Raw genomic sequence first — 48,895 nt, forward strand, 5'->3', positions numbered from 1 at the left:
GGGAGTGAGCGAGGCGCGCCTGTGATCGCGGGGAGTGAGCGAGGCGCGCCTGTGATCGCGGGGAGTGAGCGAGGCGCGCCTGTGATCGCGGGGAGTGAGCGAGGCGCGCCTGTGATCGCGGGGAGTGGTCGAGGCGCGGCACGGCACCTGGCCGCGGTGTCAGAGCGCCTGGCGGGCCTTCGCCACGCTGATCCCCAGGGCGCCGAGGACGCCCACGACGGCGAACAGGTGGAAGCCCCAGGGGAAGGCCACGCCGGCGGTGACCAGGGCTCCGGTGATCACCGGCCCGACGATCGCGCCGAGCCGCCCGGCGCCGGCCGACCAGCCCAGCGCCGTGGCCCGGACCTGCGGCGGGTGGTTGGCGCTGACGAAGGCGTACACCAGGACCTGGGCACTGAACACGAAGCAGCCGGTCAGGAAGCACATCGCGTAGAGGCCGGCGCTGGGCAGCCGGATCGACAGCAGCGCGAGGAACAGCGCGCCGGAGGCGAACCACACCACCCCGGCGGTGCGCGCACCGATGCGGTCGGCGACGGCGCCTGCCACCAGCAGCCCCACGACCGCACCCACGTTGAGCACCAGCAGGAAGGCCAGTGAGTCACCGAGCTCGTAGCCGGCCTCCCGCATGATCGTGGGCAGCCAGTTGTTCAGGCCGTAGACCAGCAGCAGGCCCATGAACGAGGTGACGCCGATGGCGACGGTGTTGCGCAGGTAGCCGCCGGCGAACAGCGTCCGCACCGTGGCGGTGGCCCCGGCCGTGCTGCTCTCCCCGGCGTGCCGGTCCACCGGGCCGGGTTCCTCCAGCCGGAGGCCGTACCGCCGGGCGACCTCCTCGGCCTCGGCGCGGCGGCCGTGCGCGAGCAGGTAGGCCGCGGACTCGGGCAGGTGCCGCAGCATCAGCGGGACCAGCACGAGGGCCGGCAGCGCCCCGATGACGAACATCCACCGCCAGCCGATCGAGTCGACGACGACGATGGCCAACGCGGCGGTGGCGACGGCGCCGACGTGGTAGCCGGTCATCATCGTCGTCGTCGCACGGCCGCTGCGGCCGCTGCGGGTGAACTCGTTGACCAGCGCGATCGCCGTCGGCAGGCAGCCACCCAGGCCGAGGCCCGCCAGGAAGCGGAGCAGACCGAAGACGGCCGCGTTCGGCGCGAACGCGCACAGCAGGGTGAGCAGGGAGAACGACGCCACGGCGGCGATCAGCGCCTTGCGGCGGCCCACCAGGTCGGTGAGCGTGCCGATGGTCAGGGCGCCGATCATCATGCCGACCAGCCCGATCGTGATGACCGCGGTCGCGCCGGTGCCGCTGAGCGCCCACTCCTCCGGCGTCCGCAGGGCCGGGACGACGGTGCCGACCACGACGAGGTCGAAGCCGTCGAGCAGGACGGCGACCCAGCACAGCGGGGCCACCCAGCCGACCGCCCGGGCGGCCGTTCCGCCGGTCCGCTGCGGGGTGCTCGCGGGGGTGGTGCTCATCGGGTCCTCCCGGGCCGTCGGTTCGGGTCCGCAGGGCACGGTAGGTGAGCGCCGCGACGACCCTGACATCGGTCTTCCGGACAGCGGGAGTCCCTGGCCGGGGCGGGGAACGACAGCGGGCCGCGACCGGGATCCCCGGTCGCGGCCCGCCGGCCGTGCTGGTGGTGCGTCAGTCCCGGGCGAGGACCACGCGCTCGTTCGGCACGCAGTGCGTCATCCGGAGACCGGTGACGTCCCGCGGACCGTTCTTGCCGAGGTTGGCCGCGCGCTGCAGCTCCTCCTCGGACAGGGTCTGGGTCTGCAGCGGCTCCAGGCCACGGACGTCGTCCGCCGTGATGCCGAGACCGTCGCCGACCCGCTGGCCCAGCTCGTCGTCGCACATGAAGAAGTGCCACACCATCCGCTCCTGCACGGGGCGGATCGCCTCGGAGATGTTGTCGACCAGGTTCTTCACCAGGTCGTCCTTCTCCCACTGCTCCATGAGCTGGTAGCGCTGCCCGGCCTGCGTGTAGTCGTTGGTCCGGGGGATGCGCTTGCGGGTGAGCCGGCCGGTGATGACCGGGCCCTGCTCGTCGTGCGTCGGGTACTCGGCCTCACGCAGGCCGCCCATGATCGACGGCTCGTAGTTCACGTGCGGGTTCTGGCCCGGGCCGAGGTCCACGCCGTAGGACATCTGGCCACCGCGCTGGTTGGTGTGGACCTTCGCACCCTTGGCCGAGTTGACCGGCAGCTGCAGGTAGTTCGGGCCCACCCGGTAGCGCTGGGTGTCGGAGTAGGAGAACGTCCGGCCGACCAGCATCTTGTCGTCGGAGAAGTCGAGGCCGTCGACCAGCACACCGGTGCCGAAGGCGCTCTGCTCGTTCTCGTTGTGGTGGTCGGTGACGTTGCGGTTGAGCGTCATCGTCCCGACGAGCTTGGGCTCGAACTCGTTCTCCGGCCACACCTTGGTGTCGTCGAGCGGGTCGAAGTCGAGCTCGGGGTGCTCGTCGTCGCTCATCATCTGGACGTAGAGGTCCCACTGCGGGAAGTCGCCGTTCTCGATGGCCTCGTAGAGGTCCTTCGTGGCGTGCCCGAGGTCGTTGGCCTGGATGGCGGCGGCGTCGGCCGCGGTCAGGGACTTGACGCCCTGCTTGGGGATCCAGTGGTACTTGACCAGGTGGGTCTCGCCCTCGGCGTTGACCCACTTGTAGGTGTTCACGCCGAAGCCCTGCATGTGCCGGTAGTCCGACGGGATGCCGCGCGGCGAGAACAGGTTGACCAGCATGTGCATGGCCTCGGGGGTCTGCGACATGAAGTCGAAGATCCGGGCCGGCTCCTGCCGGAAGGTGATGGGGTCGGGCTTCAGGGAGTGGATGACGTCGGGGAACTTGATGGCGTCACGGATGAAGAAGACCGCGAGGTTGTTGCCGACCAGGTCCCAGTTGCCGTCCTCGGTGTAGAGCTTCACCGCGAAGCCGCGCGGGTCGCGGGCGGCCTCGGAGGAGTCGCGGCCGCCGATCACGGTGGAGAAGCGGATGGCGAGCTCGGTCTTCTTGCCGGGGGCGTTGAGGAAGTTGGCGCGGGTGTAGCGCTCGATGGGCTCGTCGCCCCACTTCCCGGTGGCCTCGAACTCGCCGTAGGCGACGAAGCCGCGGGCGTGCACCACGCGCTCCGGGATGCGCTCCCGGTCGAAGTGGCTGATCTTCTCGAGGAACTGGTAGTTCTCCAGGGTCGCCGGGCCACGCGCGCCCACCGTCCGCTGGTTCTGGTTGTCGTAGACCGGGTGGCCCTGACGGTTGGTCAGGACCGGACGGTCCGCCTCGCTCGGCGCAGGGCCCTGCGATGCGACGTCGGTCATGCTCGTACTCCTCCTCGATTGTGGTGCTCGGGGACCTGCACGCCCTCTCCCGGAGCCCTCGACCGGCAGTTCCGGCACAGGCCCCAGAAGACGACCTCCGCCTCGTCCACGACGAAACCCGCCGTGTCCGATGGCGTCAGGCACGGAGCCGCACCCACGGCGCAGTCGACGTCGGCGACCGCGCCGCACGAGCGGCAGACCAGGTGGTGGTGGTTGTCTCCCACCCGCAGCTCGAAGAGCGCGGGGGCGCCCGCGGGCTCGATCCGGCGGGCGAGCCCGCCGGCGACGAGCGCCTTGAGCACCCCGTACACCGCCTGTGGCGAGAGGGTGGGGTGCAGGTCCCGGGCGCCGGTGACAATGGTGTCGGCGTCGGCGTGCGGACGCTGGGCCAGCACGCTCAGGACCGACAACCGGGGCCGCGTCACCCGCAGCCCGGCCTCCCGGAGACGGTGCTCCCAGGTCGTGTCCATCGGCGTCCACCCAACCGTCTTTTCTTGATTGAGTCAAGAAAACGACACGCCGACGAGCGAGTGCCTTCCTGGTGTGGTGCTGCCCTACCCCTGGGTCCGCGGCCGCACACACGGCGACAAAGGCGCCGGTCCCGGTCCCGCCCCGCCGCACGACCGCGGCGTTGCCGCGGGCGCCGTCAGGCGGAGCCCAGGGCGCGCCCCCGCGCGGCGGTCCGCTCCTCGCTCGTCTCTCGCCGCGATGCTCCCGCGGCCGTCGTCACGCGAAGACGATGGTCTTGGCGCCGTCGACGATGACCCGGTCCTCGACGTGCCAGGTGACCGCCTGGGCGAGCACCTGACGCTCCACGTACCGGCCGATCCGCCGCATGTCCTCCACCGTGGCGCGGTGGTCGATGCGGGCGACCTCCTGCTCGATGATCGGGCCGGCGTCCAGCTCCGGGGTCACGTAGTGCGCGGTGGCGCCGATGAGCTTGACGCCGCGGTCGTGCGCGGCCTGGTACGGGTTCGCGCCGACGAAGGCCGGCAGGAAGCTGTGGTGGATGTTGATCAGCCGCTCGGGGAACCGGGCGCAGAAGTCCGCCGACACGATCTGCATGTACCGGGCGAGGACCACCAGGTCGACGTCGCCGATGAGCTCGAGGGCCCGCGCCTCCGCCTGCTCCTTGGTGTCCGGGGTGACCGGCACGTGGTGGAACGGGATGCCCGCGGCGCGCGCGACCGGCTCGAGGTCGGGGTGGTTGGAGACGACGGCGGCGATCTCCGCCCGCAGGTCGCCGGACCCCACGCGGTAGAGCAGCTCCTGCAGGACGTGGTCGGTCTTGCTGACGAACACCGCCAGCCGCGGGCGGGAGCCGGCCTCGGTCAGCCGCCAGGTGAGCTGCCACTCGCGGGCCAGCAGCGCGAGCGCGCCCTCGAGCTGGTGGCGCCGCTCGGCGAGGTCCGCGAGGAAGAACTCCAGCCGCAGGGTGAAGGTGCCCCCGACCGGGTCGGAGGAGTGCTGCTGCGACTCGGTGATGTTGGCCCCGGCGTCGGCGAGCAGACGCGACAGGACGGCGACGATCCCCGGCCGGTCGGGGCAGCGGACGACGAGGCGCCCGACGTCGGTCAGCCGGTCGTCGCGGGGACCGATGGTGGGCAGCTCAACAACGGACACGCCAACCGAGGATGCCAGGCTCCGCCGCGGTTCCCGACGTCCCTCCCCCGGAGGGGTCACCCCGACCCGCCGCGCCGGCCGCCCCGTCCCGGGGCCTCGCCCGAGTCCGCGGAGGACGGGGTCCGTCAGGCCGGCGGCAGGGCGGCGCGCTGCGCCCCGGCGAGGTCGAACAGGTCGCCGTACTCCTCGACCCGGGCCAGCACGTCCTCGGTGCGGAACCGCAGGTCGCCCGGGTCGGCCCCGTCGAGCACCGCCTCGACCTCGTCCCAGCCGATCGGCGTGGACACCGTGGCGTCCGGGCGGGCCCGCAGGGAGTAGGGCGCGACCGTCGTCTTCGCCGGGTTGTTCTGGCTCCAGTCGATGAGCACCTTGCCCGGCCGCAGCACCTTCTCCATCCGCCAGACCACCCGGTCCGGGCTCTGCGCGGACAGCTCCTGCGCGAGCTGCTTGGCGTACCGGCTGGGGTGCTCGCGGTCGGTCACCCGGATGGGCGCGTACACCTGCATGCCCTTCGACCCCGACGTCTTCACGACCGGGTCGAGGCCGTCGTCGACCAGGCGCTCGCGCAGCCGGTCGGCGACCTCGCAGCACTCCAGGATGCCGGCGTCCGGACCGGGGTCGAGGTCGAGGACGAGCAGGTCCGGCAGCGCCGGCTGCAGCCGGCTGCCGACCTGCCACTGCGGGACGTGCAGCTCGAGCGCGGCGAGGTTCGCCGCCCAGGCGAGGTCGGCGACGGTCTCGAGGATCACCATGTCGAGGGTCTCCCGGCCCCGGGAGCTCCCCGGACTCGGGATCGTGACCCGCCGGACCCAGTCCGGTGCGTGCCGGGCGCTGTTCTTCTCGAAGAACGCCTGCCCCTCCACGCCGTCGGGCCAGCGGGTGAAGGTGACCGGGCGGCCCGACAGGTGCGGCAGCAGCACCGGGGCGATCCGGACGTAGTAGTCGATCACCTGCGCCTTGGTGAACGAGACCTCCGGGAAGAGGACCTTCTCCAGGTTGGAGACGTGCAGCTGCCGCCCCTCCACGCGCACCAGCTGCCGGCTCACGGGCAGGTCCATACCCGGTGCGCGGTCACCACTCCTCCACCACGTCCTCCGGCGCGAGGTCGTCCCGCAGCCCCCGCCAGGAGGGGTGGCGCATCCGGCCGTCGGCGGTCCACACGGCGAAGGCGACCTCACCGACCAGGTCGGGCTCCACCCAGCGCGCGTCGCGGGTCACCTCGCGGGGCAGGTCGCCCTCGAACGGGCTGCTCCGCCGCGGGGTGAACAGCTCCCCGAGGTCGCGCAGCGCCCGGGCGGTGAACCCGGTGCCCACGTGACCGGCGTACACGAACCGCCCCCGGTCGTCGTGCAGGCCCACCAGCAGCGAGCCCACTCCCCCGGCCCGCCGTCCCTGGCCGGGCCGCCAGCCGCCGACGACCACCGCCTGGGTGCGGAGGTTCTTGACCTTGCGCCAGTCCGGGCCGCGCAGGCCCGGGCGGTAGGGCGAGTCCAGGCGCTTGGCGACGATCCCCTCCAGACCGTTGTCCCGGCTGGCGGCCAGTACGGCCTCCCCACCGCCGCGGAACCACGGCGTGCCCACCCAGCGCTGCCCACCGATCCCCAGCGCGTCGAGCCGCTCGCGGCGCTCGGCATAGGGCAGGTCGACCAGGGACTCGCCGTCCCAGGCCAGCAGGTCGAAGACCAGGTAGGTCACCGGCGCGGCCGCGGCCATGCGGTGCACCTCCGGGCCGGTGCGGTGCATCCGCCCCTGCAGCGCGCCGAAGTCGGGCCGGCCCCGCTCGTCGAGCGCGACGACCTCGCCGTCGACGACGGCGTCGTGCCCGGCCAGCGCCGCGGGCAGCCGGCCGAGCTCGGGGTAGCGCACGGTGATCTCGGTGCCGCTGCGCGCCCACAGGGTGAGCGCGCCGTCCCGCACGGCGGCGACCGCTCGGACGCCGTCCCACTTGAACTCGTAGCCCCACTGGGAGTCCTGCGCGGCGGGCGGGAGCGCGCCGAGGGTGGCCAGCATCGGCGCGGGGACGTCGACCGGGGTCTCCGGCGGGGCGGGGTCGAGCTTGCGCACGTTCCAGGTGCCGTCGGCCAGCCGGGAGAGCACGTAGCGCCCGTGCAACCGGCGGCCGTCGAAGGCGACGGTGACGTGGTCGTCGGCCCACTTCTCGGTGGCGTACCGGCCGGCGTCCCAGATGCGCACCTCGCCGCCGCCGTACTCGCCGGCGGCGATGGTCCCCTCGAAGGAGGCGTACTCCAGGGGGTGGTCCTCGGTCGGCACGGCCAGCCGACTCTGGCCGGTGGTGGTGGGCGGCCCCTCGGGCACCGCCCAGCTCTTCAGGACGCCGTCCCGCTCCAGCCGGAGGTCCCAGTGCACCCGCTCGCCGGTTGCTCGCGGGGTGTGGTGCTCCTGGACGACGAAGGTGTCGCCGGTCCCCGGCGGCAGTGGTCGCCCCGCCGCGGGGACGGGCTCGGCGGTGCGGGCCGGGTCGCGCTCGGCGCGGTACTCGGCGAGCGGGTCCTCGCGCCGACCGCGCGGGCGCGCCGGCACGTCAGGCGCTGCGGCGGGCGCGCTTGGCCGGCTGCTCGTCCGCCGTGGCCTTCGCGACGGCCGCGGTCTTCCTGGCCGCGGTCTTCCTGGCCGGGGTCTTCGTGGCCGCCGTCCTCGTGGCCGCCGTCTTCGTGGCCGCCGTCTTCGTGGCCGCCGTCTTCGTGGCCGCCGTCTTCTTCGCGGCCGTCGTCTTCGCCGCCGCGGTCTTCCGGGTCGTCGCCTTGCGCGCGGGTCGCTCCTCGGGCTCCTCGTCGGCCGCCGGGCGCGCCGCCCGCTTCGCGGCGGTGGCCTTCTTGGCCGGCGCCCGCCGGGCCGGCGGTTCCTCCTGCGCGGCGCCGCCGCGGGCCTGCTCGACGCTGCGGCGCAGGGCGCTCATCAGGTCGACCACCGCGGCCCCCGGGTCCGCGGTCTCCGGCAACGGCTGCACCTCACCGCCGCTCTGCTTGGCCTCCAGCAGCGCGGCCATCGCCTCGCGGTAGTCGTCGGTGAACTGCGCGGGGTCGAACTCCCCCGTCATCGAGGAGATCAGCGCCTCGGCCATCTGCAGTTCCTGCGGCCGGACGGCGACGTCCTCGTCGAGGAACGCGAAGTCCGGACGGCGGATCTCGTCGGGCCAGCGCATCGTGTGCAGCACCATGACGCCGTCGCGGACCCGCAGCGCGGCCAGCGACTCCCGCTGCCGGATGGCGATCTTGGTGATCGCGACCTGGCCGGCGTTCTCCAGCGCGTCACGGAGCAGCACGTAGGGGCGGGTCGCCGAGGCGTCGGGCTCGAGGAAGTAGGTCTTCTCGAAGTGGATCGGGTCGATGTCGTCCTGGTCGACGAACTCGAGCACCTCGATCTCCCGCCGGCTGGCCAGCGGCAGCTCCTCGAAGTCCTCGTCGGTGAGGATCACCAACTGCCCGTCCGGCAGCTCGTAGCCCTTGGCGATCTCGGAGTACTCGACCTCCTCGCCGTCGATCGAGCAGACCCGCTTGTACTTGATCCGGCCCCCGTCGGTGGCGTGCACCTGGTTGAACCGGATGTCGTGGTCCTCGGTCGCGGTGTAGAGCTTCACCCCGATGCTGACCAGGCCGAACGACACCGCGCCGCGCCAGATCGACCGCATGCCGCTTCCTTCCGCCGGTCCCGTCCACGACCGCGGGCGGGGAAGGCCTTGCGGTCAAGATCGCAGGATAGGCGCGCTGCCTGCACTGCGGCAGGTCGAGCGGCCCGCTGGTCCTCCGTACGGGTGGGGCTACTGCGGGCCGTCCCCACCCGGTTCCAGAGCGCCGTTCTGGATGGAGTCGTAGAGGAACTGCAGGACGTCGGAGCCGGCGACCAGGGTCATGGTCAGCGCGATCAGGCGGGTGGCCTTGGGTGCGGTGGCGTAGCCGAAGACCAGGCCGGTGGCGACCCACTGCGCCAGACAGAACGGGCAGGTGAGCAGCTCCCCGACCGCGTGCTTGACGCCGCCGTGCTCGCGCACCTCCTCGGCCACCTCGGCGTGCCCCGAGGGACCCTGGAAGGCGGTGAAGGGAGCGCGCAACGGGCTGGTCACCGGGTCCTTGGCGATCCGGCGGGAGAGCCGAAAGGTGGCGATCGCGAGCAGGGCGGCGTCCCCCGGCGGGATGCGGTCCGGGAGCTCGCGCCCGGACGCGCGGACGGCGGCGATGCCGGCCGACACCAGACCCACGTACACGCCCATCGCCCCGAGGTCCCCGGCGAGCGGCCGGGCCTCCCCCTGCGAGTACTCGGCCTTCTGGACCCGGGCCCAGCGGCGCACGGGCGCGCCGATCCGCTGGAGCTCCTGTGCGATCGCCATGGCCCCGCCGCTACCCCGCCCCGGCCGGGCCCATGCGGAACGACGCCGGTCGGTGTCCGCGAGCGGGGTCACGCATGCCGGGGGGTCCGCCGGGTAGGGCGAGATCACGACACCGGTCACCCGACCGGTTCCCCCGTCCCCGGGACGGACGAGTGCGCGCACGGCCGACGCACGCGAAACGGAGGCACCCCATGACCGAGCCCGACCCGAACGACCGCGGAGCCGTCCACTCCGCCCTCAACGACGCCGAGTTCCCCGACGACGAGCGGGGCCTCACCGGCACCCGGGACGACGCCCGCGGCGACTCCGGGGCCACCGGGCCCGAGGGTGTGACCGCCCGCGACGTCTTCCCCGAGGACAACGGCATCCCGGACGTCTCGCAGGACGACTTCCCGACCATGCAGCGCTCCGAGGACCCCCAGTTCGCCCCGGAGCCGGGCGACCGGGAGAGCCACCAGACCGTCGGCTTCGGCACGACCGCGTTCGAGCAGTCCGAGGGCAGGTCGCTGTCGGGGCGCCTGGAGGAGGAGATCGCCGACGACGTCCCCGACGTGCGCCCCGCCGAGGACCCGAACCGCGGCCTCGGCCAGCTCGAGCAGGACTACGACACCACCCCGGACTCCGACTCCGGGACCAACCGCACCGCCGACGACATCGAGGCGTCGCAGGACCCGGTGGTCGGCGGTGAGGGGCCCGAGGAAGCCGCGATGCACGTCATCGACTGACGGCCCGCCGCCTCCTCCGGCCGGGTGTCGGGAGTGGGTCGGCTGCCGCCGGGACGGTTCTCCTCACCCGACCGGGTGTTCACCCGCCCGGACGGCGGCTGCCGTCCGGGCGGGTTGGCGCGCAGGCGAACCGTTGCATACCTTGGGCGGCGGCGGTTCAGCAGGCAGCCGCGGCCACGCCGGGTGCACCACCCGGTGCGGACACGTTCGACGACGTGCGCGTCCGGGGGCCACGACACCGGGGGGCCGCTCAGCGGTAGATTGTCCGGGCGGTCGTGCCGCCGGGCACTGCCGTTGAGAGGAGCTAGCCCGTGACCACATCCGACCTGCCTGCCGAGGGGCAGCCCGACGTGTCGACCGAGGGCACGGAGGCACCCTTCGACGACGTGATCACGCTCTCGACCTCCACCGGTGAGGACGGCGCGGTCACGGTGACGGTCGTCGGCGAAGTGGACACGTTCACCGCCCCGGTGCTCCGGTCGTCGCTGGACACGCAGCTCGAGCAGCGGCCCAAGGCCCTCGTCATCGACCTCTCCGGCGTCCAGTTCCTCGGCTCCGCCGGGCTGGCCGTCCTGGTCGAGACCCAGAAGTCGGCCCGCTCGCGCGAGGTGGACCTGCGCCTGGTGGCGACCACGCGCGCGGTCACCCGGCCGCTGGAGGTCACCGGCCTGATCGACCTGTTCACCATCGTGGACGGCAGCACCCGCTGACACCGCTCCGGGCACCGGCCCGGAGGACCACACACGACGAGGCCCCGCTCCGGCGGGGCCTCGTCGTGTCTGCGGGGGATCCGGACGGTGCCCCACGTCGCGCGCGGCGTCCCCCGGGCCCGGCCCCGTGCAGGGTCCCGCCGCGAGCCTGCGAGTGGCGGGGGTCAGGGGCCTCTCAGGCGGAGCGTCGCGGGTCCGGCCCCCCGCAGGGTCCCGCCGCGAGCCTGCGAGTGGCGGGGGGCAGGGGGGGTCCTCTTTCAGGCGGTGTCCACGGCCTGACTCCGCGCCGCGGTCCGCTCCTCGCTCGTTCCTCGCTGCGATGCTCCCGCGGCCGTCGTCAGGCGGTGAGCATCTGGCAGACCGCCTGCTCCAGCACCTTCTGCGCCGTCCGGTCGTCGGGTGCCGAGGCTGCCTCCTCGAGGGCGTCGGCGATCGTCTCGCCGTCCTCGAAGCGGTCGACGACCCGCGGGTCGACGTAGCTGGCCTTGCAGACCGCGGGCGTGTTGCCGAGTGTCTCCGACACCCGCTCGTAGGCCTGCTTGACGACCCGCTTGCGCGCCGTCTTGGTGGCCGGCTGCGGCGTCTCCGCCAGCGCCGCGGCCATCAGCACGGTGGCGTTCCACGTCCGGAAGTCCTTGGCGGTGATCTCGGCCTCGCTGACCTCCTTGAGGTAGGTGTTCACCTCCGTGCTGGTGACGTCGTGCCACACGCGCCCCTCGCCCGCCGGGTCGTCGACCCAGTAGCCGAGCAGCTCCTCACCGGTGTCCGCGGGGCGCTTGAGCAGCTCCCGGACCACCTCGGCGGTGGGCTTGTCGGTGAGCTCCAGCTCCCGTTCGATGCCTCCCTTGGCGGTGTAGGAGAAGAACACCCGCTCGCCGCGCACGCGGACGTGCTCCCTCCGCAGCGTCGCCAGACCGTAGGTGCCGTTGTCCTCGGCGTACTGCTCGCTGCCGACGCGGAAGGCCCCGAGGTCCAGCAGCCGGATCGCAGCGGCCAGCACCCGCTCCCGGGTCAGCCCGCTGCCGGTGACCGCGTGCACCACGGCGTCGCGGACGTCGGGCAGCTGGTGGGCGATCTCCAGCACCCGCTCGTGCTTCTCCGCGTCCCGGCGGGCCCGCCAGGCGTCGTGGTAGCGGTACTGGCGGCGCCCGGCGGCGTCCACCCCGGTGGCCTGGATGTGACCGTTGGGCCAGGGGCAGATCCAGACGTCCTTCCACGCCGGCGGGATGGCCAGCGCGCGGATGCGGTCGATCCGCTCGTCCCGGATCAGCGATCCGTCGGTGTCGTAGTAGGCGAACCCGCGGCCGGCGCGCCGGCGCCGGTACCCGGGGCCGTGCACGTCGCTGCGGCGGAGTCTCACGCCCGGAGGATGGGCACCGGAGCCGTTCCCCAAACCGGGACGGGCCGGGATCCCCCGTCAGTGCAGCTCGACCAGGCCGGCCAGACCGCTGATCTCGAGGATGTGCCGGGTCACCCCGCCGTCGGGGGCGTCGACGACCAGCCGCCAGCCCTCGTCGCCGGCGATCCGGGCCATGGCGAGGACGACGCGCACCGCGGCGCTGCTGAACAGCGTCACGGCGCTGAGGTCGAGCTCCACCCGGCCCGTGCCGCCGTGGCTGGCCTCCAGCAACCGGATGCGCATCTGCTCGGCACCGATCGGGTCCACCGCGCCGGCGACCCGCACCACGGGCCGTTCCCCCGTCCGGTCGACGACCACCTCGGTGGAGCTGGCGCCGGCGTGCCGCTCCTCGACCTCCTCGGGGCTGCGGCGCAGCCGCATGCTCAACGTGACCGTCGTCCCGTGCTCGCCCTGCAGCACCACGCCGTCCACCAGCTGGCGCATGATCAGCAGCCCGCGGCCGCGGTCCCCCGGGTCCCGGTCCGGCGGTCGCCAGCGGCCCTGGTCGCGGATGGTCACCGTGAGCAGCCCGTCGACGTCGACGGCCGCGGTGACGTACATGCGGCCCGGTTCCGTACCCCGGTAGGCGTGCTCGGCGGCGTTCGCGCAGGCCTCCCCCACCGCCACCATGACGCCGACCCGGTCCTGCTCGCCCATGCCCAGCCCGGCCAGCCAGGCGCCCAGCTGCCGGCGGACCGCCGGCAGGGAGGACGGCACCGCGGGCAGGTCGAGGTCCAGCGGGTCCTGCGTCTCGGCCAGCCGGTGGGCGACCAGGACGGCGACGTCGTCGGGTCGCTCCCCGGGCGAGAGCAGCCCCTCGGCGATGTCCGCGGCGAGCGAGGCAGCGCCCTCGGCGTCGAGGGGCCGGTGACTGGCCAGCACATCCCGGGTGACCGCCGTGAGCCGGCTGAGCCCCTGCGCCGGCGGCGGACCGGAGGCGGCGACCGCGCCGTCGGAGTACAGCACCAGCGTCGCGCCCGGCGGGACGACCGCGGTCGAGACGGTGGTCGGCGCGCCCGGCACGCTCCCCAGCGGCGGCCGCGGGGTCAGCGGGAGGAACGAGCACGTGCCGCCGTCCTCGACCAGCAGCGGCGCCGGGTGCCCGGCCGTGGCGTAGGAGAGCCGGCCGGTGGCGGCCTCGAGGACCCCGTAGAACACCGAGGCCCCCTCGACGTCCTCCATCTGCGCGGCGAACGCGTCCAGCGCGGCCACCACGGCCGCCGGTGCCGGGTCGCGCAGGGCCACCGACCGCATCGCGCCGCGCAGCCGGCTCATGGCCCCGGCGGCGGGGACGCCGTGGCCGACGGCGTCCCCGATGACCAGCGCCACCCGGCCGCGGCCCAGGGGGACCGCGTCGTACCAGTCACCCCCGGCCGCCCGCACCGAGCTGGCCTGGTGGTAGCTGCCGGACAACCGCAGGTCGGGCAGCAGCGGCAGGGCCGGCGGCAGCAGCGCGTGCTGCACCTGCTCGACGACGTCGGCCTCGGCGTCGGGCCGGCCCCCCGTCCTGTCGGACTCCACGAGCAGCAGGACGCCGGGCCGCCCCTCGACCTGCAGCGGCTGGAGGACGACGCTCGCCGATGGCCCGTCCGACCCGAGCGTGCCGTGCACCGTCTCCGGTCGGCCCGACCGGGCCACGACCGCGGCCAGGTCGGCGATGGCGCGGCCGTCGACCGACGGGAGGTCGGCACTGGCCGTCCCCAGCTCGCGGGCCCGGGCGTTGGCCCACACCGGCTCCATGCCCGGCCCGGCGAGGCAGTAGATGGCCGCGGGGGCGTCCTCCATGGCCGCGACCAGGAGGGCTCCGCCCGCGTCCTCGACGGGACCGGACCCCGGCGGCGAGCTGTCCTGGCTGGTGTTCATCTGCGACCAGGGAACAACACGCCCGGGACCCCGGCAACCGCGCTCCCCCGCAGGTCACGGCGGCGTTTGCCGATCGCGGGAGGCGGGTATCCCGTCCCGCTGGGCGCACCGCGCGACCCGCGACGCGCCGGGACCGGCGTGCGGTCGGGCAGGATGGGAGCCGAGCCGGACGGGCCGGGGTCTCCGGCGCCGGTGCGAGAGATGACGATGAGGAGCGGACGACGGATGGTGGACTCGAGGGGTGCCCTCGCGCACGACGGGCGGCGCGCCGAACGACTGGAACTGCGGGTGCCCACCACCCCGACCCAGCTGCCCGCCGTACGGGCGATGGCCGGTGACCTGGCGATGCGGATGGACTACGACCTCGACGCGGTCGAGGACCTCCGCCTGGCGGTGGACGAGGCCTGCGCGACGCTCGCCTCGATCGTCAGCGACGACCGGCGACTGACCGTCGTGTTCGAGACGACCCGCGCCGGGCTGCACATCGACGCCTGGGTGCCGACGGCGGCGGGCACCGACGTCCCGCGCGACGGCTTCGGGTGGGCGGTCCTGCACACGCTGGTCGACAACGTGCACGCCGGCCGCGCCACGCAGGAGACCGTGCCGGCGGGGGACGGCACCGCCAGCCCCGTCGCGGTGATCTCCATGGACAAGTACCTGCCGGGACAGCACCCGGACCAGTCGCTCGGGCAGACGGGCCAGAACGTCTCGGTCGTGCGGTGACCCGGGGCGCAGCAGCCGCACAGCCCCAGCGCGCCGAGGAGGACACCCTGGTCGACGACGACACCCCGACCCCGCGCAGCACGGACGGCGAGATCGCGTCCGACGAGCAGCCGGTCGTGGTGCCCGACCCGCGCAGCGAGGCCGTGCCGGTGCCCGACGCCGGGATCGAGCCCGAGGCCACCCCGGTCTCGGACAACCGGCGCCGCGCCGAGCGGACCGCGCCGCTGTTCGCCGAGCTCGCCACGCTGGAGAAGGACGACCCGCGCCGGGAGCGGCTGCGGGAGATCCTGGTCGAGGAGCACCTGCCGCTGGTGCGGCACTTCGCCCGCCGGTTCAGCAACCGTGGTGAGCCCTTCGACGACCTGCTGCAGGTCGGCACGCTCGGCCTGATCGCGGCGATCGACCGGTTCGACCCGACGCGCGGGGTGGAGTTCCTCTCCTTCGCCGTCCCGACGATCACCGGCGAGATCAAGCGGCACTTCCGCGACCAGGGGTGGTCGGTGCGCGTGCCGCGCCGGCTGCAGGAGCTGCACCTGTCGCTCAACGCCGCCGTCGGTGAGCTGGCGCAGAAGAACGGCCGCGCACCGACGCCCAGCGAGCTGGCCGAGCACCTGGGCATCCCCCGCGCCGAGGTGCTGGAGGGCCTGGCCGTCGCCAACGCCTACCGCAGCAGCTCGCTGGACGAGCGGCTCTCCGGCGAGGACGACTCCCCCACCCTGGCGGCGACGCTGGGCGAGGAGGACGCCGCGCTGGAGGGGGTGGAGTACCGGGAATCGCTGCAGCCGCTCCTGGCGACCATCCCGGCCCGGGAGCGGCGGATCCTCATCCTGCGGTTCTTCGGCAACATGACCCAGTCGCAGATCGCTGCCGACATCGGCATCTCCCAGATGCACGTCTCCCGGCTGCTGAGCCAGACGCTGGCCAAGCTCCGCGAGGGCCTGCTCAAGGACTGAGCGAGGACCCCGTCCTCCCCACCTCCCGCAGGCTCGGGACGGGGCCGGACACGAGGGCGCCGGTCCCGCACGGGACCGGCGCCCTCGTCGACTCAGGCGCGCGGCGCCTGGCCGTCGGCGGTCGAGGGGTCCTCGAGTGACGCGCCCGTGCCGGCCTCCTCGGCGGCCCGGGCCAGGGACGGGGTCGAGGGCATCTCCGGCGAGGGGACGGCGGGCGCGCTGTCGGCGATGCTCGAGAGCTCGATCCGCGCCTCAGGCTGGTCGGCGGCCCGCGGGAGGGCCGACTCGAACCAGCCACTGGTGTCCATCTCCGCGGTGGGTGTCGTGCCGCCGTCCGGCGACGGTCCGACGTCCAGCCACGACTTGCCCTCGCCGGCACCGCCGAGGTTGGCCAGCCCCTCGAGCGCCTTGCTGAACTCGCTGGGCACGATCCACATCTTGTTGGCGTCGCCCTGTGCGATCTGCGGCAACGTCTGCAGGTACTGGTAGGCCAGCAGCCCCTGGTCGGGCTTGCCGTCGTGGATGGCCTGGAACACCGTCTCGATCGACTTGGCCTGGCCCTGCGCCTGCAGGAACAGCGCCGCCCGCTCACCCTCGGCGCGCAGGATCCGGCTCTGCCGCTCCGCCTCGGCCTCCAGGATCGCCGCCTGCTTGCGGCCCTCGGCCGACAGGATCGCCGAGGCCTTCTCGCCCTCGGCGGTGGTGATCGCCGACTGCCGCGCACCCTCGGCCTGCAGGATGATCGCGCGCTTGTCGCGGTCGGCGCGCATCTGCTTCTCCATCGAGTCCTGGATCGACGGCGGCGGGTCGATGGCCTTGATCTCGACCCGCGCCACCCGCAGGCCCCACGGGCCCGTGGTCCCGTCGAGGACCTCGCGCAGCTGGCTGTTGATGCCGTCCCGCCCGGTCAGCGCGCCCTCGAGGTTGAGACCGCCGACGACGTTGCGCAGCGTCGTGGTGGTCAGCTGCTCCATGCCGGTGATGTAGTTCGCGATGCCGTACACGGCCAGCCGCGGGTCGGTCACCTGGAAGTAGACGACCGTGTCGATGCCGACCTGCAGGTTGTCGGCGGTGATCACCGGCTGCGGCGGGAAGGACACGACCTGCTCGCGCAGGTCGATGGTCGCGCGGACCCGGTCGATGAACGGCACGAGGATCGACAGCCCCGGGGAGAGCGTGCGGCTGTAGCGACCGAGGCGCTCCACGACCTTGGCCTGCGCCTGCGGCACGATCGTCACGCTCTTGGCGACCACGATGACCACCAGCACGGCGATGACGATCAAGGCGATGAGTGCGGGTTCCACGGAGGTCCCTTCGTCGGGGTGGTGCGGGTCAGGCCTTGAGGGGTGGGCGTCACTCCAGCTCGAGGGCGTCGCCGACGACGGCCGTGGCCCCGTCGACCTGGAGGATCCGGACGGTGGTGCCCACCGGGAAGGCCTCGCCGCCGTACTGGCTGCGGGCGGTCCACTCGTCGGCACCCAGCCGGATCCGGCCGCCGTGCCCGTCGACCGCCTGGGTCACCTTCGCCGTCCGGCCGATCAGCGTGGCGACGCCGTCCAGCTGCTCCGGCGTGCGCTGGGTGAGGTGCCGCTTGGCCAGCGGCCGGACCAGCGCCAGCAGGACCGCCGAGACGACGATGAAGCCGACCAGTTGCAGCCCCACCGCGCCGCCGAGCAGGGCGACGGTCATCCCGCCGAGCGCGCCGCCGGCGAACATGAGCAGCACGAGGTCCAGGCTCGCCATCTCACCCGCGGCGAACAGGCCCGATGCGATGAGCCACAGCAGCCAGGCGTCCACGTGATCACTCTCGCAGAAGCGGACGGCATCGTGATGGATCTCAACACCATCGTCACCTGGCCGGGGGCCCGTCATAACCTCGCTGGGTGCACGACTTCCCCGCCGGCCGGTTCGCGATCTGGGCGACCGCCTGGCTCTCCGGCCGCAGTTCCTACGACGAGGCGCTCGACGCGCTGGTCGGCGACACCGCCCACCGGGTCTCCGGTCTCCCCGGTACCGACGAGGCGGTCCCCCTCGGCTGGGCCCTCACCGCGCTCCGCGGCCTGGGCGAGCGCCGGGTCCGCCTCGTCCTCCCCGTGCCCGGCGACGTCCGCGGGCTGCCGCGCGTCCCGGGGCTGAACGAGCTGGCGCTGGAGTCCGGACAGGCCGCCGTCGGCGACCACCTCGCGCTGGTGCCCGAGCCGCTCGGGCCCGAGGCCGTCCAGTGGACAGCCTTCCCCCTGGACGGCGCCCCGCACGTGCCGTCGCCGGTCGAGGGGACGCTGCGCGCGGCGTCCGGCGCACTCGACCTGGCGGTCTCCGACGCGGCCCGGACGCTGGTCCGGCTGGACCTCGCCCGCTGGCACCCGGAGGTCCCGGCGCTGTTGGCGGGGCTGTCCCAGGCCGCGCACGTCCCCGGGATGCCGCCCGGCTCCGACCCCCTGGCGCTGTCGTTGCTGGCCCGCGCGCAGCGGCTGGCCCGGGTGCTGGACCTCGCGCTCACCGACGCCCCCGGAGGCGCGGTCACCCACGGCCAGGCGGCGGCCCGCGACGACGCGCTGCGCCCGCTGGGCGAGGCCGTGCGCGACGCGATCACCGCCGCCTACAACGCCATCCCGAGGTAGTCCGTCCCGCTCGGGCCGCCGCCGTGAGCCGCGTTGCGGTGGACCGGTCGCGGGGGCCGGAGGCCTCCCCACTCGGACACGGGTGGGGCTCAGCTCAGGCCGGGGACGGCTCCGGGCCGCGGTGGAGGCCGGTGGGCCGACGTCGGACATGGCAGCAGGCCGCCGGGCAGCTCGTGCCCAGGCGCGGCGGGCCACCGGCCCGGCGCTCGCCGAGCAGCTCGACCAGCGAGCGGACGAACGCCGGGTGCGTGCCGGCGGTCGCGGCGCGGGCGAAGGCCAGCCCGAGCTCCTGCGCGGTCTGCCGCGCCTCGTTGTCGAGGTCCCAGACGACCTCGAGGTGGTCGCTCACGAAGCCCACCGGGAAGAGGACGACGGCGGTCACCCCGCGCTCGGCCAGCGCCCGCAGGTGGTCGTTGACGTCGGGCTCGAGCCACGGCACCGACGGTGGGCCGCTGCGGCTCTGCCAGGCCAGGTCGAAGGGCCGGCCGGGGGCGGCGGCGTCCACGACCTTCTGCGCGGTCACGAGCAACTCGGCCTGGTAGGCGCCGCCGGCCGGGCCCGCGACGGCGGCCATGGAGTCCGGGATGCTGTGCGCGGTCGCCACCAGCCGCGCCGTGCCCCGGACGTCCTCGGGCAGGGTCGCCAGGGCCGCGGCCAGGGCATCGGCGTTGGCCCGCACGAAGCCGGCCGTGTCGAAGTAGTGCGGCAGCTTCTCCGCGGTCGGCCCGCCCGGCGTGGCGGCGTCACCGGAGAGCGCGGCCCGCGCCCGGGCGACGTCCTCGTGGTACTGGCGGCAACCGGAGAACGAGGCGTAGGCCGAGGTGGCCAGCACGTAGACGTGCTCGATGCCGTCGTCGGCCATCTGCTGCCAGACGTCCTCGACGTAGGGAGCCCAGTTGCGGTTGCCCCAGTAGACCGGCAGGTCCACCCCGGCCGAGGGCAACTCGGCCTCCAGCGCCGCCAGCAGCGCCTTGTTCTGCTCGTTGATCGGGCTGACGCCACCGAAGTGGTGGTAGTGCTCGGCGACCTCCTCCAGCCGCGCCCGGGGGATCCCGCGGCCGCGGGTGACGTTCTCGAGGAACGGCATCACGTCGTCGTGGCCCTCGGGCCCGCCGAAGGACAGGAGCAGCAGCGCGTCCCGGCGCCCGGCGGGCGCGGGGCCGGCCGACGGCAGGACCCCGCCGTTGTTGCGGACGGCCAGCGACGGCTCCTCGTCGGGACGCTGGCCGGCAGGGGTGATCTCGACGGTGGAGCGGGGCACGGGGTTCTCTCTCTGGCGGGGACGACGGGAGGGGGCGGCTCACACGCCCACGGCGTGGAAGCCCCCGTCGACGTGCACGATCTCGCCGGTGGTCGCGGGGAACCAGTCCGACAGCAGGGCGACGACGGCCTTGCCGGCGGGCTCGGTGTCGGTGACCGACCAGCCGAGCGGGGCCCGGGCCTCCCACGCCTCCTCGAACTGGGCGCTGCCGGGGATGGACTTCATCGCCATGCTGCGCAGCGGGCCGGCGGCGACCAGGTTGACCCGCACGCCCTCGGGGCCCAGCTCGCGGGCCAGGTAGCGGGAGGTCGACTCGAGCGCGGCCTTGGCCGCGCCCATCCAGCCGTAGACCGGCCAGGCGACGGTGGCGTCGAAGGTCAGCCCGACGACGGAGGCGGTGTCGCCGAACAGCGGGCGGCAGGCCTGGGTGAGCGAGGCCATGGACCAGGTCGACACCTGGAAGGCCGTGGCCGCGTGCTCCCACGCGACCTCCGGGAAGCCCTCCCCCATGGCCTCCTGCGGGGCGAAGCCGATCGAGTGGACGACGCCGTCGAGGGTGTCGCCCACGTGCTCGCGCAGTCGGTCGGCCAGCGTCGACAGGTGCTCGGTGTTCGTGACGTCCAGCTCGATCACCGGCGCCTCCTGCGGCAGCCGCTTGGCGATCCGCTGGCACAGCGACAGGGCGCGGCCGAAGTTGGACAGGACGACGGTGGCGCCCTGCTCCTGGGCGAGCCGGGCGGTCGCGTACGCGATCGACGCCTCGGTCAGCACGCCGGTGACGAGGATCTTCTTCCCCTCGAGGATGCCGCTCATCAGTGCCCCATTCCCAGTCCGCCGTCGACCGGGACGACCGCCCCGGTGATGTAGCCGGCCGCGTCGCTCGCCAGGAAGCGCACCACGCCCGCGATCTCCTCCGCCGAGGCGTACCGCCCCAGCGGCACCTGCCCGAGGATCTCCTGCTGCCGCTTCTCCGGCAGCGCCGCCGTCATGTCCGTCTCCACGAAGCCCGGGGCCACCACGTTGGCGGTGATGCCGCGACTGCCCAGCTCCCGGGCGATCGAGCGGGCCAGGCCGACGAGCCCGGCCTTCGACGCCGCGTAGTTGGTCTGCCCGGCCGAGCCGAGCAGACCGACGACCGAGGAGATGAAGACCATCCGGCCCTGCCGCGCCCGCACCATCTTGGCCGCGGCCCGCTTGGACACCCGGTAGGCGGCGGTGAGGTTGGCGTCGAGGACGTCGGCGAAGTCCTCCTCCTTCATCCGCATGAGCAGCCCGTCACGGGTGATCCCGGCGTTGCTCACCAGCACCTCCACGGGGCCCTGGTGCTCCTCGACCTCGCTGAACGCCCGGTCGACGTCCTCGGCGCTGGTGACGTCGCACCGGACGCCGAACAGGCCGTCGGGCGCCCCGCTGCCGCGGTGGGTGACCGCCACGGAGTCACCCTGCTCGGCGAAGGAGCGGGCGATGGCCAGCCCGATCCCCCGGTTGCCCCCGGTCACGAGCACCGACCTGCCCACGTGCCACTCCCCTGCGCCGACCACTCCGTCGGGTGCCGAACCTAGTCGGTGGGCGCAGGTCACACCCGCGGAGCGGGCGACGCGGCCCGACCGGGCCGACGGCGCCGGTTCAGGGGCGGGCGTCGACCATGAACCCGGCGAAGAACTCGCCGAGCTCGGCGGTGCCGTCCAGGGGCAGGACCGTCGCGACGTACTGGTCGGGGCGGACGACGACCAGGCACCCCTGCGCGCGGTCGATGCCGCGCAGGTCGAACACGTCGGCCCCGGACTTGAGGTCGGGACAGAAGACCTTCTCGTGGTCGACGAGCCCGAAGCGGCCCTTGCGCGGCAGCAGCAGCGAGGGCAGCCCGGTGACCGACAGCTCCCGGTGGCCCTGCTGGACCACCGCGCGCAGGTCGAACACCGCGTCGACGTCGGCGCCGTCGGGCGTGTAGCGGCGGACCGGGGAGTCCGCCGACTCCGCGAGGAACTCGCACAGTGCACGCAGCCGCGAGTCCGCACCGCGCGGGTCGGCCGCGTCGGCGAACGCGTAGAGCCGCCAGCGGCCGTCGGCCTGTGCCACGTGCCCGAGGTGCACCCGCTTGGCGTCGGCGAGGCGGACCACGGGCGCGGAGTGGAAGCGCTCGCCGATGACGAAGCCCTTGGCGAGGTCCTGCGAGGTGGCCGCGCCGGTGATCAGGGAGGGCTCGTAGTGCGTCGCCACGCCGGCGGTGAACCGGCCCTGCTCGGAGTAGAGGCGCTGCAGGTCCGGGGCGCCCCCCTCGTCGCCCGCGGCCCCCGTCGGCCGGGCGCTGTGCTTCGCCGCCCACTCGCGGTCGAAGTCGATCAGCCGCTGCGCCACCGCCTGGCGCTCGGCGGAGTAGGTGCGCAGCAGTTCCGGCGTGGCGCGCCCCTCCAGGACGGCGGCGAGCTTCCAGCCCAGGTTGAACCCGTCCTGCATCCCGACGTTCATGCCCTGCCCGGCCTTCGGGCTGTGCGTGTGGCAGGCGTCGCCGGCGATGAACACCCGCGGCAGGCGGGAGCCGGCCTGGTCGGCGGGGACGTCGTCGAACGCGTCGGTGAGCCGCTGGCCGATCTCGTACACCGACCACCAGACGACGTCCCGCACGTCGAGCGTGTACGGGTGGAGGATCTCCCGGGCCGCCTCGATCAGCCGGTCGACGGTGATCCCCCGCGCCGCCACGCGCTCGCCGGGCGCGAGGTCCTCGAGCTCGATGTAGAACCGGACGAGGTAGCCGCCCTCCCGCGGGATGAGCACGATGTTGCCGGCCTCGGACTGGATCACCGCCTTGAACCGGATGTCCGGGAAGTCGGTCACGGCGAGGACGTCCATGACGCCCCAGGCCTGGTTGGCCGAGTCACCGCGCAGCTCCCGGCCGATCGCCCGGCGCACCGCGCTGCGCGCACCGTCGCAGCCGACGACGTAGCGGGCGCGGACGGTCACCTCCTCGCCCTCCCGTCCGGGGTCGGTCCGGACGAGGGTGACCTCGACGGGGTGGTCGCCCGAGTCACCGACGACGACGTCGCGGACCTCGAGCCCGTAGTCCGGCGTCACGTGACCGGGCGAGCGCCGCATGAGGTCGAGCAGGTGCTGCTGGATGCGCGCCTGGTTGACGATGACGTGCGGCATCTCCGACAGGCCGTCCTCGACGTCCTGGATCCGGCCGCTGCGCTCGATGCGTGTGCGGTCCCGGTCCTCCGGTCGCCAGAAGACGGTCTCGTTGACCCAGTACGCCTCCCGGAGCAGCCGATCGGTGATGCCGAAGGCCTCGAACATCTCCACCGACCGGCAGGCGACGCCGTCGGCCTGGCCGAGCTCGAGCGGGCCGGGCCGGCGCTCCACGACCCGGGTGGTGATGCCCCGGAAGGCCGCCAGCTGGGCGGCCAGCACCAGGCCGGCCGGTCCGGAGCCGACGACGAGGACGTCCACCTCGGCCGGGAGCTCCCCGGGCGGCCGCCCGGCGAGCTCCTCCTCGCCGGGCGGCAGCTCCGGGTCACCGGGGTGGTAGCCGTTCAGGTAGAACTGCACGCTGGCCTCCTCGAGCTCCGGCCCGGCGCCGTCGCGCGAGCCGACCGTTCCCTCCCCGCGACCTCCCGGGCGCCCGTCGGGGTCACCAGAGCAGCGCGTCGAGGTCCGGTTCCGCCTTGAGGGTGCCGTACTCGACCGCGGCCGCGCCCAGCGCGGTCAGCGCCTCCCGGTTCACGTCCGTGCGGTAGACCGGCAGCGCCAGGTCGGCGATCAGCTCCGGGGGCAGCTGCGTGTAGGTGCCGATGACCCGGCGGACCTCGTCGGGGTTCTGCTGGCAGAACTCCAGCGCCCGGTTCATCGCCGTCTGGAACGCCTCCACCAGCTCCGGCTGGCTCTGGATGGTCTCCTGGGTGGTGAACCAGCCGGCGATGTCGAGGTCGGGCACGAAGTCGGTGAAGTTGTAGGTGACCACGCGCAGGTCGTTCGTCGCCGCCATCCCCTCGGTCCACGGGTTGACCGTCGCGGCGTCGACGTCGCCGTTGACGACGGCCGCCAGTGCGTCCGGGAACGCCACCTCGAGGAACTGGATGGTCGACGAGTCGCCGCCGTCGGCGTCGACGACGCCGCGGATGGTGGTGTCGTTGATGTTGGCCAGGTTGTTCACCGACACCCGCTTGCCGGCCAGGTCCGCCGGCGTCTGGATCGGCGAGTCGCTCGGCACGACGACGGCCTGGAAGCCACCGGTCTCCGTCGCGGCCGCGGCGTTGGTGACGTACTGGAGCGGCAGCCCCTGGTCCTTGGCCACCATGCCGGACATGTAGTTGCCGAAGGCGAAGGCGTAGTCCCCGGACACGACGCCGGGGACCGCGGCGGCACCGCCGGTGGTGGACTGCACGGTGACGTCGAGCCCCTCCTCGGCGAAGAAGCCCTGGTCGATGCCGACGTGGACGGCCGCCGCGTCCGGGACCGGGAGCGCCCCCACGGTGATGGCCGTGGTGCCGCCCTCCCCGGTTGCGCCGGCGGACTGCGGCTCGTCGGAGCCGCAGGCACTCAGCGTGGCCAGGGAGAGGGCGAGCACGGAGATCAGCGCTGATCGTCTCATCGCGGGGGGTCCCTTCGAGGTGCGGTCGGGGGCGGGGAGGGGGGTCAGTCGAACGGGTTGGTCGAGGCCGTCGGCACCTCGATGAGCACCGGCCCGTCACCGGCCAGCGCCCCGCGGAGCGCCTTGTCGAGGCCCGCCCGGTCGTCGACCCGCGTGGCCGTGACGCCGTAGCCCTCCGCGATCGCGCAGTGGTCGATGCCGCCGATGTCGAGGCCGGGCACGTCGGGCAGGCCCATGTAGCCGGCGAAGGCCTTGAGCGCGGCGTACGTGCCGTTCTTGAGGACGACGAAGACGACCGGCACGCGGTAGGCGGCGGCCGTCCACAGCGCGGTGATGCCGTAGTGGGCCGAACCGTCACCGATGAGCGCGACGACGCGGCGCTCGGGGCGGGCCAGGGCGGCGCCCACGGCCGCGGGCATGCCGAAGCCCAGGCCGCCGGCCGCCGGGAAGAAGAAGCTGCGCGGGTGCCGGATGTCGACGTGGTCCCAGAAGACCCCCGTGGTCGACGTCGACTCCTTGACGTAGACGACGTCCTCCGGTGTGGCGGCGTCCACCACGCTGAACACCTCGGCCGGCGTCAGCGCGCCGGGCCGCTCCTCCGGCAGCTCGGGGACCGGGCGGGCCGCTGGCATCGGGCGGTCGGCCTCGGGCAGCCGCTCCAGGACCGCCTCGAGGACGGCGCGCAGGTCGCCGACCAGGGCCGTGCCCATCGGTGCGCGGGTGGCCTCCGCGGGGTCGGAGGTGACGTGCACCAGGCGGGCGCCCTCGGGCAGGTACTGGCCCGGGTCGTACTGGTGGTAACGGAAGACCGGCGCCCCGAGGACGACGACGAGGTCGTGGCCGGCCAGCAGCGTGGAGATGCCCCGGACCGCGGCCGGGAGGACCCCGCGGAAGGAGGCGTGCCGGGTGGGGAACGGGCACCGGGACACCGACGGCGCGATCCAGGCGGGCATCCGCAGCCGCTCGGCGAGCGCGACGGCCGCCCCGTTGGCCTCCGCGGCGTCCACCGCTCCCCCGACCACGAGCACCGGGTTCTGCGCCGCGGACAGGACGGCGACCAGCTCCTCGACCTGGGCCGGGGACGGCCACGCGGCCTGGGTGACGGCGTGCGCGGCCAGGTGCTCGCTGTCCGGCCCGGCCTCGTGCGCCCAGTCGTCGTAGGGGACGGAGACGAAGACCGGCCCCTGCGGCTCGAGCCGCGCGGTGTGCACCGCCTGGCTGATGGTCCGCGGGACGTCGGTGGCGCTGGCCGGCTCGGCACTCCACTTCACCAGCGGGCGGGGCAGCTGCGCCGGCTCGGCGATCGCCAGCAGCGGCTCGACCCCCAGCGTGGCCCGGACCTGCTGCCCGGCGGTGACGACCAGCGGCGTGTGCGCGGCGACCGCGTTGGTGAGCGCGCCCATGGCGTTGCCCGTCCCGGCGGCGGCGTGCAGGTTGACGAAGGCCGGGCGCCCGGAGGCCATGGCGTACCCGTCGGCCATCCCCAGGACCGCCCCCTCGTGCAGGCCGAGGACGTAGCGGAAGTCCTCGGGCATGCCCGCCAGGAAGGGCAGCTCGTTCGACCCGGGGTTGCCGAAGATCGTGGTCAGGCCCTCCCGGCGCAGGAGGTCGTACGTGGTCGTGCGGACGGTCGACACCGGCAGCTCCTCGGGATCGGGTCCGCCGGAGCGTAGGGAGGAGCCGGCCCGGGGGTCCAATGAATGTCGTGGCATCGGCGGCATAGACGCGGTCTATGGTGCTGCCCGTGGCGGAGCTGGACCTCAACCTCGTGCGGACCCTGGTGTCGGTCTACGAGACCGGGAACCTCACCCGCACGGCTCAGGCCCTGCAGGTGACCCAGCCGACGGTCAGCCACGCGCTCTCCCGGCTCCGGCACCACTTCGGCGACCCGCTGTTCGTCCGCGGCCGTTCCGGCATGGAGCCGACCGCCGTGGCCGCGGAGCTGCACGCCGGCTTCCGCACCGCCCTCCGCGGCATCGACCTCACGGTGGAGAGCACCCGGCGGTTCGACCCCGCCACCGCCACGCGGCGGTTCCGCATCTGCCTCACCGACGTCGGCGAGATGAGCCTGCTGCCGCGCATCCTGGAGCAGCTGGCGCGGGAGGCGCCGTCCGCCGAGCTCGAGGTGGTCCCGATGGACTTCGAGCGCGTCGCCGAGTGGCTGACCGCCGGGCGGGTCGACGCGGCGATCGCGAGCACGCCGGTCCCCGGCGACCTGCGCAGCACCGTGGTCCTGGAGGACAGCTACGGCTGCCTGGTCCGGGAGGACTTCCCGCTCGTCGACGGCCGCATGACGCTGGAGGACTTCCAGGCCGGCCGGCACGCCGTGGTCGCCGCCAGCACCGGCCACCGGCTGGCCGAGCGGATCCTGGCCGACCTGCACCTGGACCGGAGGACGACGGTCACGGTGCCGCACTTCTCGGCGCTCCCGCACCTGGTCGACCGGTGCAACCTCATCGCGATCTTCCCCGTGTACGCCGGGCACACCGTCCTCGGCGGCCGGCCGCTCGTGGTCGTCGAGCCGCCGTTCCCCATCCCGACGTTCGAGGTGCGGCTGTACTGGCAGGCGCGCCACCGGGAGACGGCGGCCCAGCTGTGGTTCCGCCGGGTCATCCTCACGGCGCTGCGGTCAGGGTCCGGCACGCCCGCCCCCGCCTGACCGGGGACCCCCCGTCAGCCCCGCCGGGCGCGGGCGGCGCCGGCCAGCTCGGCGAGCAGTTCCTCCGTCGTCTCGAGGTCGACGCAGGCGTCGGTGACGCTCTTGCCGTACTCCAGGGCCTCGGGACGGCGGCGGTCGAGGTCCTGCCGGCCGGCCACGAGGTTGCTCTCCACCATCACGCCCCGGATCCCCCGCTCGCCGGCCGCGACCTGCCCGGCCAGGTCGCGCACGACCTCGATCTGGCGCAGGTGGTCCTTCTGGCTGTTGCCGTGGGAGGCGTCGACGACGACCACCTCCGGCAGGCCCCGCGCCGCCAGCCTCCGCTTCGTGTCCGCGATGTGCGCGGCCGAGTAGTTCGGACCGTCCGCGGCGCCGCGCAGGATGACGTGGCCGGTGTCGTTGCCCGTCGTCGACAGCTGGGCGGAGACCCCGTGGGAGTCGACACCGAGGAACTCGTGCGGAGCCCGCGCGGCGACGACGGCCGAGATGGCGGCCTCGACGCTGCCCTCCGGCGAGTTCTTGAAGCCGACGACGGACGAGAAGCCGGACACGCGCTCCCGGGCGGTCTGGTCGGTGACGTTGCGGGCGCCGACGCCGTTGTAGGTGACCAGCCCGTTGACGTACTGCGGCGTCAGCGCGTTGAGCGGTTCCGCGGCCACCGGCACGCCCAGCGCGGTGATCTGGCACATGAGCACCCGCGTGGCGACCAGCCCCACGCTGATGCGGCTGGACCCGTCGAGGAACGGGTCGTAGGCGAACCCCTTCCAGTCGACCTCGGTCCTCGGCTTCTCCGTGTAGGTCCGCATCAGGATCTCGAGGTCGTCGCCGTGCCGTTCCCGCATGCGGGCGAGGAAGCCGGCGTACTCCACGGCGGCGGCCGGGTCGTGGATCGAGCAGGGGCCGGCGATGACGGCCAGCCGGTCGTCGGCACCGGTGAGGACGTCGGTCATGGCACGGCGCCCGGCGCGCGTCGTGGCCGCCGACGCAGCCGACAGCGGGACGACGGTGGCGACCGCCGCGGGCGTCACGACGACGCTCAGGCCGGTGATCCGGGCGTTGACCAGGTCGGAGAGGTCGACGTCGTCGGCCGGTCCGACCCCGAGCCGCTGCACGACCCCGGGCAGCAGCTCCGCCAGCGCGGCGTCGATCTGCCCGTTGACCCGCGTCTGGACCTCCAGCAACTGGTCGGCGATCCGCGTCGCCACGTCCAGGATCCGGTCGGCCGGGAGGAGAGCCTGCATGCCCCCACTCTCCACGACCGCGACGGGCTGCGGCCGGGGGCCGCCCCGACGGCGCCCGGGGGTGAGCACAAGGACCCTGTCGGGACGACGCGCCCGGGACCACGCTGTCGCGCGAGCGCTCACCGGTCCGCCAGCACGACGAACGCCCCTCCGCGGAGCACCCGCCGTCTCCTGGCCTGCTCCGCCTGCCCCTGCTGCGTCTCCTCGGCGGGGTGCCCGCGGCCGAGTCCGCGCCACCACCAGCACCCCGCGCAGGCGTGGTCCCGGCGCGTCCCCTCGCCGCGGCCGCTCGACCCGAGTCCCGTCCCCACGACCCGATGAGGTCACCATGACCAGCCGCACGCGCCGCCCCACCGGCCGCACCATCCCGACCGCCGCCGCCACCGCCGTCCTGGCCGGCGGCCTGGTCCTCGTCCCCGCCGGCGCCGCCGTCGCCGCGCCGGAGGACTGCGCCTACATGGGCTACGGCTCCGGCCCGGACCAGCTGGGGCTGCAGTGGGACGCCGACGAGCAGTGGGTGGCGGACAACATCAACGCCTACCGCACGCAGAACGGCCTGGCCGCCCTGGCGCCCTCCGAGCCCCTCCGCCGCCCGACCATGTGGGGCGCGCTCGACTCCGCCACCCGCACCGACGGCCAGCCCACCAGCCACACCGACACCCGCGGCATGGGCCCCGCGGAGCGCGCGGAGTTCTGCGGCGGCTACACCGGGCCGATCGGGGAGATCAAGTACTTCGGTGAGGGCGGCACGGCCGAGGACCCCTACTACTACGGGTCCGGCCCCGCGGCGCTGGAGGGGTGGAAGAACTCCCCGCCGCACAACGCGTTGCTGCTCAGCCCCGACTACACCACCTTCGGGGTCGGGTGGGCCTACCAGGGCGTCAACGCCGAGCAGGGCTACTGGACGGTCATGTTCGGCACCTCCTGACCGGGCGGTGTCCTACGGTCGGGGGTGTGCGCACCGGCACCCCCGCCATGCGGGTCCTCGTCCGCACCGGTCGCGGCTCCCCTGACCGGTGCCGAGGCCGTGCGGCGACGGCCGGTGGAATAGCGGTGGACCGGTCGGGTAGTGGCCGATGAAAGAGGGCGCGGCGGACCAGTACGTCTGCCCTTGGAGGACTGGACGTCGCAGATGAGCAACAACGCCACACACCGCTTCACCAACACGGCGGTCCTGACCGTGCAGACCGCTGACGCCTCCCGGGTGATCAGCTCGGACGCGTTCGACGACGCCCTCGCCGACACCTACCGGCGGGTGGGGCTGCGTCCGGGCCTGCTCGAGCGCCTCGCCGGCATCCGGGAGCGGCGCTGGTGGGCCGAGGGGGTCAGCTTCGTCGAGGGCGCCGCCACCGCCGGGGCCAAGGCGATCAGCGAGAGCGGCGTCGACCCGGCCGGGATCGGCGTGATGATCAACACCTCGGTCAGCCGGAAGTACCTGGAGCCCTCGACCGCGGTCGCGGTGCACCACGCGCTGGGCCTGCCGCGGTCGTGCCAGAACTTCGACGTGACCAACGCCTGCCTGGGCTTCGTCAACGGCATGGAACTGGCCGCCGCGATGATCGACTCCGGGCTGGTGGAGCACGCGCTGATCGTCAACGGCGAGGACTCCCGCCCCGTGCAGGAGCGCACGATCGACCGGCTCAACCGCCCGGACACCGTGTCCAAGGACGTGCTGGCGCAGTTCGCGACCCTGACCCTGGGCTCCGGTGCCGTCGCCATGGTGCTCGGCCGCGCCGACCGGCACCCGGAGGGGCACCGCCTCGTCGGGTCGGTGAGCCGGGCGGGCAGCGAGCACCACGAGCTGTGCGTCGGCGACAACGACATGATGCGGACCGACCTCAAGGGCCTCCTCGACGCCGGCCTGGACCTCTCCCTGCAGATGTGGGCCGACGCCGCGGACGAGTTCGACTGGGCGCAGGGCATGAGCCGCTACGTCATGCACCAGGTGTCCAAGGTGCACACCCAGGCCATGTGCGACCGGTTCTCCGTCGACCCCGCCCGGGTGCCGACGACGTTCCCGACCCGCGGCAACCTCGGCCCGGCGTCGGTCCCCTTCACGCTCGCCGGCGAGCAGGACTCGCTGGTCGACGGTGACCGGGTGCTGCTCATGGGGATCGGCTCGGGCCTCAACGCCGCGTGCCTCGAGATCGCCTGGTGAGGGCGGAGGACGCGGCGACCCTCCCGCCCGCACTCCCCGGTCTGGACCCCGCCTGGTCCCGCCTGGTCGACGTCCCGGACAGCTCCGGCGTCAAGCACACCTGGCACGTCCTCGACAACGGCGTCCCCGACCCGGTCGGCACCCTGCTGTGCGTCCACGGCAACCCGACCTGGTCCTACCTGTGGCGCCGGCTGCTGGCCGCGGCCCCGCCGGGCTGGCGGGTCGTCGCCCCCGACCAGCTCGGCATGGGCTGGTCCGAGCGGCTGCCCGGGCCGAGGTCGTTGCAGCAGCGGCTGGCCGACCTCGGCGACCTCACCGCGGCGCTCGGCGTCAGCGGCCCGGTGGTCACCGTCGGGCACGACTGGGGTGGCGTCATCTCCCTGGGGTGGGCGCTGGAGCACCGGCAGGACCTGCGCGGCGTCGTCCTGGCCAACACCGCCGTCGCCATGCCCGAGGGCGACCTCGGCCCGGCGCTCATCCGGCTCGCCCACCTCCCGGGTGTGCGCGCGGCGGTGACCGTGGGCACACCGGTGTTCGTCCGGGCGACGACGGCGCTGTCCCGGCCGGCGCTGCCCGCCGACGTCCGGCGCGCCTTCGCCGCCCCCTACGCGACGGCGGCGCGCCGGCGGTCGGTCGGGGACTTCGTCGCCGACATCCCGTTCTCGCCGGACCACCCGTCCCGGCCGGTGCAGGAGGCGGTCGCCGAGGGCATCCGGTCGCTGGACGTCCCGGCGCTGCTGCTGTGGGGCCCCCGCGACCCGGTCTTCGGCGAGCGGTACCTGGCCGACCTGCGCAGCCGTCTCCCCCGGGCCCGGCTGCACCGCTACGAGGGCGCCTCCCACCTGCTCCCCGAGGACGCCCCGCAGTACGCCGACGCGGTGGTGCAGTGGGTCGCCGACCTGGGGAGCGGCCCCGCCGGACAGCCGGCCCGCCCCGTGGCGGACGGCGGGCGCCGCCTGTGGTCCGCCCTGGAGGAACGGGCCGGCGACGACGCCCCCGCGGTCGTCGAGGTCGGCGGCGCTCCGGTGACCTGGTCGCAGCTGGCCCGGCGGGTGGCGAGCCTGGCCGCGGGGCTGGCCGCGGCCGGCGTCCGCCCCGGCTGCCGCGTCGCGCTCCTCGTGGAGCCGTCGGCCGACCTCACCGCCGCGGTGTACGCGGTGTGGCGCGCGGGTGCCGTCGTCGTCGTCGCGGACAAGGGCCTCGGGTTCGCCGGGATGCGCCGCGCCCTGCGCAGCGCGGCCGTCGACGCCGTGATCGGCAGCCGCACGGGCCTGACCGCGGCCCGCCTGATGGGCCTGCCCGGCACCCGCGTCGCCGCCGGCCGGGTCGGCCGGGCCGGGCTGCGGACCCTGGGCGCCGCCCACGCACTCGACGACCTGGAGGTCCTCGGCCGGTCGGCGCCGGCGCCCGCCGAGGCCCCGCTGGACGCCGACTGCGCCGTCCTGTTCACCTCGGGGGCGACCGGACCGGCCAAGGGCGTCGTCTACACGCACCGCCAGGCCGCGGCCCAGCTCGAGCTCGTGCGGTCCACCTACGGCCTCACCGCCGACGACCGGATCGTGGCCGCGTTCGCGCCGTTCGCGATCCTCGGGCCGGCGCTCGGCATCGGGTCGGCGGTCCCGGACGTCGACGTGACCGCGCCCGGCTCGCTGACCGCCGCCGCGCTGGCCGACGCCGCGGCGGCCGTCGACGCGACGGTGGTCTTCGCCTCGCCCGCGGCGCTGCGGCGGGTCGTGGCCAGCGCAGCGGAGCTGTCGGCGGCACAGCGCGCGGCCCTGGCCGGGATCCGGCTGCTCATGTCCGCCGGCGCGCCGGTCCCGGCGGCCCTGCTGCGGTCGCTGCGGGCGGTCCTCCCCACCGCCGACGCGCACACCCCGTACGGGATGACCGAGGTCCTGCCGGTCACCGACGTCTCCCTCGCCGGCATCGAGGCCGCCGGCACCGGCGAGGGCGTCTGCGTGGGCCGCCCCCTCCCCGGCGTCCGGGTGCGGGTCAGCCCCCTGTCCCCCGACGGGTCGGCCGACGGCGAGCTCACCGCCCGCCCGGGCGTCCCGGGCGAGGTCTGCGTGCAGGCCGCGCACGTCAAGGACCGCTACGACGCGCTGTGGGCGCTGGAGCGGAGGACGTCGCGGGACCCCGGCTGGCACCGCACCGGCGACGTCGGGCACCTGGACGCGGACGGCCGGCTGTGGATCGAGGGGCGTCTCCAGCACGTGGTCCCCACGGCCTCCGGGGTGGTGACCCCGGTCGGGATCGAGCAGCGGGTCGAGGGGCTGCCCGGGGTGTCGGCCGCCGCGGCGGTCGGCGTCGGACCGGTCGGCGCGCAGGTCGTCGTGGTGGTCGTCGTGCCGTCGGGCAGCCCGGACCGGCGCGGCCGGGGAGCACGCCTGCGGCTCGCCGACGCCGACACCGCCGACGCCGTCCGCGCGGTCGCGGGCGTCGACGTCGCCGCGGTGCTGACCGCCGCGCGGCTGCCGGTGGACATCCGCCACCAGTCGAAGGTCGACCGGAGCGAGGTCGCCCGCCGGGCCGCACGGGTGCTCGCCGGCGCCCGGTCCCCCCGCCCGTGAGGGTCCTGGTCACCGGGGCGAGCGGGATGCTCGGCCGGGCCACGGCCACCGGGCTGCTCGAGCGCGGCGACGAGGTGACGGTCCTGCAGCGCCGTCCCTCCGGCCTGCCGTGCCGCGAGGTGCTGGGGGACGTCGCGGACCCGGCCGTGGTCGGCCGGGCCGCGCAGGGCCAGGACGCCGTGCTGCACCTGGCCGCGAAGGTCGACGTCACCGGGCCGTGGGCGCAGTACGCGCACGCCAACATCGAGGGCACCCGGGCCGTCCTCGCCGCCTGCCGGGCCGCGGGGGTGGGCCGGCTGGTGCACGTCTCCTCCCCGTCGGTGGCCCACGCCGGGACGGCGCTGACCGGGGTGGGCGCCGAGCCGGCCGACCCCGCGCGGGCCCGCGGCCGCTACGCACGCTCCAAGGCCGTGGCCGAGCTCGACGCGCTCGCCGCGGACTCCCCGTCGCTGGCCGTGCTGGCGCTCCGCCCGCACCTGGTGTGGGGGCCCGGTGATCCCCAGCTGGTGGCGCGCATCGTCGAGCGGGCGCAGGCCGGGCGGCTGCCGGTGATCGGCTCGGGCGTGGCCCTCATCGACACGACCTACGTCGACAACGCCGCGGCCGCGCTGGTCGCCGCCGTGGACGCGTGCGGACCGGTGCACGGCGAGGCCCTGGTCGTCTCCAACGGCGAGCCACGCCCGGTGGCCGAGGTCCTCGGCCGACTGTGCCGGGCCGCCGGCGTCCCCGGGCCACGACGCCGGGTGCCGTTCGCCGCGGCCTGGGCCGCCGGTGCCGCGGCGGAGGGGGTCTGGGCGGTGACGCGCCGCCGGTCGGTCCCCCCGCTCACCCGCTTCCTGGCCGAGCAGCTGGCCACCGCCCACTGGTTCGACCAGCGGCGGACCCGGGCGGCGCTGGGGTGGCGGCCGCGGGTCGGCCTCGAGGAGGGGTTCTCCCGGCTGGCCGAGTGGTACCGCCGGGCCTGACGGTCACGCAGGGAGGACGGCGGCCACCGCGCCGCGGGCGCCGAGCCGGTCCAGCAGCTCCACCGCCCGGCCGTAGGCGCGCCGGAAGCGCTCGTCGTCGGCCAGGTCGCCGAACACCTCCCCGCAGCTGAGGACGGCGAGCGGGTCCTCGGACCGGCGGCGCAGCAGCGGCGTCAGCTGCTCCAGGCGGGCGTCCACCACGACGATCGGGTCGCCGTCCTCGTCGACCCCCGCCGCGTACCGCGCCCACGCCGCGACGGCGAGCACGGCGAGGTCGCACGGGCGGCCCTGGGCGAGCAGGTCGCGGACGACGGGCAGGACGAAGGTGGCGATCCGCTCGGACCCCTCGGCGCAGTTGCGGGCCAGCGTGTCGCTGACGGCCGGGTTGGCGAAGCGCTCCAGCAGGGTGCGCCGGTAGGCGGCCAGGTCCGTGTCCGGCACCGGGGGCAGGGTGGGTGTCGCCTCGAGGCGCGTGTAGCGCTCGACCAGCGCGGCGAACAGCGGGTCGGCGAGCACCTCGTCGACGCGGCGGTGCCCGGCCAGGTAGCCCAGGTAGGACATGACCTGGTGGCTGGCGTTGAGCAGCCGCAGCTTCATCAGCTCGTACGGGCGGACGTCCTCGACGAGCTGGACCCCCACCTCCTCCAGGGGCGGGCGCGCGTCACTGAACCGGTCCTCCAGCACCCACTGCAGGTACGGCTCGGCCACGACCGGCCACGCGTCGACGACGCCGGTCTCGGCCGTCAGCCGCCGACGGTCCTCGTCGGTGGTGGCCGGGGTGATCCGGTCGACCATGGAGTTGGGGAAGGCGACGGAGGCGGCGATCCACTCCGCGAGGTCGCCGCCGGTGCGCGCCTGCTGCAGGCGGGCGAACTCGACCAGGGTCTGGCGGGCCAGGTCGCCGTTGCTCTCGACGTTGTCGCACGAGATGACGGTGAAGGGCGGGGTCCCGGCAACGCGTCGCCGGCGCAGCGCCTCGGTCAGCAGCCCGAAGGCGGTGCGCGGCACCGGCGCGGCGAGGTCGGCGGTCAGCGCGTCGTCCGGCCGGAAGCGGCCGGTGGCCTTGTCGGTGCTGTAGCCACCCTCGGTGATGGTCATGGTCACCACGTGCGTCGTCGGCGCGGCCATGACCGCCAGGACGGCCTCGGGGTCGTCGTCGAGCAGCAGCAGGTCCAGCAGGGAGCCGACCACGGAGGGCTCGATCGACCCGTCCGGGGCCTTGAGCACCAGGGTGTAGAGCCCGTCCTGGGCCCGGAGCGCCGCGTGCAGCGGCCGGTCGACGGCGAGGACACCGACACCGGTGATGCCCCAGCCGGCGTGCCCCCGGCCGAGCAGGCGGTCGAGGTACACCGCCTGGTGCGAGCGGTGGAAGCCACCGACCCCGAGGTGGACGACGCCGGTGACGGCCGCGGAGCGGTCGTAGGCCGGGCGCCGCACCGCCTTGGGCAACGTGGCCAGGGTCGACTGACGCAGCGGGGTGGTCACGGCGGGGGCTCCTCTGCGAGCGGCGGGGACGGGGGTGGAGCGGGACGGTGGTCGTCGGCGTCCGGCGAGGTGGCCCCGACCTGGGAGGTGGCGGTGCCCGAGCCCGGTGCGGAGCCGGGGAACAGGACCGACGCGTCCGCCGGGGACCAGCACGACCGCCGTTCCACGAGCCGGACCGGGGTGACCGTGTGCCGGCGGAACCGTCGCTCGGGTGCCGCGAGCCGCGCGACCACGCGTTCGGCGGCCAGCCGCCCCAGCGCGACGGGGTCCTGGTCGACGACGGTCAGCGCCGGCGTGAGCATGTGGGCCATCGGGAAGTCGCCGAAGCCGACGACGGCCCAGGTGCTGCCGGCCAGCGCCGGGACCAGCGTCATCGTCGTGCGGGCGTCGGCGCTCACCAGCGCCGTCGGCGGTCGCGCGGCCCGGCGGAGCCGGCCGACCACGCGCGCGGCGCTCGCGGCGTCCGACGCGCCGAAGGCGACCAGCTCGTCGCTCGGCTCGATCCCCGCGTCCACCAGCGCCGCGCGGTGACCGGCCAGCCGCTCGGCGGTGGTGGACATCCGCGGGCTGTCGCCGACGAAGGCGATCTCCCGGTGGCCGTGGGCGACCAGGTGCGCGGTGGCCATCCGGCCGCCCGCCCGGTCGTCCCCGGTGAAGGCGTCCGCGGCCAGGCCGTGCGGTGGGCGGTCGACGAAGACGACGGGGAGGCGGGCGGCCCAGGTCCCCAGCCCGCTGTGGTCCTGCGACGTCGGGGCGACGACGAGCCCGCTCAGCGAGCGGCGCAGCAGCGAGTCCAGGGTGCCGGCCTCGCGCCGGGGGTCGTACCCGAGACTGCTCACCACGACGGCCAGGTCGGCGCCGGTGGCGACCTCCTCCACGGCCTGGGTGAGCGCGGCGAAGAACGGGTCGGCGAGGTCGGGCACGGCCACGCCCAGGGCCGGCGGCCGGCCGGTGCGGAAGCTGCGGGCCAGCGAGTTGGGGACGTAGCCGAGCTCGCGGAGTGCCTCGGTCACCCGCGCCCGGGTCTCCGGGAGGACGTGCGGGTCGTCGTTGAAGACCCGCGACACCGTCTTGGCGCTGACCCGGGCGCGGGCGGCGACGTCCCGCATCGTCGTCATGACGGTGTCGGTCCCGTGCCGGGCAGGCGACCCCGACCCGGGCTCAGCGGGCGGTGTAGCCGCCGTCGATCGGCAGGGACACGCCGGTGATCATCGAGGCCCCGTCGCTGAGCAGGAACACGATCGGCGCGGCGATCTCCTCCTCGGTCGCCCACCGGCCGAGCGGCATCTGGTCCAGGAAGGGCCCCTCGATGTCCGGGCGGCCCCAGTACCACGCCGACATCTCGGTCATCACCACGGTCGGGTTCACGCTGTTGACGCGGATCCCGTACCTGCCCAGCTCGAGGGCCGAGACGCGGGTGATGTTGTCCAGCGCCGCCTTCGAGGACCCGTAGGAGATGTGGCCGGACAGCGCCACGAGGCTCGCCTGGCTGGAGACGTTGACGATGGCACCGCCCTGGCCGAGGCGGATCATCGAGGCGGAGGCGTACTTGGTCACGAGCAGCGCACCGCGGGCGTTGATGCTGATGACCTCGTCGAAGACGGCGATGTCGGTCTCCATCGGGGTGGCGATCTCCCCGCCGAAGCCGCCGCAGTTGACCACGCCCCACAGGTCGAGCCCCTCCAGCGCCGAGCGGACGCTCTCCTCGGAGGTGAGGTCGAACGGCAGGGGCCGGGCGCCGGTCTCGGCGGACAGCGCCTCCAGGCCCTCGACCGACCGGCCGCTGGCGATGACGTCGGCGCCGGCCGCCACGAGCTGACGGACCGTGGCCCCGCCGATGCCGCCGGTGGCCCCGGTGACCAGGACGGTGCGGCCGTTGAAGTCGGTCATGTCAGCACATCTCCTCAGCAGTCCTGCGCGGTCGGCACCGCCGTCTCGCCGAGCCGGTGCTGCGGCGATGCAACCACACGGGAGCCGCCATGTCACCGGTGACATGGGGATCGGCGCCCTGCCGTTGACATCGTTGTCGAGCCGTCCCTACCGTGCCGCAGGACCGCTGCCGCCGCCCGTCCCCGGATCGGCCGGCGTCCGGACGGAGAGGACGTGGACCGTGCACGAGGCAGCACCGTCGGGCACCGGGTCGCCACCGGTCGTCCGCGCGACGGTCGAGCAGCTGGTCGACCGGGCCGCGGCCCTGGCGCGTCCGGGCACCCGGCGCATCCTCGGCATCACCGGCGCGCCCGGAGCGGGCAAGTCGACGCTGTGCGCGGCCCTGCACGCCGCGCTCGGCGAGCGGGCGGCCCTGGTCGGGATGGACGGGTTCCACTACGCCAACGTCGAGCTGCGACGTCTCGGGCGCCGGGACCGCAAGGGCGCGCCGGACACCTTCGACGTGGACGGCTACGTCGCCCTGCTCACCCGGCTGCGGACGCCGTCGGACGCGCCGGTCTACGGGCCGGTCTTCGACCGCGGGCTCGAGGAGCCCATCGGCAGCGCCGTCCCGGTCCCCCCGGCCACCCCGCTGGTGCTCACCGAGGGCAACTACCTGCTCCTGGCGGAGCACGGCTGGTCGGCGGTGCGCGCGTGCCTGGACGAGGTGTGGTACCTCGACGTCCCCCCGGAGGTGCGCGAGCAGCGCCTCCTCCGCCGGCGGCTCTCGTACGGGCACGAGCCGCGGGCGGCCGAGGACTGGGTGCGCACCGTCGACGGGCGCAACGGCCGCACGGTCGAGACGTCGCGGTCGCGCGCCGACCTGGTCGTGCACCTGCACGTGCCGGAGACGCCTCCCGACGTCCCGGCCTGAGGCCTCCGGCCCTCGACGCGACGACGCCCCGCCCCTCCGGAGAGGGACGGGGCGTCGGTCGTGCGTGCTGCCGATCAGCAGTCGGACTTGTAGACCGCGTCCTGGTTGTCGGCGAGGTTGTCCTGCGTGAGGATCGTGAAGCCGGTCTGGATCTCGGCCTGGGTCTCCTCACCGTTCAGCGAGGCGACGACCTGCTCGAGCCCCTGGCGCCCGATCTCCGCCGGCTGCTGGGCGACCAGCGCCTGCACGGTGCCGTTCTGCAGGGCCTCGACCTGGGCCGGGCCCGCGTCGAAGCCGACGACGGTCACCTGCTGCTCGGCCCCGGCCTGACGCAGCCCGGTCGCCGCACCCTCGGCCGCGAACAGGTTCGTGCCGAAGATCCCGATCAGGTCCGGGTTGGCCTGCAGCGTCGAGGTGACGATGCGGGCACCCTCGGCGGGGTCGTTCTGCGCGTACTGCGTGGGCAGGGCGGTGAACTTCGGGTCCTCGGCGAGCGCGTCGAGGAAGCCCTTGATGCGGGCCTCGTTGGTGCTGATGCCGGGCTCGTGCCCGACGACGAGGACCGTGCCGCCGTCCGGGTTGGCCTCCTGGATGGCCTGGAAGGCCGCCGCGCCGCCGCCCTCGTTGTCCGAGGCGACCTGGGTGACCGCCATGGAGGGGTCCTCCAGGGTGGTGTCGACCAGACCCACCGTGATGCCCGCGTCCGCGGCGGCCTTGATCGGCCGGAACATGCCGCTGACGTCGGTGGGGGCGATCAGCAGGCCGTCGGGCTGGCTGGCCACGACGCTGTCGACGATCGGGGTCTGCAGCGCCGGGTCGAACTGCTGCGGGCCCTGGACGGTGACCTCGACGCCCAGCTCCTGGGCGGCCTCCTGGATGCCGCACTCCATGGTGATGTAGAACTCGTCGCCCGCCACGCCCTGGACGAAGGCGACCTCGTAGTCCCCACCGCCGCCCGCGGCGTCGCCGCCGCCACCGCCGCCGCCGTCGTCCCCACCGCACGCGGCGAGGCTGAGCAGGAGGGCGGAGACGGCGGACACCTTCGCTGAGGTGCTTCTCTTCACTGGGTTTCCTTTCGACGGGCCCGGGCTGGGCGGGAGAAGCGTGAGGACAGGGAGCGGCGGCCGCTCGCACCCCGGGCGGCCGCGGCGCGGCGGACCTGGTCGACGTAGACGGCGACGATGAGGAACGCACCGACGACGACCTGCTGCCAGAAGGGCTGGACGCCCATGATCACGAAGCCGTTCTGGAGCACGGCCGGGATGAACAGGCCGACGACCGTGCCGGCGATGGTGCCGATGCCCCCGAAGAGGCTCGTGCCGCCGATGACCACGCCGGCGATGACGTTGAGCGCGGTGTTGGACTGACCGGCCAGCGTCGTCGAGGCGAAGAACGCCAGGTTGAGGATGCCCGCGAGGCCCGCGCAGAAGCCGGCCAGCGTGTACACCAGGATCAGGTGGCGGTCGACCCGGACACCGACGCGCCGGGCGGCCTCGTCGTTGGAGCCGACGGCGTAGGTGTACCGACCGAACCGGGTGCGGTGCAGGATGACCGCCCCGACCACCACGACGACCAGCGAGATGATCGACAGGTACGGGATCTGCCCGAACAGGCGCCCGAAGCCGATCGTGTCGGTCAGCACCGTGGGGGCGCCGCGGACGTCGATCCCGCCGGTGAGGATCTGCGCGCCGCCGAGCGCCATGCCCAGCGTCCCCAGCGTCACGATCAGTGGCGGCACCTTCGCCTTGGCCACCAGCACGCCGTTGAGCAGGCCCCACAGGGTGCCCGACACGCACGCGATCAGGGCGCCCAGGAGGGAGACCCCCACGCCCTGGCCGCCGAGCGCCTGCATCGTCTGGGCCGCCACGACGCCGCTGAAGACCAGGACGCTGCCGACGGACAGGTCGATCCCGCCGGTGATGATGATGAAGGTCATCGCCACGCCGATGATGGCGAGGATCGAGACGTTGACGACGATGTTGCGGAAGTTGTTGATCGACAGGAAGGCGTCCGGCTCCGCCGCGCTGAACAGCACGACGAGGATGAGCAGGACCGCGAGGATCTGGAAGGCCTGGGCGCTCAGCAACCGCTGCAGCGGGGTCTTCGGCGCCTCCTCGTCGGCGGGCGCGGGCCCGGCAGCCTGCTGCTGTCCCGTGGCGGTGCTCACGCCGCCTCCTGGTTGATCGCGCCGGTCATGGCCCCCACCAGCTCCTCCATCGAGGTCTGCTTCGCGTCGTAGGTGGCCACCCGCCGGCCCAGCCGCAGCACCTGGATGCGGTCGGCCACCTCGATGACGTGCGGCATCGAGTGGCTGATGAAGACGACGGCGATGCCGCGGTCGCGCACCCGCCGGATCAGGTCGAGCACGTTGCGGGTCTGCACCACGCCCAGCGCCGCGGTGGGCTCGTCCAGGAAGATGACGCGGCTGGCCCAGGCGGCCGCGCGCGCGACCGCGATCTGCTGACGCTGGCCGCCGGACATCGACCCGACCGGCGCGCTGAAGTCGCGCACCGTCGCACCGAGGTCGTCGAACGCCTGACGGGTCTTCGACCGCATCTCCGCGTGGTCCATGAAGCCCAGCCGGCCCAGCAGGCCCGACTTCATGACCTCCCGGCCGAGGTACATGTTCTGCACCGGGTCCAGGTGCGGGGCCAGCGCGAGGTCCTGGTACACGGTCTCGATGCCCAGCGCCCGCGCCGCGGACGGGCTGTCGATCGTGACCCGCTTGCCGTCGCTGAGCAGCTCGCCCGAGTCGACGGCGAGCGAGCCGGAGAGCGCCTTGACCAGGGTGCTCTTGCCCGCGCCGTTGTCGCCGATCAGGGCGACGACCTCGCCGGGGTTGACGTCGAAGTCGGCGCCGTCGAGGGCACGCACGTGCCCGAACTCGCGTCGGAGGCCCCGGGCCTCGAGGGCGGGGGTCACCGCGCCTCCTGCTGTCCGTGCGGCGACGTCATGGTCGACGCCCCCCTTCCACTCCGTCGTGCTCCATGTCCTGCTCCCTGTCGTGCTCCAGGACGGCGTCCTGGTCCGCCGGATGACCCGGCGGTCGTCCGGCCCCCGCCCCGCCTCCACCGCCGCGTGCACCGGAGGGTCCTGGCGGAGGCAGCTCGCCCGAGCCACGCGGCACCAGGCCGACCGGCACCACGACCGTCTCGGCGGGCGCGTCGAGGTCCTCCAGCCGGCGGAAGAGGAGCTCCGCCGCGGCGGCGCCGATGACCTCCGGGTCGTGGTCGATGACCGTGACCGCCGGTACGAGCGAGTCGGCCATCGGGAAGTCGTCGAAGCTGACCACGGCCACGTCGGTCCGGCCGCTGGCGTGCAGCAGCGGCACCAGCCCGAGCGAGCAGCGCATGTTCGAGGAGAAGACCGCGGTGGGCGGCCGGGGGCCGGCGAACAGCTGCTCGGCGGCCGCACGGGCCTCCGGGGCCGACTCGGCGCCCACCGCCACCAGCGACTCGTCGACGGCCAGGCCGCGCTCCTCCAGCGCCCGGCGGTACCCGGCCAGGCGCAGCCGGGTCGTCGGGTTGCGGAGGGCGGACCCGAGGAACGCGACCCGGCGGTGCCCGTGGTCGAGGAGGTGCCGCGTCGCCGCCTCCCCCGCGCCCAGGTCGTCGACCAGGACGGCGTCGCCGGGAACCCCCTCCGGCGCCCGGTCCACGAAGACGACCGGCGTCCGTTGCCCCGTCCCGGCCAGGTGGGCGGAGCTCTGCGCCATCGGGACGACGATGAGGCCGGCCACCTGGCGCACCAGCAGGCTCTGCACGATCACGGTCTCGCGCTCGGGCTCGTGGCCGGCGCTGGAGACCATCACCGCGAGGCCCCGCTCGTGGGCCGCCTGCTCCACGGCGCTGGTGAGCCGGGCGAAGAAGGGGTCGGCGAGGCTCTCGACCACCAGGCCGATGACGTCGGCGCGGCCCATCCGCAGCGACCGGGCCACGAGGTTGGGCCGGAAGCCGAGGTCGGCGATGGCCTGCTGCACCCGGGCCCGCGTGCTCGGGGTGACGTGCGCGTCGCCGTTGACCACCCGCGAGACGGTCTTCGGGCTCACCGCGGCGATGCGGGCGACGTCACGCAACGTGACGCGCTCGGGCACGGCGGGCTCCCCGGGACACGGCCGCAGGACCGGCGCCGCACGGGCGGGAGGTCCTGGCGGGAACGGGCACGGCACGCACCTCTGCGGGGTTCGAGGGGGTCTGGGTCACGGCGTGACGTGCGTCATGGAACAAGCGCGTGTCATCGATGTCAATCCATCGATACACACCTGAGACACAGCTGTGCCTGGCGGCTAGGGTCCCTCCCCTGACCATCCCGGCGGGCCCGACGCCCCCCCTCGAGGAGGACCCATGACGTTGACCGCTGGCGACGCGCCGTCCGGCTCCTGGACGTCCCTGCCGGCCCACCGCGCCTGGCTGGACGGGGAGGGCGACCGGCTGCTCACCTTCGCCGAGGCCTCCGGCGGTCCGGGGACCGGCTCGGCCTGGCTGGACGACCACGGCCGCCCCGACCCCGCGCAGCTCCCGCAGCTGTGGATCACCGCCCGGATGACGCACGTGTTCGCGCTGGCCCACCTGCGCGGGCGCCCGGGTGCCGGGGCGCTGGTCGACGCCGGGCTCGCCGCCCTGACCGGCCCCTTCCGGGACGCCGAGCACGGGGGCTGGTACTCGTCCCTGAGCGCCGAGGGCGCGCCCGCCGCCACGGACAAGTCCGCCTACGACCACGCCTTCGTCGTCCTCGCCGCGGCCAGCGCGACCGCCGCCGGCCGCCCCGGCGCCGCCGACCTGCTGCGGGAGGCGCTGGAGGTGGTGGAGCGGCACTTCTGGCGGTCCGACGAGGGGCGCTGCGTGGAGAGCTGGGACCGGACCTGGACCGACCTGGAGGCCTACCGCGGCGCGAACAGCAACATGCACATGGTCGAGGCGTTCCTCACCGCGGCCGCCGTGACCGGGGACGACCGGTGGCTGACCCGGGCCGCGAGCATCGCCGAGCGGCTCGTGCACACGGCGGCCCGGGAGAACGGCTGGCGCCTGCCCGAGCACTTCGACCCCGCGTGGCAGCCGCTCCCGGACTACAACGCCGACCGCAAGAACGACAAGTTCCGCCCCTTCGGGTCCACCCCCGGGCACTGGCTGGAGTGGTCGCGCCTGCTGCTGCACCTCGAGGCCGCCCTCGGCGAGGAGGCGCCGGACTGGCTGCTGCCCGACGCCCGCAGCCTGTTCGCGGCCGCGGTGGAGGTCGGCTGGGCGCCCGACGGACGGTCCGGCTTCGTCTACACGCTGGACTGGGAGGACCGCCCGGTCGTCGCCTCCCGGCTGCACTGGGTGCTCACCGAGGCCATCGGCGCGGCGGCCGCCCTCGTCCTGCGCACCGGCGAGGACGGGTACGAGCGCTGGTACCGGACCTTCTGGGACGAGGCCGCCACCCGCTTCATCGACCGGGAGCGTGGCAGCTGGGTCCACGAGCTGCCCGCCGGGGACAGCCCGCCGGTCTGGTCGGGCAAGCCCGACGTCTACCACGCCTACCAGGCGACCCTGCTGCCGCAGCTGCCGCTGGCACCGGTGCTGGCCGCCGCGCTGCGTCAGGCGCTGGGCGGGACCTGAGCGGTCAGCCGGCGAGCAGCCGGACGAGCCGCTCGACCTCCTGCGCGGTCGCCGTCCGCGCCGCCCCCAGGTACTTGCGGGGGTCGACCAGCGCCGGGTCGCCGGCGAGGACCTCGCGGACCCGGCCGGTGAACGTGCCGTTGAGGTGCGTCGAGATGTTGATCTTCGTCATGCCGGCCGCGACCGCCTCCCGCAGGTGGTCGTCCGGGACGCCGGAGGAACCGTGCAGCACGAGCGGCACGGGGACGGCGTCCCGGATGGCGGCGATGAGCTCCAGGTCCAGCCGGGCGGTGCGGGTGGTCATCGCGTGGGAGCTGCCGACCGCGACCGCGACCGCGTCGATGCCCGTCGCCGCCACGAACTCGGCGGCGTCCTCCGGGCGGGTCCGCACCCCGGGGGCGTGGACGCCGTCCTTGCCGCCGATCTCACCGATCTCGGCCTCGACGGAGACGCCGAGGGCGTGCGCTCGCTCGACGACGCCGCGCGTCGTGGCGAGGTTCTCCTCCACGGGCAGGGTCGAGCCGTCGAACATCACCGAGGTGAAGCCGAGCGCGAGGGCCTGCTCGACCAGCTCGACGTCGGTCGCGTGGTCCAGGTGCACCACGACCGGGACGTCGGCGGTGTCGGCGATCTCCAGCATCGCGCGGGCGATGGGCGCCAGGGCCCCGTGGTAGCGGACGGCGTTCTCGCTCAACTGCAGGACGGTGGGGCGCCCGGCGGCCTCCGCGCCGGCCACGATGGCCTCGGCGTGCTCGATCTGGATGACGTTGAAGGCACCCAGGCCGCTGCGCGCCTGCTGCGCCGGGGCCAGGACGTCGGTCAGTGCTGCGCGTGCCACGGGGCGCTCCTCGGGTCAGGTGTCCCCCGGGAGCGTCCGGGACGGGCTCGGGGGTGGCAGGGCGGGCCCTGCGGGTCGCCGGGGAGCCGGTCACCGGGGCTGACCCGGCGATCGGGGACGCCCCGGCCCGGCGGCCAAACTAGCAACACCCCCCTCTAGCCTGCTCACCGGCGCCCGGAGCCGGGCCGGCCCAGGAGGAGGAGACGTGCCAGCACCCCCCGCGGGCCCGACGGTCCACGTGGTCAGCCCCAACCCCGCGCAGGACCGCCTGCAGGTGGTGCCCCGGCTGGCGGTCGGCGAGGTCAACCGGGCGACCGAGGTGGTCAGCCGGCCCGGGGGCAAGGGCATGATCGTGGCCCGCGGCGTGGTGCGGCTGGGCGGCCGGGCCGCGCTGCACGGCTTCGTCGGCGGGTCCGTCGGCGCGCAGATCTCGGCCGGGTGCCGCGACCTCGGCATCGAGGACCACCACGTCGCGATCGACGGGGAGACCCGGGTGACCTCCGTGATCGTGGACAGCGCCACGGGCGCCTCCACCGTCGTCAACGAGCCCGGCCCCGAGGTGCGCCCCGCGGAGGTGGACGCCCTGGTCGACGGGCTGCTGGCAGCGGTGCGCCCGGGCGACCTCGTGGTGTGCACCGGCAGCCTCCCGCGCGGCGCCCCCGTGGACCTCTACGCGCGGTGCGTCACCGCGCTGCGCGGGCGGGAGGTGCTGACCGTCGTCGACACCTCGGGTCCGGGCCTGGCGCTGGCGGTCCGGGCCGGGCCCGACGTCCTCAAGGTCAACGAGGACGAGCTGCGCGCCGACGCCGGCCTCACCCAGGGGGACGACGCCGCGGCGGACCTGCCGGCACTGATGGGCCGGGCCCTGGACGCCGGGGTCCGCGCGGTGGTCGTCACCCGCGGTGCGGCGGGCCTGTCCTACCGGTCGGCGGCCGAGGGGTGGGACGTGCGCAGCCCCGTCGTGTCCGTCGTCAACGCCACGGGGTCCGGCGACCTGATGCTGGCCGGCTTCGTCACGGCGCTGGCCCGCGGGGACGACCGGGAGTCGGCGCTGCGCACCGGAGCGGCTGCCGGAGCGGCCAACGCCGCCCGCCTCGAGCCCGACCTCAGCGGGCCCGACGAGGTCCACGCGCTGCAGGACCAGGCCGTCGCCACCGCCGTCCCGGGAGTGCGCGGGTGAGCGCCACCTTCCTCGGCATCGACGTGGGCACGACCCGCACCAAGGCGGTGCTGCTCGGCGCCGACGGCTCCGCCGTCCTCGCCGCGGCGGCCGCCCCGACGCCCCAGGGGGACGCCAGGGGCGTCGCCGTCCACTCGCCGCGGGCGATCCGGGACGTGGCCGTCGACGCGGCCCGCCGCGCCCTGGCCGAGGCCGGTCCCGAGGCGCGGGCCGCGCTCGGCGGCATCGCCGTGACATCGGTCGGCGAGGAGGCGGTGCTGCTCGACGACGCGGGCAAGCCCGTCGGGGACGTGCCGACCTGGTTCTCCGGCGTCGGGCACGACGCCGCCCGCGAGCACGCCGCCGAGCTGGAGCGCCGCGCCCCGGTCACCGGCCTGCGGCACCCCGAGTACACCGTCCACACGCTCGCCTGGTGGGCGCGCGCCCGTCCCGACCGGGCGCGGGCGGCCACCACCCTGACCGACCTGGGCAGCTGGCTGCTGTCCGCCCTGGGCCCCGGCGACCTGGTGATGGACCACTCCCACGCCTCCCGCACCGGCCTGTTCGACGCCCCCACCCGGTCCTGGCGCCCCGAGGGCCTGGACGTGGTCGGGATGGGCGGGCTGGCCCTCCCCCGGCTGGTGCCCTCGGGCACCGTGGTCGGTGAGCTGGGCGCCGAGGTGGCCGCGGAGCTCGGCGTGGCACCCGGCGTGCCGCTGGTCACCGGCGGGCACGACCACTTCTGCGGTGCTCTCGCCGCCGGGGCGCGCTCCCCCGGCGACCTGTTCATCTCGGCCGGGACCTCCGAGGCCCACCTGCTCGTGACCGACTCCCTCGACCCCGCGGCGACCAGCGACAGCGAGGTGGGCTGCTTCGTCACCGACGGGCTGTTCTACCTGCACGCGGCGCTGCCCTCCGGCGGCCTGTACCTGACCTGGACGCGGCTGCTGGGCCTGGACCCCGCCACGCCGCTGGACACGCTCCTGGGCGACGAGCCGGTCGGCAGCCACGGCGTCCGTGGGGAGATCTCCGCCGACCGCCGGCTGTCCCTGACCGGGATGCCGCTGGACCTCCCTGCGGCGACGATCCTGCGCGCGCTCATGGAGACCACCGCGGTGGCGTCCCGGGACATGACCCGCGACCTCAGCCGCACCGCGGGCCGCGCCGTCGTCCAGCGCCTGATCGCCGGCCGGCCCGCCGAGTCCGCCGCCTGGCGGGAGATCCGCGGGGCGGTCGGCGAGGGCGCGGCCGCCTTCGTCGACGCGCAGGAGGCGACGGCGCTGGGCGCCGCCCACCTGGCCGTGCGCGGTGTCACCGGCACGCTGCCGCCGCCGCTCCCCCGGCGCCGCCCCGACCCGGACGTGCCGCCGGAGCGCCGGGAGGCGTACGCCCGCGCGTTCGGGTGACGCGCGGGCGCGGTCAGAGGAGCTCGACGAGGTCCCGGTAGGGGTCGAGCCGCTCGTCCTCGGGCGCCAGCTCGGTGACCAGCAGGTCGACCTGCCCCAGGTCGACCGAGCGCACGGCGGCGCGCGCGTCGAGCTTCGTGCTGTCGCAGACCAGGACGACCGACGACGACACGGCCACCATCGCCTGCTTCATCTCCACCTCCTCGGCGGTGGGCTCGGTGCAGCCCAGCACCGGGTGGACGCCGGTCGCGGAGAGGAAGCAGCGGGAGAGGCTGAAGCTGTGCAGCGCCCGCAGCGCCAGCGGCCCGACCATGCTCCCGGTCCGGCGGTCCCGCTCGCCGCCGGTGAGGTAGGCGCGCGCCCCCGGCCGGTCCTGCAGGACCTGGAACGCCTCGAGCCCGTAGGTCACCACGAGCAGGTCCTCGGGCTGCACCTGCTCGACGATCTGCAGGGCCGTGGTGGAGGCGTCCACGCCGATCGCGGCGCTGCGCGGCACCAGTCGCTGGACCTTCTCCGCGATCCGCCGCTTGGCGGGCAGCGCCCGGGCCTGCCGGCCGGCGAACCCGGTCGGCCCGGCGAACACCGCCCCGCCCCGGACCAGGCGGGCGAGGCCCTCCTGCTCCAGGCTGCGCAGGTCGCGGCGGATGGTCATGGGGTGGACCAGCCACTCGGTCGCGGCGTCGTCGATCCGGACGACCCCGGTCGCGCGGAGCCGGTCGGCCAGACCGCGGCGGCGCCGCTCGACGTCGAAGGTGCTGCCGACCGCCATCGCCCCTCCCGCCCGCCGCGCCGAGTTCACATGATGTCACACCGCCGGGTCACCGACGACCGATCCGCGGGCAGACCTTGCGGTGACCGGCACGGCGGTCCAGGGTGTCCCTGGTCGACGGTGTGACAAGGTGTCAACTCCACGACGGCGAGCGTCGTGCCGCACCGTGCCGACGGAGGGGAGCTCTCGTGTTCGAGGACCTGGACGGCCGCGTCGCCGTGGTGACCGGAGGAGCCCGGGGACTGGGCCTCACGATGGCCCGGGCACTGGCGCGCTGGGGCGTGCGGCCCGCCCTGCTCGACGTCCTGCCGGAGGTCGGTGAGCGGGCGGCGGCCCTCCAGGAGGAGGCCGGCGTCGGGTCCGTCGGCATCCCCACCGACGTGACCGACCAGCGCAGCGTCGCCGACGCCTTCGCCGAGGTCGAGCGGACGCTGGGCAGCCCGTCGATCCTGGTCAACGCCGCCGGCATCACGGTGTGGGAGGACAGCATCGACGCCCCGCTGGAGTCCTGGCAGCGGGTCATCGACATCAACCTCACCGGCACGTTCGTGTGCTGCCAGGCACTGGCCCGGGCGGCGCGCGCCGCGGGGTCCCGGGCGTCGATCGTGAACATCTCCTCGATGTCCGCCCAGGTCGTGAACGTCCCCCAGCACCAGGCCTCCTACCACGCGTCCAAGGCCGGGGTGGACATGCTCACCAAGGCCCTCGCCGTGGAGTGGGCGCCGCTGGGCATCCGGGTCAACGCGATCGCCCCCGGCTACGTCCTCTCCGACATGACCCGGCAGTTCATGGACGCCAACCCCGACCTCGCCCGCCGCTGGACCGACATGATCCCGGCCGGGCGCATGGCCGAGCCCGCCGACCTCGAGGCCCTCGTCGTCCTGCTGTGCTCGGACCGGTCGTCGTACCTCGTGGGCCAGAGCGTCGTCATCGACGGCGCCTACACCGCCGTCTGACCCGCCCCCCACTCCCCGCACCGCGACACCACCCGGAGGACACCAGACGTGACGAACCCCGTGGTCAGTGAGTTGATCGAGCGGAGCAACCGGTTGGGTGGCGATCCGCGGAACACCAACTACGCCGGGGGGAACACCTCGGCCAAGGGCAGCGCGGTCGAT

43 protein-coding genes are annotated in these 48,895 nt (G+C 74.6%); 15 read left to right on the top strand and 28 right to left on the bottom strand.

What is annotated here, in order from left to right:
• Positions 1–159 precede the first annotated feature (159 nt).
• From ACI79I_RS22235 to ACI79I_RS22270, 8 genes are all read right to left on the bottom strand, one after another.
• Positions 160–1,479, bottom strand: a complete 1,320-nt coding sequence (locus tag ACI79I_RS22235) for an MFS transporter (protein ID WP_456994498.1) — start codon at positions 1,477–1,479, stop codon at positions 160–162.
• 169 nt (positions 1,480–1,648) lie between these two features.
• Positions 1,649–3,316, bottom strand: a complete 1,668-nt coding sequence (locus tag ACI79I_RS22240; RefSeq protein WP_456994499.1) for a catalase — start codon at positions 3,314–3,316, stop codon at positions 1,649–1,651.
• Entirely contained in the window at positions 3,313–3,786 is a 474-nt protein-coding gene (locus ACI79I_RS22245; protein WP_456994500.1) for a Fur family transcriptional regulator, read from the bottom strand. Before ACI79I_RS22245 ends, ACI79I_RS22240 begins: the two co-directional genes overlap by 4 nt.
• A 256-nt stretch (positions 3,787–4,042) precedes the next feature.
• Entirely contained in the window at positions 4,043–4,939 is an 897-nt protein-coding gene (purU, locus tag ACI79I_RS22250) for a formyltetrahydrofolate deformylase (RefSeq protein WP_456994501.1), read from the bottom strand.
• 125 nt (positions 4,940–5,064) lie between these two features.
• Positions 5,065–5,985 (bottom strand): non-homologous end-joining DNA ligase, encoded by a 921-nt coding sequence (ligD, locus tag ACI79I_RS22255; RefSeq protein ID WP_456994502.1) that lies wholly within the window; start codon positions 5,983–5,985, stop codon positions 5,065–5,067.
• Between the two features lie 25 nt (positions 5,986–6,010).
• Positions 6,011–7,480 carry a non-homologous end-joining DNA ligase gene (gene ligD, locus ACI79I_RS22260; protein WP_456994503.1) on the bottom strand — a complete coding sequence of 490 codons (1,470 nt, stop codon included), beginning with the start codon at positions 7,478–7,480 and terminating at the stop codon, positions 6,011–6,013.
• Position 7,481: 1 nt separating this feature from the next.
• The gene (gene ku, locus ACI79I_RS22265) at positions 7,482–8,588 is read right to left on the bottom strand and encodes a non-homologous end joining protein Ku (protein WP_456994504.1); all 1,107 of its coding nucleotides are present in this window, start codon (positions 8,586–8,588) and stop codon (positions 7,482–7,484) included.
• Positions 8,589–8,717: 129 nt separating this feature from the next.
• On the bottom strand, positions 8,718–9,284 hold the full coding sequence (locus tag ACI79I_RS22270) for a DUF1360 domain-containing protein (RefSeq protein ID WP_456994505.1): 567 nt from the start codon (positions 9,282–9,284) through the stop codon (positions 8,718–8,720).
• Between the two features lie 191 nt (positions 9,285–9,475).
• Between ACI79I_RS22270 and ACI79I_RS22275 the strand changes: the two genes are divergently transcribed.
• Together ACI79I_RS22275 and ACI79I_RS22280 are read left to right on the top strand one after the other, a co-directional pair.
• Complete coding sequence (locus ACI79I_RS22275; RefSeq protein WP_456994506.1) at positions 9,476–10,009, top strand: hypothetical protein; 534 nt, start codon at positions 9,476–9,478, stop codon at positions 10,007–10,009.
• Between the two features lie 311 nt (positions 10,010–10,320).
• Positions 10,321–10,719 (top strand): STAS domain-containing protein, encoded by a 399-nt coding sequence (locus ACI79I_RS22280; RefSeq protein ID WP_456994507.1) that lies wholly within the window; start codon positions 10,321–10,323, stop codon positions 10,717–10,719.
• 337 nt (positions 10,720–11,056) lie between these two features.
• On the opposite strand, the gene ACI79I_RS22285 is transcribed toward ACI79I_RS22280, so the two are convergent.
• Complete coding sequence (locus tag ACI79I_RS22285; RefSeq protein WP_456994508.1) at positions 11,057–12,079, bottom strand: DNA topoisomerase IB; 1,023 nt, start codon at positions 12,077–12,079, stop codon at positions 11,057–11,059.
• 57 nt (positions 12,080–12,136) lie between these two features.
• Positions 12,137–13,981, bottom strand: coding sequence for a SpoIIE family protein phosphatase (locus ACI79I_RS22290; RefSeq protein WP_456994509.1), 1,845 nt, complete (start codon positions 13,979–13,981; stop codon positions 12,137–12,139).
• Positions 13,982–14,206: 225 nt separating this feature from the next.
• On the opposite strand from ACI79I_RS22290, the gene ACI79I_RS22295 reads away from it, so the two are divergent.
• Together ACI79I_RS22295 and ACI79I_RS22300 are read left to right on the top strand one after the other, a co-directional pair.
• Entirely contained in the window at positions 14,207–14,704 is a 498-nt protein-coding gene (locus ACI79I_RS22295; RefSeq protein ID WP_456994510.1) for an ATP-binding protein, read from the top strand.
• The gene (locus tag ACI79I_RS22300) at positions 14,701–15,657 is read left to right on the top strand and encodes an RNA polymerase sigma factor SigF (RefSeq protein WP_456994511.1); all 957 of its coding nucleotides are present in this window, start codon (positions 14,701–14,703) and stop codon (positions 15,655–15,657) included. Before ACI79I_RS22295 ends, ACI79I_RS22300 begins: the two co-directional genes overlap by 4 nt.
• A gap of 92 nt (positions 15,658–15,749) precedes the next feature.
• Here ACI79I_RS22300 and ACI79I_RS22305 read toward each other — a convergent pair whose 3' ends face one another.
• Together ACI79I_RS22305 and ACI79I_RS22310 are read right to left on the bottom strand one after the other, a co-directional pair.
• Positions 15,750–16,961 carry an SPFH domain-containing protein gene (locus ACI79I_RS22305; RefSeq protein ID WP_456994512.1) on the bottom strand — a complete coding sequence of 404 codons (1,212 nt, stop codon included), beginning with the start codon at positions 16,959–16,961 and terminating at the stop codon, positions 15,750–15,752.
• Positions 16,962–17,010: 49 nt separating this feature from the next.
• Positions 17,011–17,454: an NfeD family protein gene (locus ACI79I_RS22310; protein ID WP_456994513.1), complete on the bottom strand. Its 444-nt coding sequence runs from the start codon at positions 17,452–17,454 to the stop codon at positions 17,011–17,013.
• 86 nt (positions 17,455–17,540) lie between these two features.
• Between ACI79I_RS22310 and ACI79I_RS22315 the strand changes: the two genes are divergently transcribed.
• The gene (locus ACI79I_RS22315) at positions 17,541–18,278 is read left to right on the top strand and encodes a hypothetical protein (RefSeq protein WP_456994514.1); all 738 of its coding nucleotides are present in this window, start codon (positions 17,541–17,543) and stop codon (positions 18,276–18,278) included.
• Between the two features lie 94 nt (positions 18,279–18,372).
• On the opposite strand, the gene ACI79I_RS22320 is transcribed toward ACI79I_RS22315, so the two are convergent.
• The 6 genes from ACI79I_RS22320 to mdlC form a co-directional block, all read right to left on the bottom strand.
• Positions 18,373–19,539 carry a ferrochelatase gene (locus tag ACI79I_RS22320; RefSeq protein ID WP_456994515.1) on the bottom strand — a complete coding sequence of 389 codons (1,167 nt, stop codon included), beginning with the start codon at positions 19,537–19,539 and terminating at the stop codon, positions 18,373–18,375.
• 39 nt (positions 19,540–19,578) lie between these two features.
• Complete coding sequence (fabI, locus tag ACI79I_RS22325) at positions 19,579–20,352, bottom strand: enoyl-ACP reductase FabI (RefSeq protein ID WP_456994516.1); 774 nt, start codon at positions 20,350–20,352, stop codon at positions 19,579–19,581.
• On the bottom strand, positions 20,352–21,056 hold the full coding sequence (gene fabG, locus ACI79I_RS22330) for a 3-oxoacyl-[acyl-carrier-protein] reductase (RefSeq protein ID WP_456994517.1): 705 nt from the start codon (positions 21,054–21,056) through the stop codon (positions 20,352–20,354). The genes fabI and fabG overlap by 1 nt, the downstream gene beginning before the upstream one ends.
• A 109-nt stretch (positions 21,057–21,165) precedes the next feature.
• On the bottom strand, positions 21,166–23,085 hold the full coding sequence (locus tag ACI79I_RS22335) for an FAD-binding monooxygenase (protein ID WP_456994518.1): 1,920 nt from the start codon (positions 23,083–23,085) through the stop codon (positions 21,166–21,168).
• Positions 23,086–23,167: 82 nt separating this feature from the next.
• Positions 23,168–24,127, bottom strand: a complete 960-nt coding sequence (locus tag ACI79I_RS22340) for an ABC transporter substrate-binding protein (RefSeq protein WP_456994519.1) — start codon at positions 24,125–24,127, stop codon at positions 23,168–23,170.
• Between the two features lie 44 nt (positions 24,128–24,171).
• Positions 24,172–25,764 (bottom strand): benzoylformate decarboxylase, encoded by a 1,593-nt coding sequence (gene mdlC / locus ACI79I_RS22345; RefSeq protein WP_456994520.1) that lies wholly within the window; start codon positions 25,762–25,764, stop codon positions 24,172–24,174.
• 107 nt (positions 25,765–25,871) lie between these two features.
• Here mdlC and ACI79I_RS22350 point away from each other — a divergent pair, with 107 nt between their 5' ends.
• Positions 25,872–26,786, top strand: coding sequence for a LysR substrate-binding domain-containing protein (locus ACI79I_RS22350; RefSeq protein ID WP_456994521.1), 915 nt, complete (start codon positions 25,872–25,874; stop codon positions 26,784–26,786).
• 14 nt (positions 26,787–26,800) lie between these two features.
• Here the strand turns inward: ACI79I_RS22350 and ACI79I_RS22355 are convergent, their stop codons facing one another.
• The gene (locus ACI79I_RS22355; RefSeq protein WP_456994522.1) at positions 26,801–28,027 is read right to left on the bottom strand and encodes a 3-deoxy-7-phosphoheptulonate synthase; all 1,227 of its coding nucleotides are present in this window, start codon (positions 28,025–28,027) and stop codon (positions 26,801–26,803) included.
• A 328-nt stretch (positions 28,028–28,355) separates the two neighbouring features.
• Here ACI79I_RS22355 and ACI79I_RS22360 point away from each other — a divergent pair, with 328 nt between their 5' ends.
• The 4 genes from ACI79I_RS22360 to ACI79I_RS22375 all read left to right on the top strand — a co-directional run bounded on the left by ACI79I_RS22360 (position 28,356) and on the right by ACI79I_RS22375 (position 33,720).
• Positions 28,356–28,955, top strand: coding sequence for a CAP domain-containing protein (locus tag ACI79I_RS22360; RefSeq protein WP_456994523.1), 600 nt, complete (start codon positions 28,356–28,358; stop codon positions 28,953–28,955).
• Positions 28,956–29,159: 204 nt separating this feature from the next.
• Positions 29,160–30,185 (top strand): 3-oxoacyl-ACP synthase III, encoded by a 1,026-nt coding sequence (locus ACI79I_RS22365; RefSeq protein WP_456994524.1) that lies wholly within the window; start codon positions 29,160–29,162, stop codon positions 30,183–30,185.
• On the top strand, positions 30,182–32,755 hold the full coding sequence (locus ACI79I_RS22370) for an alpha/beta fold hydrolase (RefSeq protein ID WP_456994525.1): 2,574 nt from the start codon (positions 30,182–30,184) through the stop codon (positions 32,753–32,755). Before ACI79I_RS22365 ends, ACI79I_RS22370 begins: the two co-directional genes overlap by 4 nt.
• Positions 32,752–33,720 (top strand): NAD-dependent epimerase/dehydratase family protein, encoded by a 969-nt coding sequence (locus tag ACI79I_RS22375; protein ID WP_456994526.1) that lies wholly within the window; start codon positions 32,752–32,754, stop codon positions 33,718–33,720. The genes ACI79I_RS22370 and ACI79I_RS22375 overlap by 4 nt, the downstream gene beginning before the upstream one ends.
• A gap of 3 nt (positions 33,721–33,723) precedes the next feature.
• On the opposite strand, the gene ACI79I_RS22380 is transcribed toward ACI79I_RS22375, so the two are convergent.
• The 3 genes from ACI79I_RS22380 to ACI79I_RS22390 are packed head-to-tail and all read right to left on the bottom strand — an operon-like array spanning position 33,724 to position 37,095.
• Positions 33,724–35,205 (bottom strand): mannitol dehydrogenase family protein, encoded by a 1,482-nt coding sequence (locus ACI79I_RS22380; protein ID WP_456994527.1) that lies wholly within the window; start codon positions 35,203–35,205, stop codon positions 33,724–33,726.
• A complete protein-coding gene (locus ACI79I_RS22385; protein ID WP_456994528.1) occupies positions 35,202–36,323 on the bottom strand; it encodes a LacI family DNA-binding transcriptional regulator in 1,122 nt (373 codons plus the stop codon). Before ACI79I_RS22385 ends, ACI79I_RS22380 begins: the two co-directional genes overlap by 4 nt.
• A 43-nt stretch (positions 36,324–36,366) precedes the next feature.
• Positions 36,367–37,095, bottom strand: coding sequence for an SDR family oxidoreductase (locus ACI79I_RS22390; RefSeq protein WP_456994529.1), 729 nt, complete (start codon positions 37,093–37,095; stop codon positions 36,367–36,369).
• A 220-nt stretch (positions 37,096–37,315) separates the two neighbouring features.
• Here ACI79I_RS22390 and ACI79I_RS22395 point away from each other — a divergent pair, with 220 nt between their 5' ends.
• Positions 37,316–38,008, top strand: a complete 693-nt coding sequence (locus tag ACI79I_RS22395) for a nucleoside/nucleotide kinase family protein (RefSeq protein ID WP_456994530.1) — start codon at positions 37,316–37,318, stop codon at positions 38,006–38,008.
• A gap of 74 nt (positions 38,009–38,082) precedes the next feature.
• Here the strand turns inward: ACI79I_RS22395 and ACI79I_RS22400 are convergent, their stop codons facing one another.
• From ACI79I_RS22400 to ACI79I_RS22415, 4 genes are read right to left on the bottom strand one after another with little or no spacing between them, the layout of a single operon-like run.
• Positions 38,083–39,072, bottom strand: a complete 990-nt coding sequence (locus tag ACI79I_RS22400) for an ABC transporter substrate-binding protein (protein ID WP_456994531.1) — start codon at positions 39,070–39,072, stop codon at positions 38,083–38,085.
• Positions 39,069–40,175, bottom strand: coding sequence for an ABC transporter permease (locus tag ACI79I_RS22405; protein ID WP_456946566.1), 1,107 nt, complete (start codon positions 40,173–40,175; stop codon positions 39,069–39,071). The genes ACI79I_RS22400 and ACI79I_RS22405 overlap by 4 nt, the downstream gene beginning before the upstream one ends.
• Entirely contained in the window at positions 40,172–40,930 is a 759-nt protein-coding gene (locus ACI79I_RS22410; protein WP_456994532.1) for an ATP-binding cassette domain-containing protein, read from the bottom strand. Before ACI79I_RS22410 ends, ACI79I_RS22405 begins: the two co-directional genes overlap by 4 nt.
• Before the next feature lie 28 nt (positions 40,931–40,958).
• Positions 40,959–42,101, bottom strand: a complete 1,143-nt coding sequence (locus tag ACI79I_RS22415) for a LacI family DNA-binding transcriptional regulator (protein WP_456994533.1) — start codon at positions 42,099–42,101, stop codon at positions 40,959–40,961.
• 250 nt (positions 42,102–42,351) lie between these two features.
• On the opposite strand from ACI79I_RS22415, the gene ACI79I_RS22420 reads away from it, so the two are divergent.
• Positions 42,352–43,605 carry an AGE family epimerase/isomerase gene (locus ACI79I_RS22420; RefSeq protein ID WP_456994534.1) on the top strand — a complete coding sequence of 418 codons (1,254 nt, stop codon included), beginning with the start codon at positions 42,352–42,354 and terminating at the stop codon, positions 43,603–43,605.
• Between the two features lie 4 nt (positions 43,606–43,609).
• Here the strand turns inward: ACI79I_RS22420 and ACI79I_RS22425 are convergent, their stop codons facing one another.
• Complete coding sequence (locus ACI79I_RS22425; RefSeq protein WP_456946562.1) at positions 43,610–44,443, bottom strand: class II fructose-bisphosphate aldolase; 834 nt, start codon at positions 44,441–44,443, stop codon at positions 43,610–43,612.
• A 205-nt stretch (positions 44,444–44,648) separates the two neighbouring features.
• Between ACI79I_RS22425 and ACI79I_RS22430 the strand changes: the two genes are divergently transcribed.
• The gene (locus ACI79I_RS22430) at positions 44,649–45,623 is read left to right on the top strand and encodes a 1-phosphofructokinase family hexose kinase (RefSeq protein ID WP_456994535.1); all 975 of its coding nucleotides are present in this window, start codon (positions 44,649–44,651) and stop codon (positions 45,621–45,623) included.
• Positions 45,620–47,008 carry an FGGY-family carbohydrate kinase gene (locus ACI79I_RS22435; protein WP_456994536.1) on the top strand — a complete coding sequence of 463 codons (1,389 nt, stop codon included), beginning with the start codon at positions 45,620–45,622 and terminating at the stop codon, positions 47,006–47,008. The genes ACI79I_RS22430 and ACI79I_RS22435 overlap by 4 nt, the downstream gene beginning before the upstream one ends.
• 13 nt (positions 47,009–47,021) lie before the next feature.
• Here the strand turns inward: ACI79I_RS22435 and ACI79I_RS22440 are convergent, their stop codons facing one another.
• Positions 47,022–47,777 carry a DeoR/GlpR family DNA-binding transcription regulator gene (locus tag ACI79I_RS22440; RefSeq protein WP_456994537.1) on the bottom strand — a complete coding sequence of 252 codons (756 nt, stop codon included), beginning with the start codon at positions 47,775–47,777 and terminating at the stop codon, positions 47,022–47,024.
• Between the two features lie 188 nt (positions 47,778–47,965).
• Between ACI79I_RS22440 and ACI79I_RS22445 the strand changes: the two genes are divergently transcribed.
• The gene (locus ACI79I_RS22445) at positions 47,966–48,733 is read left to right on the top strand and encodes an SDR family NAD(P)-dependent oxidoreductase (protein ID WP_456994538.1); all 768 of its coding nucleotides are present in this window, start codon (positions 47,966–47,968) and stop codon (positions 48,731–48,733) included.
• The last annotated feature ends 162 nt before the right edge of the window (positions 48,734–48,895 follow it).

Source organism: Geodermatophilus sp. SYSU D01105 (genome assembly GCF_054050095.1).

What these genes read in the sequence shown, in the direction of transcription:
- ACI79I_RS22270 (WP_456994505.1), bottom strand. Translation starts at nt 9,284, where the DNA reads ATGGCGATCGCACAGGAGCTCCAGCGGATCGGCGCGCCCGTGCGCCGC.
- fabI (WP_456994516.1), bottom strand. Translation starts at nt 20,352, where the DNA reads ATGAGCGGCATCCTCGAGGGGAAGAAGATCCTCGTCACCGGCGTGCTG.
- ACI79I_RS22235 (WP_456994498.1), bottom strand. Translation starts at nt 1,479, where the DNA reads ATGAGCACCACCCCCGCGAGCACCCCGCAGCGGACCGGCGGAACGGCC.
- ACI79I_RS22385 (WP_456994528.1), bottom strand. Translation starts at nt 36,323, where the DNA reads ATGACGACGATGCGGGACGTCGCCGCCCGCGCCCGGGTCAGCGCCAAG.
- ACI79I_RS22365 (WP_456994524.1), top strand. Translation starts at nt 29,160, where the DNA reads ATGAGCAACAACGCCACACACCGCTTCACCAACACGGCGGTCCTGACC.
- ACI79I_RS22420 (WP_456994534.1), top strand. Translation starts at nt 42,352, where the DNA reads ATGACGTTGACCGCTGGCGACGCGCCGTCCGGCTCCTGGACGTCCCTG.
- ACI79I_RS22240 (WP_456994499.1), bottom strand. Translation starts at nt 3,316, where the DNA reads ATGACCGACGTCGCATCGCAGGGCCCTGCGCCGAGCGAGGCGGACCGT.
- ku (WP_456994504.1), bottom strand. Translation starts at nt 8,588, where the DNA reads ATGCGGTCGATCTGGCGCGGCGCGGTGTCGTTCGGCCTGGTCAGCATC.
- ACI79I_RS22275 (WP_456994506.1), top strand. Translation starts at nt 9,476, where the DNA reads ATGACCGAGCCCGACCCGAACGACCGCGGAGCCGTCCACTCCGCCCTC.
- ACI79I_RS22440 (WP_456994537.1), bottom strand. Translation starts at nt 47,777, where the DNA reads ATGGCGGTCGGCAGCACCTTCGACGTCGAGCGGCGCCGCCGCGGTCTG.
- ACI79I_RS22290 (WP_456994509.1), bottom strand. Translation starts at nt 13,981, where the DNA reads ATGAACACCAGCCAGGACAGCTCGCCGCCGGGGTCCGGTCCCGTCGAG.
- ACI79I_RS22295 (WP_456994510.1), top strand. Translation starts at nt 14,207, where the DNA reads ATGGTGGACTCGAGGGGTGCCCTCGCGCACGACGGGCGGCGCGCCGAA.
- ACI79I_RS22360 (WP_456994523.1), top strand. Translation starts at nt 28,356, where the DNA reads ATGACCAGCCGCACGCGCCGCCCCACCGGCCGCACCATCCCGACCGCC.
- ACI79I_RS22390 (WP_456994529.1), bottom strand. Translation starts at nt 37,095, where the DNA reads ATGACCGACTTCAACGGCCGCACCGTCCTGGTCACCGGGGCCACCGGC.
- ACI79I_RS22355 (WP_456994522.1), bottom strand. Translation starts at nt 28,027, where the DNA reads ATGCAGGCTCTCCTCCCGGCCGACCGGATCCTGGACGTGGCGACGCGG.
- ACI79I_RS22245 (WP_456994500.1), bottom strand. Translation starts at nt 3,786, where the DNA reads ATGGACACGACCTGGGAGCACCGTCTCCGGGAGGCCGGGCTGCGGGTG.
- ACI79I_RS22340 (WP_456994519.1), bottom strand. Translation starts at nt 24,127, where the DNA reads ATGAGACGATCAGCGCTGATCTCCGTGCTCGCCCTCTCCCTGGCCACG.